Here is a 57,671-nt window from a genome sequence, read left to right as displayed (position 1 = left end):
GCTCCTGCATAGTATTCTCCTGTAAAACCACGTACACACATTGCCTGATACACTCTCTCCGCCCTGTCAATGGTCCGCAGGAGCAGCTGACCAACGAGCGTTCCCCAAGCACTGGGGTGAATGCCTTTTTGTTGGGGGGCCCGAAGCTTATATGCCCTTATGCTTCTGGATACTTCTTCGATTAATACGGAAATATACCTGTATGTCAGCAGAAGCTGCAAAACAAAAAGCCGCGGAACTTTCAGCATACGCAAACCTGCAGCAAGTTTATCCATTCCTGTCGTACAAATAAGAATCAGGGCAGCTGTGATCGTTAAGAGACTCTTCAGCAGGATTGAAGCAAAAGTAATCCACCCTCTGGACAATGCAAGTCCGCCCACTGTAATGACTTGAGAATCAAAAAACGGGTTTAAAATACCGATTGCAATAATAAACGGTTCGATCAGGAGTAATCTTGCCAGCACCTGTTTGACCGGCAGCTCTGCAAGAAAAAATACTACCACCGGATAGAAAATCAAGGGCAGCAAACCGATAATTTCGTGCCTGTCATATGAGACCACGACGAATAAGTAGGCGATAGTCGTCAATATCTTAATCAGCGGATGAAGCTTATGGACAAACGTGTCCTTATAGGCCAGCTCATCCATAAGCCTCATGTTGTACAACGAACTTGTAAAGTCAGCCATTATTGCTTTTCAATCCTACTTCCGGAACAGAGTAATTCAAGGCAAGGATATCGTTCCCCGCCTCAAGATGGTTCATGCAGTAACTTTCTTCTTCCTTCTCTTCACGGAACGGATAAAGAACCCTATCATGACTGCCAATACGAGTGTCATCGCGCCGCCCACCAATCCGGATACGGTTGTTCCTGCATCTACAGCTGGCCATGCGACCTCAGCGCTTGTCTCTGAGACCTGTTCTTCGCTCACGCTGCTATCATTTTTAAAACTGTAATCCGGCAAAAATGCTGTTTTACTTTGAATATCGGCCAATATGCCATAAATTCCGCCAGACTCTGCCAGTTCCGTGATCCCGGCGGTCTTTTCCATAGACCATTCCAAGCCGTCCGGATTTGACGATGCAAACCAGGAAAGTCCTCCACCGATAATGACTGCTGCAATAGCAAGTCCGTATATAATCCTTTTTATGGAAGTATTGCCTGAGATTTTTCCCGATACCTGCTTCTCAATAAGTTCAGGCCTCGCTTTCCATACAAAAGTGAGCACTGCGGCGGTAACCAACCCTTCTACAATCCCGATTGCAAGATGAATAGGCTGCATCATAAGTACAAAAGTTGAAAACGGAAGCTCAGTCTTTCCAGAAAAAAACGTCTCCAAGACAACGCTGAAAGCTCCCAACTGAAGCCCGACAACCGCTGCAATCATCGAGCCAGCCATAATGCGTTTAGCCGAAATCCCTTTCTTAATAAACCACTTGGATATCAGCGGATAAGCAATAAAACAGGTATAGAATCCCAGGTTGAATACATTGCAGCCGTAGGCCAAAAGTCCGCCATCGCCAAAAAACAAGGCCTGTATCAACAATATTGATGCCATGGCCAGGAACCCGGCGTACGGCCCAAGCATAGCAGCTAGAATCAGCCCTCCTCCAAGATGTCCGCTGGAACCCGTTCCTGGAATCGAAAAATTAATCATCTGGGCTGCAAAAACAAAAGCTCCCATAACTCCCATCAAAGGAACCTTTTTTTCCTCCATATCGTCTTGAATTTTTTTTATCGAATAAGCCGCTACCCCTGCGGTAGCAACCCACATGGTTCCACCAATAACCGGCGAAATCAAAGCATCTGCCATATGCATTCCCCAACACCTCTATATTTCTGTATATTTTTCACAGACTTTTCAACAAGGCATCAATTTCTGCTTTGTAATCGCAAAGCAATCTTGCTTAGATCAATTATAAATCACTCTTCAATTTTTACAATCCTGGTAGGGGGGATACATCGCATATCTTCTTCACCATTTATTCTATTTGTGCGTTGAACTAAGAATAGACCCTATGTCCAGCTGTTCAATTAATTACGGCAGGAGGTCCTATGTTCAAACCAATGCCCATTAAGGTATCAAACCTTGCACAAAACAAAAAACCGGGCGTGGCCACGGACTTCAAAGCAAATCTTCTTTTTCCTTTTTATGAACATTCGTCAGTGGGTCAGTGTTATTTTTTATTTACCGTGATCAGGTTTTTTTCCCGAACTAAACACAAAGTTGCGCTGAGACCAGTAACTGAATAAGAAAAGTGTTAATTCGGTGATAATTTTGGCAAAGACTAACGGTGCGCCGATCAGAATGTGGAAGAGATACATCAGCCCGTAATTGCAGGCCATGATAAATACGACGAGTGAAAAATATTTCGGGGCGGATTTATGATGTTCCGTGCTTTTGTTTCGGGAAAAGACAAAGTAATGATTCATACTGTAATTGAAAATAGAACTGCAGACTCTTGCCCCGGCTACTGCGATCAGCAGATTTGATGTAGAGAATTGAAACAGCAGCAGCAGAGCAAAGTCAAGCGCTCCGGACATCAAAGAAGAGGTACAAAATTTAAGGATCGGGTAATATACTCTGGCTGAATCTGAAAAGGTCCGAAAATGGGAAGACCTGTTTTTTTCGTCATATACTGTATTGATCCATACTTCGTAGAACAAATAGCCTGCTGCCTTCGCTTCGAGCAGAATGTTCATTTCATATTCAAATCTTTTCCCCTGGATACTGCCTAACCAGTCCAGCATATCGGCTGAATACCCTCTTAGACCTGTTTGCGTATCCGTCAAATGCGAACCCGAAGAAACAGAAAATACTGCCCGGGTTACCGTATTTCCGAAACGGCTGCGCGGAGGAACTTTGCCGCAAAACTTCCGGGAGCCAAGAACGATAAATTCGCGGCGTTCTTTGGCAACCTGGGCAACTCTGATGATATCTTCAGGCAAATGCTGTCCGTCACTGTCGGCACAGATAACCCCTTCTTTTTCACCTTTTTCCTTGATATATCGAAATCCCGTCTTCAGGGCAGCCCCTTTGCCCTCATTGGCCGGATGTGTTAATACGGTGCAGCCCAATTTGCCTGCGGCCTGGAATATCCTGCTATAAGGCTTACCGCTGCCGTCGTCTACAATCACAATCTGAAAATCGCACTTTTCTTTTATATTCTCTATCAACCTGAGAAGCCGTTCATCCGGTTCATAGGCTGGTATAAGTATCGTCATCGAATTTCCTCCTTACATTACTGCACGATTATATCTATTATTGTAAGGATTCATTATGTCCGTTTCGTGAACTTTCAATTACGGTTTTATGAATTCAAACATCAATATCATTGGTAAAACAATAGTGAACGCCGTACCTTTTTCGAGTATGCTCGAATGATTTTATTCAAATGTTGAAGCAACTTCCTTAGCCATTTGTTCGAAATCAGACAGCTGGTGGATGAATTTTTCAACCACTTCCACATCGAATTGGGTCCCGGATCCCTGAATGAGCTGATTCCTAGCTTCCTCAAACTTCAGTCTGGAGCGGTAGCGGCGGTCGGAAATCATCGCATCAAAAGCATCGGCAACAGAAATAATTCTCGCCAGGAACGGGATTTCATCTTTTGTCAGCCCTTCCGGATATCCTTTGCCGTCGATGCGTTCATGGTGGCATTTGACAATCGGGACCACCTCTTTGAACATCGATACAGCCGACAGGATTCTCGCCCCTTTCAAGGGGTGTTTTTTAATTTCTTCATACTCTTTCTCGTTCAGCTTCTGGGACTTAAATAAAATATCATCTGAAGTACCGATTTTCCCAACATCATGGAAAATGCCGCTGATCCGCAGCAACTCAAGCTCCTCCTTGGAAAAATCAAAAGCCTCACCGATCTTAACGGCAAAATAGGCTACTCTGTCGGAATGACCACGGGTATAAATATCCTTCGCATCGACGACCATTCTCAGGGCTTCAATCGTATCCATGTAGGTTTCTCTGAGCTGATCATATGTTTTATTCAGCTCATCATTTTTAATATTCACCAGGGAATGCAGAAACGCATTATTGATGGATGAGGAGGCCTGGTTGGAATAGAGCTCAAGCAGTTTCAGTCCATCCTCAAGATCGTCCCCTTCTACAAAAATGATGCCAATGTCCTGAAGATATTCGTTGATCAGAGGAATAATTACTTTTTTATCAAGCTTAACGACCTTTTTATTGATCCTGGCGCTGCCGATAAACTCCATCAGTTCCGGATCAAGCATTTCCATGAAATCGGCCACTTTTTTCTTATATTTCCCGATCCCTTTAAATATGCTGTTATTGCCGGAACTGATCCTGGTGATATCATCGATCAGAATAAAAGCATTCTTGCTATTGACCAAAGGCAGGATTTCAGCCAGGATATCCTCCAGAATGTTATCTATCGGCTGAAGCTGATAGATTTTAGGAACAGACTGCAGAATTTTGTTCAGGCCTTCCTGGAACTTCTTGATCGTCCGCATTTGGGAAATCGATTTGATCCCGGATTCAACAAGCAGGAGCAGCTGGTCAAAGCGGTCACCTTTTTCACAGTAACCTTGGATTTCCAACGCTTTGATGGTTTCCAGCGGCGGAGCAAGATCCTTGTGTCCTGTCAGCAAAAGAATATACAGTTCGTTGTTGAATTCTCTGATTCTCTCTACGACCTTGTCTCCATGGATCGGATACATTAAATAGTCAAGAATCAACAAATCGTACTTCTCTTCACGGACTTTTTCGATAGCCTCCAGTGGATCGGTCAGTCCGACGAATTGGTAGCCGCTTCTTTTCAGGACGACGGACAGCGAATCAATGATTCCTGGTTCGTCATCAACAATTAAGATTTTGTAGTCCAGATTAACGCGATTAGTTGAACGTCTCATCGTTAGCCTCCTGTACGTGTGCGGATAGATAAGGAATCGTGATATAGAATGTAGTGCCAACGCCTTCCTGCGATTCAAACTTCATATTGCCCGAAAATCGTCCTTTAATTGTAGAATACGACATGTATAGTCCAAGACCTGTCCCATTTTTACCTTTGGTCGTAAACATTTCCTTGAACAGTCTTTTCTGCACTTCCTCAGGAATACCCTTACCATGATCGCTTAAAGCAAATTTGAGGTTATGTCTTTCTTTGTAAATGCTGAAACCGATTTCTCCGGTTTGCCCTTCATAAGCATGCATTGCGTTGATGATCAGATTGTCAAATACTTGTACCAGGCTGTTCAGTTCTCCTCGTATTTCTGTCTGCAGATCAATTTGAAAATCAGGTTTAAGCTTGCAGTGGTATTTTTTCAGCTCATGCTTCATCAAAACATCAATTCTTTTGACCAAATCTTCCACGGTAAACTTATCTGAGCCTGCGTAGTTCATCTGTACCGCCTGACCTTTAACTGCACTGATAATGTCTGTCATATAGGAACAGTATGGCTTCATCTTATCGAGCCATTCCTGCATCTCTTTCGCAATCTCATAATGATCGGCAGGTGATACAGCTTGATCTTCAATAGATTCCTTGTATTCATTCGTTAAATCCTTGAGTGCTTCGATACCTCCGGCAATCGACATGATCGGTGTTTTCAGGTTATGGGCGATTCCGCCGATCAGCTGGCCAAGCGAAGCCAGCCTCTCCTGTTCCAGAATGATAGCCTGATTTTCTTTCATCGATTCAATATTCGCTTTTTCTTTTTCCTGGATTTTATTGAAGGCAATAATCAGATCTCCGATTTCGTCATTGGAGGTGATCGCCAGCTTCTGATCGAGGTCAACGTTAACGCCATGCGAAATGTCGGAGAGGTTTTTGGCCACCCTTGAAACGTCTTCACCGAGGGACCTGGAGAAGTAGTTTAAGACGATAAAGTTTAAAATAAACAGTGCAATGAAACTAATAATAAAATAGAGTACAGTATTATTGGAAGATATATCATATTTGATCCCCAAAATATAGGATCCGTCTTGACCATTTACTTTAATAGAAGCCCCTTGGGAATCGAGTCCATAACCCTCAAATATTCTTCCGCCATACTTATCTGACACATCAATAGCATATTGAATAAAAAAGTCACTCGCGTCCATGTTGTCCAAGGAAATATATTTTCCACTCGGTGTAATCATAAATCTGGAATCCGTTTTCTCATTTAACAGCTTGATATGACTTAAAACCTCTCTCGCCTTTGCTTCATCATAAATGCTGCTTACTTCATACTGCTGAAGTTGATCCTTATAGACATCAAAGATTAAATCGCCTTTTTCGGTTATCAATCTTGAATACCCTACCAAAGAAGTAAATAAAATAGCCAGGATAATTGTTGGTAAAACATGAAGCAGAATTTTTCCGCGGACACTTAATTTTATTCCCTGGAGTTCATTGTACCGAGACGTGTTTAACAATATTTTTGTAAAAATTCTTTTAGCGAATATAAATGAAAAAAGTGCAGCGAGCGTAGCAAATGAAAAACTTAAGATCAGAATCTTATAAATCATAACGGCAGGATGACTGCCGGTAAAAACTAAAATTAAGATAATAACCAGCATAGAAACCACAATTTGCCCCATATAGATGATATAGGGCAGATTTAAACACTTTTTACGAATCTTCAGCAATTTATTTTGTGAATCAGGAGAATCATCATTAAGCAAAATAGCCCACTCGTCAATATCTGACAATGTTTTTTTAAGAAAAACAAAACTAGGAACAAGGATTAAGATTGTTATTATCGAAAACTGTGCCATATAGGAGATGTAGGATACTTTTATATCAAAATCCGTATTAATTGAACCAGGCGCATAGTTAAAGATAAAGGGAATCAGAAAATAGATAACAATGACAGTACATAAAATAACAAGATTATAAATCAAGGTTATTTGAAGACTAATACTTTTATTAAAATATTCCCTGAGTTTATTTAACATACGATATCCCTTTTACCTTGCTTTTCTTTCAAGTAATCCATTCTAAACATGTATTGCAGAATTTGGGAAACGTATTCCTTACTGATTTCCGGCCAAGCAAAGTTTTCATTATTCAATACTTTTTGAGTCACTTCTGATTTAACATTGACCGTTTGTGAATAAGCAGAAAATTTTCCTTTAAGCAGTTCGTTGACAGCAGGACTGATATTATGCTCTTTCATATTCTTTTCAACAATTTGAACAAAAACATCATTCGGGACAACTTCAATATCAATGCCCAGGCTGTTTAAAATCTCAACTACTTTGACCAGACTGATTGTTTTATGATTAAACAAATGGAAAATACGTGTTCCGGCAGATAAATTGATTAACTTGGCTATCGCTTCACTGCAACAATCAACCGGAGTAAATTCCAATTGTTCATTCGCCCAGATTTCCGGAACAAAACCAAGCTCAATAATTGCTTTGATCCTCTCATAGAAACCATTTTCCTGAATGTTTTTCTGAAATTGCCCGTCATTGTAACGACCGGTCAAAACGCCGATGCGATAAACATCCGCCTTCAAACCATTTTTGACGTTCTGGTAAATGAAGCGTTCCGATTCAAACTTGCTTTTTACGTAAACATTCCCACCGTAATCCTGTCCGATATACAAGTCTGATTCTGTAAAATCTACCTTTTCCTCGTGAATATTATTTGTAAGATAATTTCCGGAGACTGTGATCGAAGATACATAGTTCAGACGAATATCCCCCTGCAGACAAAAGTCAGCTACTCTTTCTGTACCTTTAATGTTGACATCCAGATAGTCCTCATATAAACCGTAATGCTTTACGATTGCGGCTGAATGAATGACTAGATCGATCTTATCCAGAAGGTATTGATAAATATTACTATCCAGCCCCAGCTGAACCTGCGTGACGTCACCGGGAATAATGATAATCCGTTCATCTAATTCCTGACTGTATTTTCCGTTGAAATAGAAATCCAGTTGTTTGCGCAGTTTATCTTCTGCTTCACAAATCGTTTTCCCTCGCAGTAGACAGTAGATATTACAGTCTTTTTGCTTAAGAAGCTGTTCGAGCAAATGTATACCTAGAAAGCCGGTAGCTCCAGTAAGCAGGACATGTTGTGCCTTCTTTAGGCAGGGCTTAATATCATAATCAAGTGCAATATCTTTGACAGGATCATCCTTGATTTTCATGCTATCTATGATGTTTTTAGCTGATTCCATGCCGTCAAATATTTGTCTGATCGTCTGATATTCATAAAGCTCCTGAATTCCGATATCAATTCCTTTTTTCATTAACAGGACTTGAAGCTGAACAATCGTCAGTGAGTCTCCACCTAAATCAAAGAAATTATCATCAATACCGACGGATTTTCTGCCCAACAACGAACACCATACTTTAGCGATTTTACGTTCAGTTGGATTTCTTGGTGGAACAGGTTTGACTGCTTTTTCTTCATACTCTGGCAGCGCATTTCTGTCTATCTTATTATTCGGAGTTTTAGGTATGAAATCGACCGGGATAATATGGCCCGGAACCATATAGTCAGGCAGATACTGAGCTAAATAGGCTTTTACCTCGGTGCTGCCTATTTCGGTGTCTGCAACAATATAAGCACATATTACTTTGCTATTGTTTGAATTCTCTTTGACAACCGCAACTGCCTCTCTGATATGAGGATGTTTAAGGAGCCTGTCCTCAATCTCTCCAAGTTCAATTCTATATCCCCTGATTTTAATTTGATAATCAGTTCTTCCCAGAAATTCAATATCCCCTTCCGGATACCATCTGGCAAGATCGCCCGTTTTATATATTATACCGCCTTCATCAAATGGATTCTCAATAAATCGTTCAGCGGTTAATCCTTCCTTCTCAAAATACCCCTTGGAAACACCCATCCCACCAATATATAGGTCTCCGGGAATTCCGATAGGCAGTAAATTCAAATACCGGTCAAGGATATAAATTTTCGTATTGGCAATAGGTTTGCCAATATGGGGACGGCCTTCAGCAGTAAGATCAGCAACTGTTGACCATACTGTTGTCTCCGTTGGTCCGTACATATTATAAATTTTCGCTCTGCAAACACTCTTAAGATTATTTAATAGCGAAGGAGTAAAAACCTCACCACCGATCATAATTTCCGAAAGATTCATTAAACTAGCTAACTCTAGTTCGCTGTTTAAGAGTAACTGGATTCTTGAAGGAGTTACTTGAAACATCTTGACGTTGTTATTAAGTATTACATCATTCAATTCTTTCGGTATGATCTGCTGTTTTTCATTTGCGACGACTACAGTCAACCCTTTACTCAGCGGCAGCAGTGATTCAAGAACAAATATGTCAAACGAAATCGTTGTGACTGACAGCATGACCTTCTCGGGAGAAAAGTCAATCTTTGCCGTTATTCCCGAAATCAGATTCACGACGGCTGAATGCTGGACCATGACACCCTTGGGCTTTCCAGTCGAACCGGAGGTATAAATTAGATAGGCAATATCCTGTGGTGTATTGACTTTCTGCAGGTTAGCTAATCCGGTCAGTTGTTCATTGTTACTAAAAACGTCGATAATTTCCCCGTTGAAATGGATCTCTTTCATGAGTTTCTGACAGGTTAACAGAATAGCAGTATGGCTATCCTCGAGCATGTAATCGATTCGCTGGGACGGATAGTCCGGATCAATCGGCAGGTAAGCACCGCCTGCTTTCAGTACTGCCAGGATCGCTATCATCATCTCCAGAGAACGTGGAACAAAGATTCCTACAAATTTGTTAGGCCCAACACCTTTGTCCCTGAGCACTTTAGCAAGCCGGTTCGCTCTTTGATTCAACTCATAGTAGGAAATACTGCTCTCCTCAAAAATCAATGCTGTCTTGGCAGGCGTTTTTTCTGCTTGTTCTTCGAATAACTGGGCAACCGTTTTATTGTGAGGGAAGAATAATCCAGTGTCATTGAACTCACACAGGATTCTCTGCTTTTCCTTTTCTGAAATCATCTCTAGTCTGGAGATTTTTTTCACGGAATTGTCCAGCGCATGCCAAAGAATCCTCAGCACATGGTCATGAATAAATTCAATTTCCTTGCTATAGAAAAGATCCGTCAGATAGTCATAGTCAATAATGATATTGCCGTCGTCTTCGCGTTCGTTAATATGAATATAAAGTGATTCTGTCTGGTGACCGCAAAAATGCCATCTGCCCTCACAGCTATTGATATCACTATTCTTAATAAATTTGGCATTTTGGTAAGATACGGCAATTTCATATAATTTTTCGATACTTCTGTTGTGTTTTCTGACATGTTTTAAAATTTCATCATACGGATATTTTTGATGCCTCAGGATATCCATCCAGTTTCTGGTCAGCTTATGGCAGAAATCCTGAAAATTCGTATCATTATCGATATTAACCCTAAGCGGTATCGTGCTGATGAACATTCCGACTGTTTTCTTTTCCCGAGCATTGGCTCGGTTCAGTACTGGCACCCCAAGAACAATATCTTCTTTATTGGAGATTCTGTTGATATAAATACAGAGCGCGGAAATATAAAGGGTAAAAATCGATGTTTTATTTTCCAGGCAGTATTGAGAAATTTTTTTGGACAATTTATTTGGAATTTTAAACGTTTTTCTAACAGCTTCAGTATGGCTAATCTTGGCTGCTTTGCTTTTCAGCGTGGTCATTTCTGGTGTATCCGTAAAGACATTCTCCCAGTATTCCTTATCTTTGATATACCTGGGAGAATGCAGATATTCAAGCTCACTATTGACATATTCTAAATAAGAAGGGTCATTTTCCTGTTCATAGGAAACGCCTTCTTCCAGCATATTGTAATTCTCCATAATTTTATTGCCTATATAAACAACAGTCCACCCATCAGAAATCAGATGGTGGATTTTGCAGTATATCACATTCTCTTTTCCGCTGATTTTAATAATAGAAAAATAAACCAGTGGGCTGTCGTTAATGGTAAATGGTTTTTTGGTTTCCTCCTGATCCCAGGCATACAGCCGTTTGAGGCCGCCGCTTTCACTGAAATCGAATAAATCTATTTTCGTATATGCAAATTCGGCAACATATTGGAATACCTGTCCGTCCTTTTCCCTAAACCTGAGCCTGAGCGCTTCATTTTTCTCGATCACAAGGTTGATGGACTTTTCGAGAAGCCTGAGATCTATGCTGTCTTTAATTTTCAGGGTTGAAGCAATATTGCCGATACTGGTTCCTGGATGAAGTTTCTCTAAATACCAAATACTTCTTTGCGGGATTGATAACGGATAATACTCGACCATAAAACAGCGGCCCTCCATAGATCTGCAAATTTTCCCATACCCTGTCGACTTGATCAACCCAGGTACGTGTATTCAGAGAAGCTCAAAAGTCTGAATATTGGATGTTTACTACATGAACCTTGGGACTGAATTCTTTTTCGCAGCCGCATGCTGCCACAGCGTAACCCGGATCAAATGGATAAATATGAAAGTACAGCCCTTCATTCGGATAAGAAAAACTGGCTCCGGCCATGCTGGAAAAATCAGCTTCTTTAAGATTACCCGCAAGGCCTGTACCCTTTGCTTTAAAATAGCTTTCTTTAAGCGTCCAAAGTTTAAAAAAGTATTCTTTTTTCCTGTCCAGGCTAAGCCCCGTTAAGAAAATGTTCTCTTGTTCGGTAAAATGCTGCCTGGCGATCTCTGGGTCAACCGGTCTGATTCGTTCGAGATCAACACCTACTTCTTGACTGCTTGTCGCACAAAGAACCCATTCTCCGGAATGGGCAACACTGAAATGAAATGCATCCAGGTCTTTGACATAAGGCTTGCCATAATCGTTTACACCAAAAGAAATTTCATCATTTCCTCGAAAATAATTTTCCCTGACGATTTTGCGAATGAGCAGTTCTCCTAGTAAAGATCTTTTTACATCATCTATGTACTTCAACCTGGCCAAACTGCTTTTTCTTTTTCCCGAGATCAATTGCGTATAGGCATTAATCTCATTTTCGCAGATACATGCTAAATTACAACCAAATAGGTTAATCATGGAACATTAATTCTTTATTTTTCCGGAAATTCCTTTAACAAAATCCATATTAGGTGTAATTTTTAAGTCATATAATTAGGTAGTAAACTTTCTAAAAACCTGTAAATCAAAAAAATAGGACACCCTGAGTCATATTCTAACATTTGAAAATGTGATAAGCAATTTTTTTCGACAATATAAGGCATTTTTTACATCTTCCTTGAATTTGCTGCAGAAGGTCAGAAAGACAGCGTGGCGCTTATGGCCCATGCTGTCTTTCTGTCTATCGAAGAATCGTTGATTGCCCAACCATCTTAGATTGAATAAGAAAAATGTTATTCAGATCATTTAGAAAACGATCCCCATTGCAATTAAGAGGAGAATGATAACCACTACGATCGCGATGCCGCAGAGGCAACCGCCGCCGCCAAATGTTCCGCCGAAAGTACCTGCTCCAACTGCCATGTTTTTCACCTCCTGGTCAAAGAATACTATACCTGATAAATGCTGCATGCCAAAAATTGATTTAGAAGATAACGCCCAGAGCAATCAGGATCAGTACTGCAATAGCGATTATGCCAACACCGGCACCCATTCCGCAGCCGCGGCCATAACCATAAGAACCGTACATATTTTTTCCCCCTCCTCATATCTTAACTTCATAAGAACTGATTTCGAGATATCTTATTCAGAAGCCAGGCAAATTGCAACCTTAATTTTCCAATATTTCTATTAATTACTTTATGCATAACAAAAAAGGAAAGACATATGTCTCCCCCTATCTCCCGGGTTCGTGCTATTGTAAATCACGTATTGTTGTGCTAGGAGAGCAGAATAATAAATTCAGAACCTTCTCCGACTTTGCTTCGGACTGTGATTCTACCATTGTGGCCCAGGATAATGATCTTGGCAATCGCGAGTCCCAAGCCATAACCGCCCCGATCCTTCGTTCTGGACTGGTCGGAGCGGTAGAAACGGTCAAAGATGTGCTTCAACTCTTCATTTGTCATACCTGCACCGGTATCCTTAATACTTATCGCAATGGACTCCCCTTCTTTGCTAAGACGGACCGTAATCTGTCCGCCAGCCGGTGTATATTTCATCGCATTGTCCATAAAGATCCGACAGGCCTGTTTCATTAGGTTTCGATCGCCAAACATAGAGATTTCCTGATTGAGCTCATTATTGATTTGATGCCCGGAATCGATGATCTGGGTCTCTTTGATGACTTCCAGGAGCATTTCCGTGAGGCTGAATTCTTCCTTTTGATAGGCGAGCGTACTGTTGTCATGCCTGGCAAGAAACAGCAGTTTGTCAATCAGCTCCTGCATATTCCCGGCTTCATTTTTGATAGCCGTTATTGATTCCTGAAGAACTTCCTGATCGTTTTTTCCCCAGCGGTCCAGCATAACTGCATAGCCCTGTATCACGGCAATCGGTGTCCTTAGCTCATGCGAAGCATCGGATACAAACTGTTTCTGCCTATTATATTGGTCCTCTATTCTGTTCATCATTTCATTAAAGGTAAGCGCCAGTTCCTTCAGTTCATTTTTTGACCCGCCTACATTCAGCCTTAAATTCAGATTCTGTTCTGAAATTCCCTTTACCGTCTGGGTCATTTCGCGTATTGGTTCAAAAATTCCTCTCCCTGATAAGGCAATCGCAATCAGAGCCAGGAACAAGGCCGGTAAAGAGACAAAGAGCATAATCCTGGTGATGAACAGGATATCTGTAATTTCATCCTGAATGTTGGAAAAGATAATCATTCTTCCTGAAGTTCCGGCTGTTTCAAAATCCCTGTTAACGGATATGTAGATGTTTCCTTGATCCTTGGCCAATCCGAGCCAGTACTCAGAACCATATTCCCTCAAATTCTGGTCCGTAGCCATGAGCGTCTGCTGGCCCCGTTCAAAGATACGAAGCGGGGTCTGATGCTCCCGAGAGTAGGTTTCCAGTTCGAAATAAATCCTGCTTTCCGTGCTGAGAATCTTCTGGATTTCCAAATAATCCTGCTTAACCGTTTCCTGGATTCTAAATCCACCATAGACCAAAATGACGATAAGGCCCGCTCCCAACACTGTCCGCAAAAGTATGCCTGTATACCTCAAGGAAAGCTTTAAGCGAATTGAATAAGCGATCCTTTTCTGGATAAACGCATAAAGAAGCATAAAAAGATAAACCGGGAAAAAGATCACCTTTAAGATGTTTTTGAACATGCCCTTATCCGTTTTATTTTTGGTCATCATATTTTAAAAGATACCCGACCCCTCTTACGGTATGAATAAGTACCACATCATATCTTTGGTCAATTTTATTGCGCAGATACTTAATATAGACATCGGTGACATTGGTGTCTCCATAGTAGTCATATCCCCAGACATGGTCGAGGATTTTTTCGCGCGACAATACAATGCCTTTATTCTCCATCAAATATTTCAGAAGTTCAAATTCTTTCTTGGAGAGGGATATGTCTATCCCCTGATAGGTAACCCGATATTCATCCTTATACAAAATCAACGGCCCGGCTGCGATCACATTATTTTGATCTTCCTTTTTCCCTCTACGCTTCAGGATCACTCTGATCCTGGCAAGCAACTCTTCAATTGCAAATGACTTGGTCATATAGTCGTCGGCCCCGCTGTCAAGCCCCATTACTTTATCGGAAACATCATCTTTGGCAGTCAGCATGATGATCGGGATGTCCGATTCACGCCTTACTCTCCGGCAAATTTCAATACCACTGAGGCCGGGAAGCATAAGGTCCAGAATGATCAAATCTGCCTTTCCCGAGACTGCTTTTTCATAGCCTTCTCTTCCGTCGTGAGCAAGTTCTACCTCATAACCTTCATGGGCAAGCTCTAGTTCCAGGAACCTGGCTATTTTCACTTCATCTTCAATGACCAGAATTCTGGTTTTCATCCTTTCCTCCGCCCTCAATCAAAGTATTGCGACGACTCCATTATAATCGGAAATGAACCTGTAAACAACACAGGTTCATTTCTCATCAGCTCCTATCTCATCACTGGCACCCAGTCCATTCATCGGTACTAACCAATCGTGATCTCATTGTAGCCGTCTTCTTTTTTATCTTCATTCTTGGGGCCGGCTTCGGCCTGCGGACTGTTTTCTTGTTCCGCAGCCGGCTTTTCCCTCATTTTATCAGCCGCGGTTCTCACTTTGCTGCCAATACCGTCGACAAACTCGTTGATATTAACATCCTGCCCCTTTTCCTTTCTGATCCTAATCCGGTAGCCCATTACGTACAGCAGGATAAAAGCTGCAACATACAGCCCTATGATCGGCATTGTGATCAACACCGCCACAATCAGAATAATGATCGGTATATTTAGGATAATGTTCTGATCCTTTTCAATTATAAATCTTGTGACGCAGCCTTTTTGAATCAATGCCTTCACTTTTTTGCCAAAGCTCTGTTCTTTTGGACAGGTTTTCTGATTGAAACTTGAATTTGATTTATTCCCATGCATTTTTTCAAAGGCAATGATCGCATCAATCAAATCCCCGTCATACTTTTCTAATAGTTCTTTGGCTTCCTGATAACTGCAGTTGGTCCTTTTTCTCATCTCATCAATTTGTTCCATGCTGATACTCATAATTTTCATCTCCATTTCTAAACTATAGCTCTATTGTAATAACGTCAGATGAGACTGCGCTTAATTCAGGATTAAAACTTGATTAGAGTTTTGCATACACAGTATTATGGTTATGGTATAAACAAGGCACTTCGCTCATGAATGATCTTCGTTCGGCATTCGTTCAACCATGGACATCAAAATAAGACAAAATAGTCTTCGAAATATAGTTGACAACGTTTTCCCGGATCAATATAATAATTTCCATGCGAAACATTTGCATGAGAAATATCAGTATTTTTATACGGGTTTAAGGAGGCCTGTTTCTATGCAAAATAACCCCAGCGAAGTGGAAATTGTACAACTTTTTTCCGAAATTGGCAGATCTCTGAAGAAGACAATGCGTAAAAGTTTTGAATGCAACGGTTTAACGATGCCGCAAAGCATGGTGATGAGCACCCTGATAAAACGCGGTGAAATGAAGATATCCGAAATAAGCAGCGAACTGCATCTTTCCAACAGCACGATCTCAGGTATTATTGACCGTCTGGAAAAGCATGATTTGGTCATTCGGACCAGAAGCGAACAGGACAGACGCATTGTCTATGTTAAAGTGAGTCCAAAGTATGTTGACTTTCACCGGGAATTTCATCACCAAGCCGAAAAAGACTTGCAGAAAATACTGAGCAGAGCTACCCCTGAAGATATGAGAAAAATATTAGAGGGTTTGACTGCTTTAAAGAAGATCCTGGGTCAATGATGTACCTGACCTTCTTAAACAAAAGACACTCTAAACATTATAAGTGAGAAAGGATTTTGGGTTATGCTGAAATTATACCGTTATTTAAAACCTTTTAGACATCTGGTTTACGGCGTATTCATCCTCATTTTTCTCCAAACGCTCGGTGATCTGTATCTGCCTACGCTGATGTCAGATATCATCAATGACGGCGTCATGAATGGTGATACGCAGAAGATTTTGCATATAGGAGGAGTCATGCTTCTGGTCGCCGGAGTAGCCGCTGTATTTTCCATCCTGGCCAGTTTTTTATCCGCCAAGGCTGCCGTAGGGTTAGGAACTGTTTTGCGGAGCAAACTTTTTGGGAGAATCGAAAGTTTTTCTTTACATGAATTTGATAAAATCGGCACCGCGACGCTCATTACCCGGACGACAAATGACATCAACCAGGTCCAGACGGTTACCATCATGATTATGCGCATGATGATCAGCGCCCCGATCATGGCAATCGGCGGAATCATCCTGGCTTACCGGGAAGATAAGGCCCTTACTTGGGTATTTGCTGTCGCCATACCGGTTTTAGCAATTGTCATTGTGATGATTGCTTCCAAAATGATACCGCTGTTTCGATTGGTCCAGGGAAAAATTGACAGGATCAACCTGGTACTCAGGGAAAAACTTACCGGCGTCCGGGTCATCCGCGCCTTTAATACGATTGAACATGAAAAAAAGCGTTTTGATGCCGCCAACGTCGATCTCACAGACAACTACATTAAAGTAAATAAAATCATGGCATTTATGATGCCGACGATTATGCTGATTATGAACTTAACTTCACTGGCAATTCTTTGGTTTGGAGGCATCCGCATCAGTATCGGCGATATGGACCTGGGAGCCCTTTCCGCATTTACGCAGTATGCGATGCAGATCATGATGTCCATGTTGATGCTAGCCATGATGTTCATTATGGTTCCCCGGTCTCAGGCTGCAGCTGTCAGAATCAATGAAGTCCTGGAAACCGTACCTGAAATTGAAGATGCCAAGGACCTGAAGGATACTTTCACCGGTAAAGGCTATGTGGAATTCAAAGATGTCACCTTTAGTTACCACGGCGCAGAAGAACCCGCTATCCGAGATATATCTTTCGCCGCACGGCCTGGTGAATTCACAGCGATCATTGGCAGCACCGGTTCAGGGAAATCAACGCTTATCAACCTAATACCAAGGTTTTATGATGTCGACAGCGGCTCCGTCCTGATCGACGGTGTGGATGTCCGGGATATATCCCAGGAAAACCTTCGTCAAAAAATTGGTTTTGTGCCGCAAAAAGCGGTCCTCTTTTCGGGAACGATTGCCGAGAATATCCAGTTTGGCGGCAAACAGGCCACTGAAGAAGAAATTCAGCATGCTGCAGAAGTTGCCCAAGCCGCTGAATTCATCACCAAAATGGACGGTGGGTATGACCATGTCATCGCCCAAGGCGGCACCAATGTTTCCGGTGGTCAGAAACAGCGGTTGGCTATTGCGCGGGCCTTGGTCCGCAAGCCGGAAATCTATATTTTTGACGATAGTTTTTCTGCCCTGGATTTTAAAACGGATGCGCGTCTGCGAGCAGCGCTGAAACAGGAGATTGCCGAGGCAACCGTCCTTATTATCGCCCAAAGAGTAGGCACCGTCATGGACGCGGATCGAATCATTGTCCTGGACAATGGTCAAATCGCAGGCATTGGGACGCATAAGGAACTGTTGAATAGCTGCGAAGTCTATCGTGAAATTGTCTCATCCCAGCTGTCAGAGGAGGAAATCGCATGAGCGGCGAAAATAAAAACCAAAACACGATGCGCAATCGGCAGGGCCAAAGAGGACCGGGAGGACCGGGGGGACCGGGCAGCCACTTTGGTGCTCCCGTAGAAAAAGCTAAGAATTTCCGCGGAAGTCTGGCAAGGCTCCTTCAGTATTTAAAACCGCATAAAGTCCATTTAATTGTTGTATTGATCTTTGCAATCGCCAGTACATCTTTTACAATTGCAGCTCCTAAGGTAAGCAGTAAAGCAATCAACAAACTGCAGGATGCTTATATGGCGAGAATGATGCTGCAAAAAATGTCTGAGGCGCAGGAAAAGGGCGTTGACAGCATTTATACCCAGATGGCCGATGCCCAGCTGAAGGCCGTCGACCAGATCAGCCAGCAGATGGCGGACGCCGGAACCAGTAAACCAACCAACCCTGAATCTTTGAATACAGTCAAAGCACTGATTGCGCTGCCTGCAATTAATACGCTCCAAGATCCGCAGGAAAAAGCCAATACCGTCATTAAAATGTTGGATCTCCTCAATGCACTGCCAAATATGGGGGGGAACAGCACCGACAACAACACTCAGAACGGAACGGTGAAAAAGATCGATGCGGAAAGTATGAGTACAATCAAAACCTTCCTGCAATTACCGATGCTGAGTTCGGTGACGAATGCCGAAGAAAAAGCGGTTGTTTGCCAAAAGATTATTGATTTAGGGGAAAAGATGTCCGCAACCAGCGCGACAGGCTTGGATATGCCGAATACCCAGCAAAATGTCGAGTTTACCGATGATCAAATCAATGGCGCCATTACAGCGATCAGAGAAACGAACGGTGAATACGATTTCCATTATATCGGCATGATCGCCTTGATCCTGATTGGCATGTATCTCATCAGCGCCTTGTTCAGCCTGATCATGGGTCTTGTGATGTCAGGCGTTTCCCAGCGTACAGTCCGGGATCTACGCCGGGTAGTAGATAACAAGCTGGCCAAATTGCCCTTAAAATATTACGATATGCACCCTTATGGTGATATCTTAAGCCGCGTGACCAACGATATCGACACCATTGCCACTACCCTACAGCAAAGCTTAACCCAAATCATTACCTCCGTGATAACAATCATAGGTTATATTATCATGATGCTCACAATCAGTCCGGTTCTCACCCTGATTATTATCGCCTCATTGCCGCTGTACATGCTGTCCACCACAATGATCGCCAAGAAATCCCAAAAATACTTTGCCGTCCAGCAAAAAGAGCTGGGGGACCTCAGCAGCCATGTCGAAGAGATGTACACCGGGCATAAGATCGTTAAGGCTTTTGGCCATGAAAAGGATGCCATCGAAAAATTTGAATCCATCAATAACCGGCTTTATGGTGCAGGTTGGAAAGCCCAGTTCGTTTCCGGGATTATGTTCCCGCTGATGAACTTTATTAGTAATCTCAGTTATGTCGGCATCAGCATTGTCGGGGGCATCTGGATCACGCGCAATCTGTTAGGATTAGGTGATATCCTGGCCTTTATCCAATATTCACGTTCATTTACTATGCCGATCATCCAAACTGCCAATATCGCCAACGTTATCCAGTCTACTATTGCCTGCGCTGAACGCGTCTTTGAAGTTCTAGACGAACAGGAAGAAATTCCTGACAGTCCTGAAGCTGTGATTCTGGATATGCCCAAAGGAAATATCCGCATCGACCATGTCAGCTTCCGCTATACAGAAGATGTCCCGCTAATTGAAGATATGAACCTTGAAGTGAGGCAGGGAGATACCATCGCCATCGTCGGACCGACCGGTGCAGGTAAAACTACTCTGGTCAACCTCCTGATGCGGTTTTACGAGATCAGCTCAGGCAAAATCAGTATTGACGGTGTGGACATCAAGGATATGCCGCGCAGCGAGCTGCGTAAACTCTTTGGGATGGTCCTTCAGGATACTTGGCTGTTTAACGGCAGCATTAAAGATAATATCACCTACTCCAAAGAAGGCGCGACGATGGAACAAATCGTCCGCGCGGCCAAAGCAGCCCATGCCGACCATTTTATCCGGACACTTCCTGATGGCTATGATACGATTCTGAATGAGGAAGCGACCAATATCTCGCAGGGACAGAAGCAGCTGCTCACTATCGCCCGGGCTATTTTGGCCGATCCGGCAATATTGATTCTCGATGAAGCAACCAGCAGCGTGGACACCCGGACTGAAGTATTGATCCAGAAAGCAATGAAGAACCTGATGAAAGGCCGAACGAATTTTGTAATTGCGCACAGGCTTTCCACCATACGCGATGCTGAACTTATTCTGGTCATGAATAACGGCAGTATCATTGAAACAGGCAATCACAAAGAACTGCTGGCTAAAGGCGGATTCTACGCCGAATTATATAACAGCCAGTTCTCAGAAGACACGGATATTGCGGGATAACGCATCCTAGTGGTCTGAAGTCCCCAATTCGAAATCTTTCAGGGAGATGGTTTCAAAGAAGAATTTTTGGATTTTTTCGAGATTGCATTCCGTAGAAAACCTGATTCTTAACCCTTCTTCCTTGATGATTCCTGCACTCTGATGATTGCTGCCGATATCTTTCGGATAAAACTCAATGATGTTTGCGATCTTTTTCAAGCTGAAAATCACGGCTAGAGCTTTATAATCTTGTGTTCCGCTTCCCTCTTCAAAATAGATGACGACATCATGAACGCAGCTCATTTAGAACTTCTCCCGCCTTTCCTTGTAACTCGCTTCTGTCAATAGCATACCATGGCATTTTGTTCTGATGGACAATTTGCCGCAAAATGTAAAAAAACAACCTGAATGGTTGTTTTTTTACGATGGATGGCGAATCCCAGCCTCGTCCAAAAAACGATCAGGATCGTCTTTGTTAATACCCAGGAAACCAAGCACCTGCGGATCGACTTGTGCAGACTCCGCCTTGTGGATGCTTTTCCAGGAATAAATATCGGCAATATGCACTAAGGCAACCATTTCCTTGTCGATAACCTTTTCATCAAGCGGACAGTGGTGAAATAGAGCGGACTCCACAATTGAATACGGAAGCTCCCACCAATCCAACAAATGGCCGCCAATCTCCCCATGGGATACATCCGTAAATTCGATTTGCTCATAATAGTGGAATAAATCCCGGTTACCCATGTTCTTCTCAACTGCCCGCATATATTCGTCCCAAAAATTATTCAGCAGAACCACTTTGCCGACATCATGCAGTAATCCGGCCATTGAACTCGATTCTGGCATTTTCTTGTGATGGATCTTCTGGTAAAAAACATTCAGAATGGTATTGGTCGTTACGGCATGAAGCCAAAGCATCGCGATATCTCTTTGGTAACGCGCATTCTTTTCTCCTTTGGTTTCCTGATGCAGACAGGCACTCAAAACAATATTTTTGACATCCGTCAGTCCCAAATAATTGATAGCCTGGATGACCGAACCTGTTTTTACCCCTAAGTGGGCAGAGTTTGCTACCTGTAATACTTTCGCGGTTATGGAAGGATCACTTTCGATTGTTTTTGCAATTTCCTTCATGCCCGCATCCTGTTCGATCAGAGAATTAAATTTATTGAAGACATTCTGTGGGGATGGCAGAAATTCGATTTTGTTGATCATTTCAAGAAGATTTCGGTTTTTCAAAATCTTTTCCACTTCCAAAACCTGTTCAATGGTCCTGAGCAGGTCCTTGTTTTGCCACGGCTTAAACAGATAATGTTTTGCCAAACAATTCTGCTGTATTTTCAAAAGCATGCTTTTATCGACATGCCCGCTTAAAACGAGTCTGATCGTCGACGGATATTTTTCTTTGACCCGTGTCAAAAGCTCAAAGCCGTCCATCCCCTGCATATTGACATCCGTTACAATCAGATCAATTTTTTTTCTTCGAAGAATTTCCAGAGCCGCTTCACCGCTTTCTGCAGTAAGGATTTCATAGCTGCTGCCCAAAAAGGCCCTGTTCAGCGCCCGTAATATTGCTTTTTCATCATCAACAAATAAAATGGCTTCATTCATTTTCTTCACCTGTTCCAGCTTCCAGCTGCTGCTTGATGGGCAGCTGGATCATAAACCTCGTACTTACACCCGGCGTACTTTGAACTGAAATCTGCCCTCCGTGCGTATTAACAACAATATCGTAGGCAATACTGAGCCCAAGCCCCGTACCCTGCCCCACAGGTTTTGTCGTAAAAAACGGATTGAATATTTCTTTCAAGTTTTCCTTATGGATCCCTGTCCCATTGTCTTCGATCTGACACTGTACAAAATCACCGGCGACTTCTGTACTAACCATGATAGAGCCAAGCGTCTCCGGTTTTTTTGCTTTGATGGCGTAAACTGCATTTAGGACAATGTTCAAGAGCACTTGATTGACCTGATTACCCTTCGCCTGGATCAAAGGAAGCTCCCCAAACAGTTCGATCACCCTGGCATGGTGTTTAATCTCATTTCTAGCCACCAAAAGTGTATTCCTCAAACCGTTATTCAGATCATAATCTTCAAACTCATTGCCTTGATCCGCTCTGGAAAACGTTTTGAGTCCGGCTACAATTTCACTGATCCGTTTAAGACCATCCTCAATATCATAAAATAAATCTTCCAGGTCTGTTGAGATATGTTTCAGGTTGCTGGTTTCTTCAAGCTTTCTCAAATTCTCTATCTGCGGGGCAAGCCTATCCCTCTCACTTGGCGGCAGCTTCTCCAAGAAGCTGTGATAGGCACTGATCATATTGGTATACTGATCAAAATAAAGACGGGAGGTCTCAAAATTACTGGAAATATAACCAAGCGGATTATTGATTTCATGGGCAACCCCGGCAGCAAGCTGTCCAATCACAGCAAGCTTCTCTTGTTGGACCAGCTGTTCCTGTGTCCGGTTCAGGCGGCTGATTGTGTTTTTCAATTCTTCATCTGAGGCAATATTTTGCTGATACAATCCGGTAATTTTCTCATTCTGGCAGACTGCTTCCTGAAGCTGTATTCCCAGTTTGCGGTAACGGCCGATATTGACACTATATACAGCCGCCATAACGATCGTCAAGACTACAAATAAAAACAGCTGGATCACATAAGACAACATCGTCATCTGATAATATCCAGCAAGATAAGAATGAAAAATGATATAGACCATGGATAGTAATACTGTAACGGTAGTCGTAGCCATCATGATGCGGGTAACCCTCATCATAGCCAGCATGAGCAGAATATAAGCAAATGTTAATAAAGCCTGTCCAATAATATCATATAGTCTGACAGTTAAGAACAGAAGTGTCACAGAGGACAGCCCCGAGATCATCCAGGTTACCCGCTCCATATCCAAGTCCATTTTCGGGACAACGTGAAATCCCAGCGCTAAAACCAGCAAGACCAGACTATCTATGGAACATGCCTGCCAGTCGGTGGCAAGATAGAAATAACGGAAAACAAAATTAACAAGTGCTGCCAATAAGAGCAGCACAGAAGTATACATACTGACTATGATATTTTCATAATAGCTCATCAGATTTGCATCTTGCGTTTCGCGAAGCGAGGACAGAACATCAGGTATCGTTCTCATTTTAGAGTATCGGTTCATAGTCGCTCCCGTTTCTGGCTATTTTATAACCCAAATAAATTTTTCAGTTTTTTTGTGGAATTTCTGCTCACAGGAATATATTCTTTGGTATCTTTTAACTTTAAATTATACGCACTGTTGAACCAGGGACTGATTTTTTCAATTTTATCGATATTGACAATATAGCTTCGATGACACCGAAAAAAGCTGCCGGATCCAAGCTTCTTCTCCCACGAATTTAAAGAGTCAGGACTTTGATATTTTCCTTTTTCGGTGATAACAACAATATCCCCTTCAACTGCCGTTAAATAAATAACCTCCGACAGGTCAATCAGAATAATGGTTTCATCTTCCCATACAGGGATTTTTTTGATCTCCTGTTCCATTTTGCGTTCCGGATAGAAGTGTTCAGGTTTATCGGCAAGGGCTTTTTCTACCACTGAAATAACTTCTTCGTTTTCCCAAGGCTTGGTGAGGTAATAATAAATACTGCCTTCATTAATCGCTGAAATTGCAACATTAATGTCTGACGAACCAGTGATCAAAATTCTGACGGCATCCGGGTACTCTTCTCTTGAACGTTTTAACAGATCAATACCCAGCATTCCCGGCATATTTTGGTCACAAATGATCACGTCTATCGCGCTTTTTTGCAGAAAATCCAGCGCTTCTTCCGAGTTCGTTGCGGCAAACAGCTCGTATCCCCGGGAATGTAGGATACGCTTTAAAGCGTTGAGCACCATCGGTTCATCATCAACCAAAAGTATTCTTGCCATATCTTCCTTTCTATTTTATCTGTCCGGACCAGAAAATGAATAATTTTCCTTTTTATTCTCGGGTATATTCGACATTTTCTTTTTTATTCCTTTTTTGAGTTCTTTTTTTAGCTTTATTTATTTCCCTTTTCATCTTAAACGACCAATGGCAAATATTCATTCTAGTACTGCGTATTTTAAATAAATGGGCAACATATACAGTATGCTTTATATTAATTTTTATAAAGCTGGATTGTGTTTCTGCCCTGATATTTGGCCTGGTAAAGGGCAGCATCAGCCTGGGTAATCAGTTGATCTTTATTTTCCGCCAGATCAGGAAAAATTGAGAAACCGACCGAAAGCGTTAAAGTTCTTGTAACGTGACAATCCGGGAAAGAAAATCGCAGACTGTAAAATGCTTCTTTAAGTCTTTCCATGACAAAATGGACTTCTTCGACGCCGGAATCAGGCAAAATTACTGCAAATTCGTCCCCGCCGTAGCGGCAGGCAATATCTGACTTTCTCGTTGTGTTTTGGATCAGCCTGGCTGTTTTTCTTAGTATTTCATCACCGAAATAATGGCCATAGGAATCATTGTACATCTTAAAGTTATCAATATCGATCATACACAAGACAAGCGTACGATTGGCTCTGGTCGCCCTCGCAATCTCTTCGTCAAGCCTTTGCTGAAAATACCTGTGATTGTAGATCTCTGTCAGACCGTCTGTTACAGAAAGGGTCTCAAGTACTTTCTGGGTCTTTTTGTTGCGTTCAACTTCAATGGCAATAATCGCAGATCCCAAAAAGTTAGCCAGGATGAACACGGCAATAGCAAAATAATATGGGTCACCTTGTATTATTCCGAATCTGAATGGAGCAGTGATCCCTATGATGCTGTATATCAGCGTAACCACAAGGCCGGTATACCCAAAGATCAGCGGCATCAGCAACGTGACGACAGCCATTATACTCCCTATAATAATTCCCGGAGCTGTATTTAAATTACCAAAAAACAGCACCAAAACCAGGATCCCAATAAATAACAAGCAGATGATAAATTTGTTTTTCTGACTCAGTCTATGTTTGTCTAAAAAATCATGATCATCTTTTCGATTAACTAAATTCATTATATGACCCCCTATATAAACCTTACTTTTCAGCAAAAGCCGTTGTATGATTCTTTCAATTACATTGCGATAACATAAGATTATCTCATTAAGTCTTCTGTTGGGAGAATCTTCTACAGAATGTAAAAAAAACAACCTCAATGGTTGTTTTTTCTCAATGAATGGATTTGGTTTTCCATGCGTGCATCGGATTTTATCTCAGCCAGTGTTTACGCCAAAACAGGATAAGTACTGCTGTCACAATTAACACGGATACACCGAAAAAGAGCGGCATCCCCAAAGGCGAGTGGATCAGCGGCATTGCTTCAAAATTCATTCCAAAGAAGGAGGTAACCAGATTAATCGGCAGCAGGATCGTGGCCAGAAGCGTCAGAACTTTCATGATATCATTGGCCCGGTTGTCAATGGCCTGCTGGTAGGCTTCCATTAGGATTTCAATCAGCTCATGAGTCTGCCGTGCATTCTCAAGTTTCTGCTGGGTATCGGCAACCAGGTCTTTCCATGATGGCTTCCCCTGATCATGATTATCCATGGCTGCCAGTCTGCTGAAAATCGTCTGATGCGCATTCAGTGACTTCTTTAATCCGAGTATTTTTTTGTGAAGGTTAATTATTTCACTTCTTTGCCATCTTTCAGGAGTTTCCAGGATATTTTCTTCAATCCGGTCCACATCATCTTCCAGTAATTCCAGCTGGCGCTGATGATGTTCCAGTATTTCCATGCCGAGGAGCTGCGCCAGATCGGAAGGTGTCGTAAGCAGCCCTCTCCGGGCCCAGTCATTGATCTGCGACAGCTCAAGCCGGTCATTGCGCAGTATCGTCATATCATTCGCCGACAGAAAAAAGTAGATCGCAAATTCTTTGGTGTCATCAGCAAAATCGCTGTAACCAATAAAAAACAGAGAAGGGTGCAGACGTTCAAATCTTTGATTAAAGCTATTCCCCTGCGGATTCAGATTTCCCAGAACACGGTCGATCTCTGCAGATCCGGCAAATGCCAAGTGCCCGTTCAGGAGCTTCCATTCCTCAGCATTGAAGAGGGTTATGCTAAACTTTCCCTCTGCCGGAATCTGTTGTGATTCTATTTCTTTCAGGCCCTCCGGAGAGACAAGATAGTGTTGCAAGCCCTTTACCTCCCTTCACTTGACAATTCTCTGTAAACAGATCATCGGATAACCACGGTTATATCATTCTTACAATTTATGTATTCTAGCACAATCAAACCATCAGGTCATTAATCAGGGTGAAGACTTCCGCTTTGACACGTGCCAAGGTAGCATCCGCTTCAGCTCTGGTAGAACCTTTGATACAGAAATAAAAACGTATTTTTGGTTCCGTACCGGAAGGTCTTGCCATGACATATCCTCCCCCTTCAAAGGAAAAGCGAAGCGCATTCTCCCGAGGAAGATTGGTTTCTTCCGTCTTATTCTCCAGCGCATCCCACCGGACATTTTGCTGATAGTCATCAATAAACCGTACGCTGAGCCCCGCAACAGAAAGCGGCTTTGCCATCCGCAGTCTGTCCATTACAGCGGCAATCCGTTCCCGGCCTTCTTTGCCGCTCAGCGCAAAAGCGACCTGTTCATCGAGGAAAGTGCCGTAACGCGCAAAAAGTTCCGCCAGTATATCCGGTAAGGTTTTGTTCTCTATCTGCTTGTAATACAATGCCGCCTCAGCCAGCAGCGCAGAAGCCTGGACTGCATCCTTATCTCTGGCATACGTACCGGCCAGGTAACCATGGCTTTCTTCAAAGCCAAACAAAAATGTCCCCCAGCCCTGTACGTCCATCTCTTTGATCTTTTCTCCGATATATTTAAAGCCGACCAGCACATTCACTGTTTTGACGCCAAAATCAGCCGCAACTGCTTCGGCCAGGTCCGTAGAGGCTATCGTCTTGACGATCACGCCATTGTCCGGCAGTCTGTGGTTTCGTCTTCTTTGATCCAGGATATAATACGCCAGGATTACGCCAATCTGATTACCGGTAAAACGGCAATACTGACCATTTCTGTCCAGGGCATATGCTCCGAGGCGGTCTGCATCCGGATCGGTGGCCAGTACCAGGTCCGCCTGTGTCTTTTTTGCCAGTGTTAAAGCAAGCTCAAACGACTCCGGATCTTCCGGATTCGGGGATTTCACCGTCGGGAATTCCGGATCAGGTTGTTCCTGTTCTGCAACCATCCGGAAAGCCGTAAAGCCCATTTTGTTAAGGATGCTTTGAACAGGGATGCCGCCGGTTCCATGAAGCGGCGTGCAGACAATGTTCAGCTTTGTACCGTAAGTTTGTGTTAGTTCTGTATTCAGCAGACTATGAAGTATCTCAGCCTGATAGGCAGCATCCACCTGATCTCCTACCATCTGAACCATCCCTTCCTCCAGGGCTTTGATTCGGTCTGCCGGCACAATTCTCCAGTCTTCTCTTTCAGCCATCTTGGTAATGATCTGCTTAGCAGGAGCAGGCGGCAGCTGCCCGCCATCCTCCCAGTAGACCTTATAGCCGTTGTATTCCTTTGGATTATGGCTGGCCGTGATATTTACGCCGGCAATTGTCTGAAGATACCTGACAGCAAATGAAAGCTCAGGCGTCGGCCGCAGACCTTCAAACAGATAGACTTTAATCTGATTCACTGCCAGTACCAACGCTGCTTCCAGTGCAAAATCTTCGGAAAAATAGCGGCTGTCATACGCAATGACAACCCCTCGCTGACACGCCTCTGGTCCATGCTCCAAGATCGTGTCGGCCAATCCCTGTGTAACTTTGCGAATAACATAACGATTCAGGCGATTGGTTCCTGCGCCGAGAACCCCTCTGATGCCGCCGGTTCCAAACTCCAGAGTCGTATAGAATCGGTCCTCCAGCTCCTTCAGGTCGGTTATTTCCGCCAGTTCCCTTCTGCTGAGTTCGTCAAAGTAATCATTCTCCATCCAAAATTTCAAGGTGCTGTCATACTTTTGCTCTGAATACATGTTACTTTTCTCCTCACTGTTGATCAGACGCAACCTGGTATAAAGCCTCAAATTCACTGCCGCTCTTTTGACTTATAATCCTGTTTCCCCGATTCGCTTCAAGATGCTTAAGAATTTTATAGAGCATTTCGCGGTCTACTACAGACCCGTCTGCTTCAATTTCCAATGCAATTTCTTCAACCGTTAACCCTCCGGTTTTACATGCCCTTAGAACACGCAGGGCCAGGTTCTTTAATTGAATCATTTCCTGCGCACCTTTTTTAGCCATTTCTACAGCCGGTTGGTGATAAGCATTAACATGCACAAGCTGGGCATACATACTCACCGTACGTTCGTATAGGGCAATTAATACTCCGATCGTTACGGGGCTGAGGTCTCTCACTGTCAGCGTAATTGATTTTCGGCCCTTGTTTGACAGGGCATTCCTCGTGCCGAGCAGAAAAGCCTGTAAATAATCACCGCTGGTGCTTTCCTCGGCAATCAGGATTGAGTCTCCATCCCTGTCCTTCAGTACTTCGATGAAGGTCACAAAAAAGTTACTGGGCCCATCCAGCAGCTGCTGGATATAGGAATGCTGATCACTTGTTCCTTTATTTCCAAGTACTGTAATTCCCTGATGGACAATATTTCCGTCCAAGTCCTTTTCTTTTCCCAGAGACTCCATGATCAATTGCTGAAGATATTTCGGGAAAAGCTCCAAACGGTCTTTATAAGGAAGGATAACCATCTGCTGCCCGCCTTTGCCGCCTGTCAGAACGTACCACGCCAAGGCAGTCAGGGCTGCAGGGTTGCTTTTCGTATCCGTGTTCCTGGTTAGGGAGTTGCATTTCTTGGCCCCGTCCAAAAGGCCACAAATATCAATTCCCTGTAAAGCCAGCGGCAGCAGCCCCACAGCGGACAAGACAGAAGTCCGCCCGCCAACCCATTCCCAAACCGGGAAAGCGTCCAGCCAATCCTCTTTAATCCGTATCTGATCCAGTCTGCTTCCTGGTTGGGTGATACTGACCGCATGACGGCTGAAGTCCAACCCCCGGCTTACGTAAAAATGACGAACTTCTTCCATTCCGTTGCGGGTTTCAACCGTGCCGCCGCTTTTGGAGATTACGATCGTTAATGTTGCATCCGCCTTAGCATCCAGCTCAGCAAAAATACGATCCATACCGTCAGGATCTGTGTTATCGATAAAGTACAGCGAACAGGGATCACCTTTGTTTCCGAGCGCCTCGGAAACAAAACGCGGTCCTAAGGAAGATCCGCCAATGCCAACAATAATGACGTTCCGGAAAGGGCGTCCTTTTTGACCACATATAGTACCCGCATGAACATCCTGCGCAAAGTATAGAATACGGCGCAGGGTATCTTTGATTGCCGCGCCTATTTCCGGCTGCGGAGCTAATTCCGGATCACTCAGCCAATAATGCCCAACCATCCGCTGCTCGTCCGGGTTGGCAACCGCTCCCTGTTCCAAGGCCTGAATCTGGCAATACATGTCCTGCAGGCGTATTTCCATGTCATCCAGATACGTATCCGGAAATCCTGAACGGCTAACATCCACCTGGATTCCCAGTTCATTATCGAAATAAAAGTATTCCCGGAATTTCTGCCATTGTGACGTCACAATACAATCACCTCACCCGCTGGTAATGATACTCTACCCTGGACATTCCGATTCTATACCTCGCACGATGTGAGGCATAATATTTTAATTATAGCTGAAATGAATGAAAAAGTATTGCGCAATTTGTCGTGTCAAAAGCTCATTTATTTCATTCCGCTGCAATATCTTTGATATCCCTTTTTCCGCAGTAGACACGCAGGACATTCCCCACACCCATCACCTTTGATACCGTTATAACAGGTCAATGTCTCTTCTTGAATCATTGCAAGCACACCGAGATCGTCAGCCAGTTTCCAGGTTTCCGCCTTGTCGATCCACATCAGAGGGGTATGAATCACAAATTCGTAATCCATGGCGAGATTAAGGGTTACATTCAGGGACTTAACAAAAATATCCCGACAGTCCGGATAACCGCTGTAATCACTCTGAGAAACGCCGGTGATCAAATGTCTTACTCCCCTCTGTTTGGCAAAAACAGCTGCAAACGACAGAAAGAGCATATTCCTGCCGTCCACAAATGTGTTCGGTAACCGGTCGGGCGGCGAATTTTTCTCAACTTCAATCTCCGGCCTGGTCAACGAATTCGGTGCAAGCTGATTTAATAAACTGAGATCCAGCAGATGATGCTCAATCTGGTGCTTAGCACATATTTCTCTGGCACAATCCAATTCCAGCCGGTGTTTTTGCCCATAATCAAAGGACAGGGCAATGACTTCTGCAAATAACTGTCTGGCCCAAAAAAGACAGGTCGTACTGTCCTGGCCGCCGCTAAAAATGACCAAAGCTTTTTCATTTTTTTGCATGGCTTATACTCCTCTCTTTTCCGGATCCCAGATCACTTTATGTAGCTGAAGCTGCAAGCACACCCCCTCCATTTGATGCACAATCATAAATTTAACGATCTCAGACGGCGCAATGTGTGCAAAAACAGGACTGATAAATACCGCAGTTTTCTTGATCAGGCCGTAGGCACTTATGATTTCGCACGCCCTTGCCAGATCGTTTTGATCGCCAACCACGAATTTCACGGCATCCCGGCATGTCAGGACCTCAAAATTTGCTAAAACCATCTTGTCCTCCATACCGCTCGAAGCAAGTTTGTAGTCCATCGTAAATCCCGGACGGCGGTCAGCCTCTGTGCAAAAGGGCTTCAGACTGACGCTGCCATTCGTTTCAATCTCGACGGAAAGTGCCGGATCCTGGCACAGCAAGTCGGTCAGCGCTGCAATACCAGGTTGTATCAACGGCTCCCCGCCTGTCAGCGTGACGTTCTTTATACCTGTGGCCAGGACCTGTTTATAGAGCTCCGCTCCCGTCATTTCCCGGTAAGAAACACCCCCTTCATTAGCCCAGCGGGTGTCACAGTAAGTACATTGCAGATTACACCCGGCAAATCTGACAAAAACAGCCAGTTCTCCTGCCCGCGGTCCCTCTCCGTTAATGCTTGAAAAAATTTCTGCAACCCTGTATTTCATCTTAAATCACCATCTGCCTTCGTAGACTGCGCAATTCGCGGGCGTTTCAAACACACTGACCCTGGTCATTTGATATCCTTTACCCGTCAAAGCCTCGTAAAAGCACCTGGCAAAATTTTCGGCTGTTGTCCTGAAAGGCACCTCAATGACCCGGAAGCCGTCCTGAATAAGATGTTCCAGCGTACTTTTTCGCAGCGTTCCGTCTTCCACAAGCAAGGCATGATCATAGTCATCCGTCAGCTGTTTGAGATCCGCTTTCAGCTGGCTGAAATCAACAATCATCCCCCTGGCTTCTCCTTCATCTGCGAGTGTTTCAGATTCAATTTCCACAACCACTCGCCAGCTGTGGCCATGAATGTTCCGGCACTTGCCTGGATGGCCTGCCAGAAAGTGCGCGCTGTCAAAACTGTTTTCCACCTTCAACATGTACATATCATGCAACCTCCCCAAGAAACAAAAAAAGAGCTGCTGCTCTCCAAACAAAAAACTACCCAAGACGGTAGTGGTCCTAGTTTTGTTTAGAGACAGGATGGATTTCGAACTGTCTTTATTTTATTCATAAATTAAGCATATCATGCTAACGTTGATCTGTAAATGAGCTTTGTTGGTATTTGGGGAAGACGGCTTTTGAAGATTGCTTTGAAGATTGCTTCTTTTGAATTTATACTTTTTATTATACAATGATAGGATAGAATTTAGGGAAATAGATTCGGATAAAGAATAGGAGAATAAAGGATGGATAAATTAGTATTTGTCACCGGGCATAAGAATCCGGATACAGATTCCATATGTTCTGCAATCGCCTACGCGGAACTTAAAAAAAAGCTCGGTGTGAATGCTGTGCCCAAAAGGCTCGGTGATATTAACCGGGAAACTGAATTTGTTCTGAAGCATTTCGGCGTTGAAATTCCGGAACATCTTTTTACAGTCAAAACCCAGGTGGCAGATTTAAACGTTGATCAGGCTTTTCCCGTATCACCGGATATTTCGATTAAAACAGCCTGGCACCTTATGAAAAAAAACAATATCAAAACGATTCCCGTTATTGATGATCATGAGCGACTTTTAGGAATTGTAACCCTATCCGATATTACCAATAATTATATGGATGCCTTGGACAACAACACCATCGCTTCAACGAGAACGACCCTGCGCAATATCGCCGAAACGCTGAATGCGACATTGATCTGCGGTTCCCAGGAAGATTTCGAGACGACCGGCAAGGTTGTGGTTGCTGCTGTTGAACCCGATGATTTGCATTCGTTTGTTGAGCCGGGTGATATTGTGATCACGGGAAACCGGCTGGATATCCAGTTGAAAGCTCTGGAATACGGTACCACCTGCCTGATCCTCACCTGCGGCGGGGATCCGTCACAAGAGTTGATCGAAGAAGCCCGCAGCAGGAATATTGTTTTGTTGACGACTCCGATTGACACCTATACGACCGTAAGGCTGGTGAATCAGAGCATACCGGTAGGTGCCGTCATGACCAGCCAGAACCTTATATCGTTTAACATTGATGACTTTATTGATGATATTCAGGATAAAATGTTAAAAACCAGATACCGGAGCTATCCAATTGTTGATGACAACAACCGGATCCAAGGATTCATCTCCAGATATCATTTGATTTCACAGAGAAAGAAAAACGTTATTCTGGTGGATCACAATGAAAAATCCCAGACTGTCAATGGCATTGAAGAGGCAGAAATCCTTGAGATTATCGATCACCATCGACTCGGTGATATTCAGACGGCCAGTCCGATTTTCCTTCGCAACGAACCGGTAGGCAGTACCTCGACCATTGTTGCCAATATGTTTTTTGAGATGGGAATTCGTCCTTCGAAGAGCATCGCCGGGATTCTTTGCTCCGCCATCCTGTCCGATACGCTGAAATTCAAATCTCCGACCAGTACCTACGTCGACAGGATGACGGCCGAAAAGCTGGCCGAAATAGCCGGGATTGACGATATGGACAAGTACGCCAATCAAATGTTCAAAGAAGGCTCTTCTCTGCAGGGAAAAACACTCAAGGAGATATTCTATCAGGATTTCAAAGATTATACCTTTGGCAAATACAGGATTGGAATCGGGCAGGTCTTCACCATGGACAAGGAAAAGATCTCGGAGATGGAAGATTCACTGATTGCGTTCATGAAACAGCTTTGTGCCGAAAGAGGCTATCATTTGCTGATGCTTTTTGTGACCGATATTCTTGACCAGACCTCAGAAGTCTTATTTTCCGGAGAAGAAAAAGAATTAATCTCGCTTGCTTTTAACGTTGATCTGGGTGAAAACAGCGTTTGCCTGCCCGGCATCGTTTCCAGAAAGAAACAGGTTGTTCCTTTAATTTCAGTGGCTGTCGACAAATAATTTATTTTAATAATAAGTTCAACAGCCCAATCACGAAACCAATCAAGGCTCCCAGATTAACAACAGCGTTCAACTCGTTTTTCATTACCGAAAGCACAAGTCTCTCAATCTCCAGAACATCCATATCATTTACCTTTTTTTCGACAACACCGGCTATATCAAACTGTTGGATATAGCCTCCAAGCTTTTTCTGCACGAATACCGAATAGATTCTGTCAACCATACCGGTAAGATGTCTTTCCTCAATCTCAATTTTTTGCATGAATGCCGCTAAGGGTTGATTCTCAAGAACCGCCAGTTCTTCTCTCACGATGGACTGGATCATATCCTGGCCGTTTTCCTGGATGTATGCGTCAACCTTTGCTCCGATCGGAGCAGCCACAGACATAATTAATTGGTCATTGACCATCAGCGCGAGCATTGTGCCATGAACCTTTTCCTTAATCGCGCGTCTGCCCTCCCGCACAATGACTGTGCCGATATCCATCTTAGAGACTCCGGACATGATCTTGCTGCAAATGATGTTTTCGGCTTGTTCTCTCAGAACCTGATAGGCATCCTGTGAAACAAACCCAGCGAAGATATTTTTTAGGGTATGATGCTCATCCATTTCATAAAGTGAGCTGCCAATTTCCTGAACGATTGCGTTTTTTATGTTTTCTGACAAGAACATATTCTCTACATCTTTACTGGTTAAAAGGTTGTTCCCGACCGCATTGCCCAATGCTTTGGCAAGCTGCCCCTTTCTCTTTGGAAAAATGCCGGGAGTAAACGGCAATGCCCAATTCCCAATTTTAATTGGGTTGATGGGCCGAAAGAGCATCTTAACCGCAATGTAGTTTGTGACATAACCGATGATAGCGCCGATAACCGGGCCTGCTGCAATTTGAATTAGATTCATTGATGATTCTCCTCTTAAATAAATCGGAATAAATAAGTACGGATTCGCAATACCAATGTATATTTTAGCGATTATTCAATTATTTGTATAGCTATAATTGTACATCCTGTAATTGTTGACAAACAAAGGGAATTTAACGTGTACTTCTTATATACCCCCTTGGGGTATATAAGAAGTACACTCAATAACTGGGGAGGGTTTCAGCAAATGAGTCAGGATAAGCATCGTTCCAAGATGGTGAAAATGGTCAATGTCACTTTTCAAAAATCCGCCTGCCAAGCGGACGAATGCGTCGTGAAAGTTCCATCCGGCAGTACCATACTTCAAGCGGCAATCACTGCCGGCGTAGATCTTCATAGTGCCTGCGGCGGCAAAGGAACCTGCGGCAAATGCCGCGTCATCCTGCCCCCGGAAGACCGTACTGAACCGCTGCCGGAAGAAAAAAAATTCTTAAGTGCTGAACAAATTGACGCTGGTGTTGTCCTGGCCTGCAAACGAACTGTCGAATCCGACAGGCAGATCATCCTGATCGAACAAAAAGATGTGTTTGACCGCAAAACACGACTTGAAGATGACAACCGTGTCTTTGAACTTGTACCGCTGGTACACAAACATGCTGTACACGTGAGTGTTCCAAGCACTTCAGATCAGCGTTCCGATTGGGAACGTTTGGCCGCAGGGCTTCCCGCATCGGCTGCTTCGCTGCGTTTTAACCGCGGGATTGCCGCCAAATTGCCCAGAATTCTGCGTGATGCTTCTTTCCAGGTTACGGCTGTTACTGCCGGAAATGACCTGCTGGCTGTCGAATCCGGAAATACGCTGGACCGAACCTTCGGCTTGGCCATTGACATTGGAACTACGACCGTGGTGGCTTATTTGATGAATCTAAACAACGGAAAAATTATTGCGCGTGAGGCAATAACCAATCCTCAGCAGGGCGCGGGAGCTGATGTCATTTCCAGAATCAACTATGCCTCAGATCACCCCGACGGCTTGGTTCAACTGCAGATACAGGTTGTCGAAGGTTTAAATCAGATCATCGCCAATATGTGCAGGCAGAAAGGCATTGCCCCCGAGGAGATTTACCAAGCTGTTGTCGTCGGCAATACCACAATGAGCCATTTATTCCTCGGTATTGACCCAACCTATCTGGGTCCTGCACCTTTTATCCCGGGTTTCCGCCAGGCGGTTACCGTCAAGGCTTCCGAGCTGGGACTCCGGATTCTAAGCGATTCACCAGTCACCGTCCTGCCGATTGTCGCGGGCTATGTCGGTTCCGATACGGTCGGTGTCATGCTTTCGGGGAAGATTGACCAATTGAAAGGCATTCATCTCTTTATCGATATCGGAACGAATGGGGAAATGGTTTTAGCTGGAAAGGGAAGAATTCTGACCTGTTCTACTGCAGCCGGTCCGGCCTTTGAAGGTGCCGGAATCAAATTTGGCATGCGAGCTGCCGACGGAGCAATCGAACGTGTTAAGATTACGGACGACGTGGAACTTGGGGTCATCGGCAAAGAAAATGAATCTGTACGTGGCATCTGCGGCTCCGGTTTGATTGATGCTATTTCCGAAATGCACAAAGCCGGGATTATCAATTCGCGGGGACGCATCATCGACCACGCAAGCGCCTCTGAACTACCACCGGCACTTCGGGACAGAATCCTGAATGACAATGGGATCCGAGAGTTTGTCCTGGCCTGGAAAGAATCGGCCACTGGGGAAAATATCACGATCACCCAAATGGATATCCGCGCACTTCAGCTGGCCAAAGGTGCCGTGCTCGCAGGGGTCCGGATCCTGATGATCCATCTCGGTGTCAAACCGGACGATCTTGAAATGATTCATTTGGCAGGCGCGTTTGGCAACTATATCGCCAAAGAAAGCGCCCTTGGCATTGGCCTCCTGCCGCAGGTCCCCGTCGAAAAAATCCAATCTATCGGCAACGCTGCAGGCAACGGTGCCCAGATGGCCCTGCTTTCGACCATTGAAATGAGCAGAGCAAATCGTCTCGCCCGGGATGCCGAACATATCGAGCTGTCCACCGAAGAGCTTTTCCAGGATGAATACATGGAATCTCTCGCTTTAGGACAGCGTTATTGATGTAAAACTATATACCTGTATATACACTTATTCACAATTGTGTGTAGGCTGTGGATAACTTTGTGGAAAAATATCCCTCTATGCGAATTGATTTATCATTCAACATCAATCATTGCAGATTGATCATTCCATATCAACAAGATTATCATCATTCAGGTCTTTTCTTTTGCCGCTAGCCAGATAGATGGTCCATTCACCCAGGTTTGTCACATGGTCGGCTACCCTTTCTAAGGAAAGCGCAACGAGCAGCAGATTGATACCCTGTGAAATATTTTTTTGGTCTTTTTGCATTAAATGCAATAGATCTTCATAGACCAACCTGTATAGTTGGTCTACCTCTTTTTCTTTCACTGCCAGGCTTTGCGCCATTTTTAAATCTTTATTCGTATACGCAATGATACTGTCTCTGAGCATCTCCCGCGCCAGTTTTGCCATCTTAGGAATATCGACCAGCGGCTTCACCAAAGGCTCATCGCTTAATTTAATCGTTACTTCCGCGATATCGACAGCGTGGTCGGCGATGCGTTCGAGGTCGGTAACAATCTTCAGCGCGGTCCCGATGGTTCTCAAATCACCGGCCATAGGCTGCTGCAGGGCTAGCATGGTTAAACATTTGTCTTCGATCTCAAGCTGAAAATTATCCACAATATCATCGTCCGCCAGAACCTTCTCTGCCAGTTTCAAGTCTCTTTCCTCAAGTGATTTCATTGCGGAGCTGATGACGTTTTCCACGAGATTACCCATCATGAGGACATCATGGCTCAGTTCTTCCAACGATGTTGCAAATGAATTTCGGGTCATAATACATTTCCTCCTTATCCGAATCTTCCAGTGACATAGTCCTCAGTCCTTTTGTCCAGAGGCTTGGTAAACAGTTCTTTCGTAACGCCGTATTCTATGACTTCCCCGTTCAGGAAAAATGCCGTGTAGTCTGAAATCCTGGCGGCCTGCTGCATGTTATGGGTAACAATAACGATGGTGTATTGTTCTTTAAGATCAAGGATCAGGTCTTCCAGCTTTGCCGTGGAAATCGGATCCAAAGCCGATGCCGGTTCATCCATCAGCAGTACTTCAGGCTGCACAGCCAGTAAACGCGCAATGACAAGCCGCTGCTGCTGCCCGCCGGATAATTGCAGCCCTGAACGGTTCAGCCGGTCCTTGACTTCATCCCAGAGAGCTGCTTCCTTAAGGCTCTTCTCAACAATTTCACTCAGTTTCTGCTTATCTTTCAGGCCATGGGCCCTCGGTCCATAGGCAACATTATCAAAGATCGACATCGGGAACGGATTCGGCTTTTGAAAAACCATTCCAATTCGTTTGCGGAGTGTTACCGGATCAATATCCGAGGTATAAATATCTTTATTGTCGAGATATACATTTCCTTTGACGGTTGCTCCTTCGACCAGGTCATTCATACGGTTTAGCGTTTTCAGGAAGCTGGACTTGCCGCACCCTGAGGGTCCAATCAGCGCAGTAACCTGATTCGCAAGGATTGGTAAGCTTATTGCGTGTAAAGCGTGAAAGCTTCCATAATACAATTCCAGGTCTTTGGTTACCATTTTATTATTTGTTTCTGTTAAGTTAGCTAACATTGATTACCACCTCTCTCTGTCAGTGACTCTGGCCGTTTCGTCCTGCAAGCCTTCCCATAAGACTATTGGCCAAAAAATTTATGATAACGATCACGATAATGAGCACGGTAGCACTTGCATAGGCATTCTTGGCCGATATTCCTTCCGACGCTAAAATATAGAGATGAACGGAAAGCGTCCGGGTTGGTTCAAGTATTGAAGTCGGCAATCCTAAGGAACTGCCTGCGGTCAGGATGACTGCCGCTGTTTCTCCGATTGCCCTCCCAATCCCCAAGATAACACCGGTTGCAATTCCGGGAAGCGCCGAAGGCAAAACAACTTTTCGTATGGTATACCATTTAGTTGCACCAAGCGCAAGACTGCCTTCACGGTATGAGTCCGGCACTGTTTTAATGCCTTCTTCAGCAGCTCTGATAATGGTCGGCAGGACCATAAATGCCAGTGTCAGCGCACCTGATAGAATGGACCATCCCATCTTCAGGGTAATGACGAACAGGACAAATCCAAATAAACCGAAAATAATTGAAGGTACAGCAGCCAGTGCTTCTGTGGCAAAACGGATGATTTGTACCAGCCGGCCCTTTTTTACGTACTCCGTCAGGTAGATGGCTGCACCAACCCCTATAGGTGTTGCCAGAACAATGCCTGCTACTGTCAGGTAGATGGTGCCGATAATGATGGAAAAAATCCCGCCTTCCTTGCCCATCCGCTTCGGTTCCTGGGTGATAAAATCCCAGCTTAGCCCGCTGATTCCGTTGATCAGAATATGCGCGATAATACTGAACAAAACCAGAAGCGTACAGATCGCAAACAACCAGAGCAATAATTTTGCTATTTTTTCTTCCAGCCGGGCTGATGCTTTCATTATTGCCACCTGCCTTTTGCACCAAACTGTACGATCAGGTTTAAGATCATGATAAAGATAAATAGGATGATACCGGTGGCAAATAGCGCTTGTTGATGTTCCCCTGAGGCATATCCCATTTCCATCACGATATTTCCTGTGAGCGTACGGATCGGGTCAAATAAAGTTCCGGGTATACGCGTCACGTTGCCTGTGACCATGATGACAGCCATGGTCTCCCCGATTGCTCTTGACATGCCAAGGACGACCCCTGTGATGATGCCCGAACGGGCTACAGGCAGTGATATCCATTTGATAGTCTGCCAGTAATTGGCCCCCAGCGCATAGGATCCGTCTTTATATTCGCTGGGAACCGCGCGCAGCGCAGTCTCGGAGAGATTCAGGATGGTAGGCAGGATCATGATGGCCAGAATCAGGGATCCTGCCAAAATGCTAAAACCTGTTCCGCCAAAATGGTTCCGGATTAAAGGAACAATGACTGCCAGGCCATAAAAACCGTAGACAACGGATGGAATCCCAGCCAGCAGTTCGATTGCAGGTCTTATCAGCTTAGCAGCTTTAGGCGGGGCAATCTCAGCCATAAAGATGGCTCCTGCGACCCCGAAAGGAATTCCCAGGACAAGCGCTCCCAAAGTTACAAGTATGGACCCGACCACCATCGGCAGGATCCCGTAGATGCCATGGGTTGGATCCCATGTTGTTCCGAGGACAAAATCAAAAAATCCTGTTTTCTGCAAAACAGGCCAACCCGAAATGATGACAAATACGGCGATCAGCGCAATGATAAAAATAGCAGCGACAGCGCTGAGAAGGAGTATTTTTTCAACGATGATTTCACTTTTTTTAAGGTGAATGCTTTTCTGCATGGATTGGTCTCCTCCGACGATTTTCCTAGTTATACAATAGCAATTATTTGTTGAGAAGACTTTGCGGAATTGTAACGATTTTGTAAATGTATGCTATCGAAATATCCGCATTAAATAACAAGAGATGCCTTAATAATCAAGACATCTCTAATATTTTCGATATATTTGATTTTATTAAAACTTAATAGTCATAGCTTGTTCCTCAGCATAAAATAGAATCGTGAGCCCCGCCCCAGCGTACTCTCCACTTGTATCCTCGTGCCATGGGTCTCCAGAATATGTTTGACAATCGCCAATCCGAGTCCCGTCCCCCCTTGTTTACGATTCCTGCCTTTATCAACCCGGTAAAACCTTTCAAAAACCCGGGGTAAATCATGCTCCGGAATTCCAGGCCCGGAATCAATCACCTCAAACAGTATTCCGTCAGACTTTTCGGAAGCGACGATTTTGACCTTTTCCCCTATTGCGGAATATTTTATAGCATTGTCCGTCAAATTTGTCAGCACCTGCTCGATCATGCTGTAATCTCCCCAGGCATATGGCAACTTCTCTGGACAAACGACAGTAAGTTCGATTTGCCTGGCTTCAAGCTGAGGCCTTAACTTTACCTCCAGTGAGTGCAGTAAAGCACTCACATCAATTTTCTGCCATTCCACCGAATCTTTCCCGGATTCAATTCTGGATAATTCCAGCAGGTCATCAACGAGCATCCGCAGCCGTTCTGATTCTGTCAAGATGATTCTGACAAATTCTCTGGCCGTCTCAGGGTCATCAAGCGCACCATCGAGCAGCGTTTCCGCATATCCTTTGAGTGAAGTGACAGGCGTTCTTAATTCATGGGATACATTGGCAACAAAATCCCTGCGCATTGTTTCCAGTTTCCGGAGATCCGTAATATCATGAAGCACCATGACGGCCCCGATGTTGGTATTCCCCTTTCCGAGAATCGGCGTAATATTAACTTCAATATTTTTCTCGTGCGGGGATAATATTAATAAATCATCCTTGGCGGCCTTATGCGTTTTTAGTGCCGTGTCAATCAGTGTACTTAATTGGTAATTGTTGATAATCTCAATTTGATGCCGATTGACATTTTTCGGTTCGATCTCCAGAATCTTCAGGGCTGCCGGATTAATCAAATCGATCTTACCATCTTCTCTGAGAAAAATAACGCCACTGACCATATTCGCTAAGACTGTTTCAAGCTTGCTTTTTCCGGTTGAGACTTCGTCAATCATTTCTTTCAGTTGCTGGGCCATTTGATTTAAAGCCTGCCCAAGTTTCCCGATCTCATCCTGACTGGTCGTGTAGGTACGCAGGCTGAAATCACCCCCAGCAATATTTTGAGCTGCGGCTGTCATTTCCTGAATCGGCCTTGTCAGACGCTGCGATAGCTTAAACCCTAAGATGCCGGCGATTACTGTAGCCATTAAGAGAGCTATGAACAGCATGCTCCACAGTTTGGATAGGGCCGTCGTAATTTCGGGCATCGGAAGCGCCAGGCGAACAAAGCCCTTAATTTCCCCGTCTTTCTCAACAGGCAGCGCCAGATACATCATTTGCGTATTAAGCGTTGTACTTTCTCTCTCCGCTATCCCGACACCTTCGCTGATCGCCTGGTGGATTTCGGGACGCCCGAGATGGTTCTCCATAAGCGTCGGCAGCTGCTCAGAATCACCCAGAACAACGCCATTTGCATCGATCACCGTAACCCTGGTGCTAGTAACGTTTGCAAGATCACCGGTAATTTTTTCAATATCCGAGACCATATTCAGCGAACCAAATTCATCAATAACCATTTCTCTGACCAATTTCGCCTCAACCAAAAGTTTAGCCTGCAGATTTTCAATAAAATAGTTATCGAGCACCTTGATAAGATAAACGCCTGATACAAGCATTGAAAGCAGTGCTAGTGCAATAAAGCCAACTGTGAATTTCATTTTCAGACTTTTCAACATCAGCCCCGCTCCTTAAACCTGTATCCGATCCCTCGAACCGTCTGGATATAAGACGGATTTTTAGGGTCGGGCTCAATTTTTTCTCGAAGCCTGCTGATATGAACATCAACAATCCTGGTATCACCCGCGAAATCATAGTTCCATACTCTGTCTAACAGCTGATCTCGACTTACCACTTTTCCTCGATGGCGGATTAAATACTCCAGTAGTTCAAACTCCTTTGGCGTAAGCGGTACAATCTGATCATTCACGCTAATTTCACGTCCGGAAAAATCAACAGCCAGCCTGTCGATCAAAAAAGTCTCGTGGTCAGGTGCTGCCTGAGTCGTTTGGGCCCGCCGCAATAAAGCGCGTACCCGGGCAATAAGCTCTCTCGGACTGAATGGTTTTGTCAGATAGTCATCCCCGCCAAGTTCCAGACCAAGAATTTTATCCAGCTCATCATCTCTCGCCGACAACATAATAACAGGGAGAGAACTGTCTTCTTTCCTGACTGCTTGGCAAATTTCATAGCCATCCATTCCAGGAAGCATAATATCAAGGATAAGCAAATCGGGTTTTTCAGAGCGAATTTTCCGCAGTGCGTCAAGTCCATCTCCTGAAACCTGAACTTCATATCCTTCTTTTTGAAGATTATAACTGATCAAGCGGGCAATCGCTTCCTCATCTTCCACAACCATAATTCTTTTGCTCATATCGTCCTCCCTTAGGAAAACCTTTTTTATTCAAAAATTAATGTCACTCCAATAAGTACAAGCTGTGTTTATTTCATATTATATAACAGAGTAATAGGTATTTCATCTTTCTGGCAAAACCAATTAAACAGGGTGGTAAGCCAACCCTGTTTAATCAAAATGAACTATCTTCATATTTTTTTGCCAAATTACTTATTTGACCAATACAAGACCTTCTTTTTGAATGACGCTTTGTCCTTCATCCGACATGACAAAGTCAATATAGGTCTTCACTGCACCCGCAGGCGCCGCTTTGGTCAGATAGAGGAACGGACGCTGGATTTTGTACGAGCCATTCAGGACATTCTCCGCATTGGCCTCAATACCTTCTACGGTTACTGCTTTCACCGTGTCATCAATGTTTGCCATAGAAATATAGGCAATCGCATTCACATCACCGGCTACAGAAGTTCTCGCAGCACCAGTGGAGTTCTGGACAATCGCTTTGTCACTGATCGGATTATCTTTGCCCATGACCAGTTCTTCAAATGCTCCGCGTGTTCCGGAACCCGCTTCTCTGGTAATCACATTGATTGTCTGGTTAGCTCCGCCAACTTCTTTCCAGTTGGTGATTTTGCCGCTATAAATCTTTTTAATCTGCTCGATGCTCAGATCTTTGACTACGTTTTTAGAATTGACTACGATAGCAACGCCATCCTTACAGATAACGGTTTCCGTCAGACCGGTCTCTTCAGGTTTCAGCTCACGGGAAGAAGATCCGATATCCGCGGTGCCTTCCTGGGCAGCTTTGATTCCTGCTCCGGAACCGCCTCCCTGGACGTTAACTTTTATGTTCGGGTTTTTCGCCATGAATGCTTCTGTGAGTGCTTCAGAAATTGGCTGAACCGAGGTGGACCCTGCGATGGTAATTTCTGCGGACTCAGTCTGTGCCTGCTGTTGGTCGGATTGGGAAGTGCTGTCTTTGCTTCCGCAGCCGGTGAAAGCTAAAGCCAGAATACCTACCAATATAAGCGTAAACAATTTTTTCATTTTTTAGTTCTTCCTCTCATTATTAAAGTTTTCAGTATAAACTGATCTCCTTCAATGTTTTTGCTATATATACAATAACAATTTATTATTGCGTAGACTTTGCGTAATTGTAACAATTCTGTAAATATTGCATAAAAAAAATGCCTCCGGTTTATTCTGAGGCATCTTTATTATGTCCTATATTTATGTCTTATTACTTCTCTCATTCTTTCCTGCTTTTTAGGGATTACCTTTACTGCCTGTCTGCCAGAACAATCCGAGGTTTTTCTCAAGAGACTTGCTGTCTTTGATGTTTCTGCGCCGCATCCAGTGTTTTGGAAACAGCTTTATATATTTCTTGTTGCTGTACCGCTCGTCAATAAGCAAAACGGCACCGATATCGTTTTCGCTGCGAATCACCCTGCCGGCAGCCTGCATCACCTTGTTCATTCCGGGATACATATACGCATATTCATAGCCGAGACCGTTTTTGCTGTTAAAGTAATCCCGAATGATATTCTGCTGAACACTTAGCTGGGGCAGTCCCACGCTTACAATCGCCGTACCAATCAGCCTGCTTCCCTTCAGATCAATGCCTTCGGAGAATATTCCGCCGAGCACGCAGAAAGCTACATAGGTTTTCTCAGGATTCTCTTTGAAACTTAGCAGGAAACGTTCCCGTTCTTCTTCAGCCATTGAAGCTTCCTGGGCCACAGCGGTGATATCGGGACAGGCCGAAGCAAACTCGGCAAAAACATCGTTCATATATTTATACGATGGAAAATAAACAATGTAATTCCCCATTTTCTGGGCGACAAAGGAACCAATCATCCGGGTAATCTGGTGAGCGCTTTGTTCTCTTTCTTTATACTTGGTCGAAACAGAGTCAGCCGTCAGCACGCAAAGCTTCCGATGATCAAATGGGGAATCGAGAGAGAGAATATGGTCTGCTTCACCTCCGCCAAGTACCTCCCGGAAATATTCCAGCGGAGACAGCGTCGCTGAAAACATCACCGCCGAACTGCCCCTTTTAAGAGCCTCTCCCAGCAAAAACGATGGATCAAGGCAGAAAAGCTTCACGGTTACCTCATCCCGCTTGGTTTCCACAAAAGTAACGTATCTTTCATCGTAAAATTCAGTGATTGCTGTAAAACCCAGCACATCAAAATAGAGCTGAAGAAAAGCACTATCCTCGCTTAAGCTTCTGTTTTCCTTAAGCATCAATTCACAAGTTCCTGTGTATTGCTGAAGAAGGCTCAGAAAATCCGCGGGCATTTCCGTCGTAATCAGATAGCCCTGCTCCCCGCATTGATGACGCAGGTCAATCATCTTTTTATTGATGCGGTTCAGGATTTTATCCAACGCTTTATTTCTACCCTTATACGCTTTTTTCACCTGGTAAAAAGCAGTTTTGTCAAGCTTTGCTGAGAACATTTCCCGCGCTCTGTCCACAAGGTTGTGGGCTTCATCGATCAGAAACACATAATCGCCGCTGTTGTCTGCAAAAAAGCGTCTGAGATGTGCTCTCGGATCAAAAACATAGTTGTAGTCACAAATGACGCAGTCCGCCAAAAGCGAAAGATCCAGGGAAAGTTCAAACGGACAGACTGTATGCTTCTGGGCGTATTTCTCGATTACACTTCTGGACAAATCATCAGACTCTTTGATCGCATCTAAAATGGCTGCATTAATTCGGTCGTAATGTCCTTTGGCATATTTACAATACTCGGGATGGCAGACCGGCTTTTCACAAAAGCAGATTTTTTCTTTAGCAGTCAGCGTCAAGGTCTTCATTTTCAGACCGCCTTGGCGCATTCTTTCGAATGCCTCTTCCGCAACCTGACGCGTTATCGTTTTAGCCGTCAAATAGAATAGTTTAGAGGTTTTTGCCTCTCCCATCGCTTTGATGGCTGGAAACAGCACCGAGATGGTTTTTCCGGTTCCTGTTGGGGCCTGCACAAACAGCTTCTTTCGTCCGGCTATGGCCCGGTAGGCCTGTACAGCCAACTCCCGCTGCCCCTGCCGGTAGACCGGGAAAGGAAATTGAAGCGCCTTGATCGAGGGGTCCCGAATCTCTGCCCATTCGGCAGAAAAGCTTGCCCATACCGAATACTTTTGAATAAGACTGCCGATAAATTCCGTCAGTTCACTGATTGCAAAAAAATTAAGCCATTGTTTGGTTTCATTGGTCTCCAGATTGAAATACGTCAGTTGAACGACGGCTTCTGTCAGAGCGTTCTGGACAGCGTAAATATACGCATAGCACTTAGCCTGCGCCCAATGAGCGCCGCTGAAATCCTTGTCAATAGAATCCAATGGCAGTACCGTGGTTTTTATTTCTTCAATAACGGTCCGGCCTTCACAGCTGAAAATGCCGTCAGCACGTCCCTCCAACGTATAATCAATGCCATTGTAACAATATGCTTCAGAAAGTGAAACTTCGCTTCGATAGTCCTCATAGGTTTCACGGTTCCTCTTCTGCAGGATCCGGTGCGCTTTAGCCCCTTCCGCCATCCTGTCCTTGGAAGCATACCTGCTGTCAATGTCCCCGCAGCGCATTATTAATTCAACCAGCTGTCTGATCGGAAGCTTAATCATGGTTTCAGTCCATTCTCCCAAAAATAGGTGCAAATTGTGCGAATCCTATTTATTCATACTTAAAAACGGCAAACTTAATCTTGATCCCCTGACCTGTAAATTTTGTTTCGTATTCGGTCATGATATTTTCTTCAAAACCACTTTGATGCAAATCGTATGTCCGGTATAATTCCTGAAAACCGGTCTCCTGAAAATACTGCAGACTATCCTCAAAAAGTAGTTCATCGTCCGTTTTGAACCAAACCTCCGATCCTTTCTTTACAAAGGTCTGGTACTTCCTCAGAAAGTTAGGATGCGTCAACCTGCGTTTATGGTGCCGTTTGCTGGGCCATGGATTGCAGAAATTAATATAGATTTTATCAATTTCATCCTGTCCGAAAATACTGTCGGTATCTTCAATACGCATGGAAACCAATCTGACGTTAGGCAGCTTGCTTTGATTAAGTTTCCTTAACACACAAACCAGCACTTCCGGGTAGGAATCAATTGCAATATAATTGATATTTTTAGTTTTGCCTGCAAGAGATGCGATAAAATCCCCCCGGCCGCAGCCCAGTTCCAAATGAACCGGATCATTATTGTCGAATACTTCATTCCACTTCCCTTTGCATTCCGCAGGGGCTAAAATGGTCTTGGTGTCTTTCTCTAGTTCGGGCTTTGCGCTCCGTTTTCTCCTAAGCCGCAATTATACACTGTCTCCTTCCAATGCTTATCAATCGAATAGAGGTCTTACCGTTCCTGCATTACCCTATAATCCTTATCAATAAGGGGACTTTCATAGGCCGGTCTGATGATTTTATCTGCATTGACCAGTTCTTCCAAACGGTGAGCACTCCACCCGACAATTCTGGCCATCGCAAACAACGGCGTATACAGTTCCAGCGGAATATCCAGCATACTGTAAACAAAGCCGCTGTAAAAATCCACATTGGCACTGACACCTTTATAAATTTTCCGTTCCTTAGCGATGACCTGAGGAGCCAGTCTCTCAATCATTGCATATAATTCAAAATCACTTCTTCGGTCTCTGTCATCCGCCAGCTTCTCGACAAAGCCTTTGAAGATTTGGGCCCTTGGGTCGGAAATGGAATAAACAGCATGTCCCATCCCATAGATAAGACCTCTTCGGTCAAACACTTCCTTGTTCAAAATCTTCGTTAAATAGCTTTTGACCTCTTCTTCATCCCTAGGGTTGGCAACGTGGGATTTGATATCAGCCACCATCTCGACAACTTTGATATTTGCTCCGCCATGTTTTGGCCCTTTCAGAGAGGATAAGGCCGCCGCAATGACGGAATACGTATCCGAGCCGGAAGAAGAAACAACTCTGGTCGTAAACGTAGAATTATTTCCCCCGCCATGTTCCATATGCAGCACAAGCGCGATATCAAGCACCTTGGCCTCAAGTTCTGTAAATTGTTTATCCGGTCTTAACATTTTCAGGATATTTTGAGCTGTGGAGAGCTGGTCATCAGGTCTGTGGATATAAAAGCTTTCGTTGCATTCATAATGATTATAGGCATGATACCCATACACGCACAGCATCGGAAAAATGCTGATCAGCATCAGACATTGCCGCAAAACATTATCTAAAGACACATCGTCTATGGTCTCATCATAGGATGCCAGGGTAAGAACACTCTTTGTCAGAGAATTCATGATGTCCCTGCTCGGTGCTTTCATAATCACATCACGCACAAAATTTTTAGGAAGATTTCTGCTTTCCACTAAAATGTCTTTAAAGTGGGCTAATTGTTCTTCATTAGGCAGTGATCCAAACAGAAGCAGATAAGTTATTTCTTCAAAGCCATATTGCTGATTATGTGCAAATCCTTTGACCAAATCGGTGATATTGTATCCCCGGTAAAGAAGTTTTCCGTCACAGGGAATCCGTTTTCCATCAACTTCGTCATGAGACTTGATTAAAGAGATATTGGTTAACCCGGCAAGTACACCTTCCCCGTTCTTATCTCTTAAGCCGCGTTTTACGCCATACTCATTATAGAGGCTTGGATCAATCCAGCTGTTTTCCTGACAGATCTTGCTGTACTTATGTGTAAAAGAATCAATTGTTTCCTTTTTATTGCTGGTCATTTTCTCCTCCGATTCTTAGTTAATCCTGTCTCATTTACCTTATTTGATTGATTATCCTTAAAATAGGATATGGCCGTTCTTTCAAACAACTTTATTATACTATCAGGGTTGTTTGTTGTAAATATCATTTATTTACCCTAACAAGAAGGCCAACAAAGAAAGAACCGCCTCTCTTCGTCGGCCTTACATCATCTTTGATTCACATGGATAACTATTATTTTAAACCCAGGACCTGGTTTATAATATTGATTACCTTGTCTTCCTCAAAAGGTTTAATAATGTAATTCTTGGCGCCCAATTTAATTGCCTCGAAGACCCTGTCTTTTTGGTTAATTGCGCTTATCATAACCACCCTGGCATCAGGGTACCTGCCGAGCAATTTACCAAGCGCCTCGATGCCGTCTGACAGAGGCATCGTAATATCCATTGTCACAATATCCGGATGCAAATTTCCATATTCAGCCAGGGCCTGCATGCCATTGAGCGCTTCGCCTATGACTTCATGCCCGCCTCTCCCCATGATAGCAGCTAAATTTCTCCTCATAATTGCAGAGTCATCAACGATTAATACCTTAGCCATTTTTCCTCCTCAGTTGTAACTAGTACAACGTTCCTGAAATAAATTCTCAAATAGAGGATTGCGTTAAACTCCCGGGTTGGCCTGTGCGCCACAATTCCGCTTTCGGCTGTTGCGCCATCCGTGGCGCAAACAGCCGCGCTCCGCCTCCATGCTTCGCTTAACGCTGGAATTGTGACCCCCAGACCTCATTGTGGGTAATCAAGCTTTATGAATGATTTGAGCAGGGAATTTGAGAACCTTGTACTAGATAGCGCCACCTTCCATTGGCAGCAGAAAATTGAATTCTGTTCCGGTATCAGGGTTTGTCACAATGTCCAAATGACCGCCTATTTTTTCAAGTTCTTGTTTAACGATCGCCATGCCGATGCCGCGTCCCGAAATCATCGATGCACTGTCTTTGCTGGAAAGCCCGTCTTCAAAAATAAGTGGGATAATATCTTTATCGTCCAGCTCTGCCAGTTGTTCTGCGGTAAATACCCCAAGCTCAAGCGCTTTTTGTTTGATTCCTTCCAAGTCTAAGCCTTTGCCGTCATCAGCGATCTTTAATAATATTTGATCTTGAACTAATTTCATTTCGCAGACAACGCGGCCCTTTTCTTCTTTTCCGGCTTTGATTCTGTCTTCCCTGTTTTCAATGCCATGATCTACGCAGTTCGCAAAAATATGAATCAGTGATTTGGTAAAGGCCTGATACCTTTTTGTATCTACAGGAAACTCTCCGCCTTCTAGTTCAAGAGGATACAACGATTTCTCCAAGCCCTGAGCTAAGCCTTCTATAGTATTAGGGTAAGCAGCTAAAAGCTCTTTGAACGAGCGGTAACGCAATTGCCTGACTTTGGTAATCAAAATATTGGCCTCCTGCGATGGAATAAGCGTCGCTATTTGATCTTCCAATTCAAGCAGTTTTGCTTCCGGAATCTCGATGATTTTATCTCTGACAATAAAATTCTCCCCTAGTGTTGACTGCAGAATACGCAAACCTTCATTCAGAGCATGTTCAAGATTCAAATTTTGCAGGAGCATACCTAAACCAGTACTGGTTGCTGAATCCCTTTGTTCAAAAGATTTGATCTCTTCTTCAAGATGGTGAAGAGAACGAACCATATGCATCATCTCAAACTGGCCAAATTCCCCTTTAAAGGTATGAATCCTTCGTTTGACATCGACAATTACCCGCTGAAGCGGTTCTTTGCAAATAACCAGCTGCGGTACGGTCATCTGGCAAAAACGCTGGTAATCTGAAATAAGTTCCAAAAGGTCATTACGGCTGATAACAGCCTTAACAATCATTTTAAGTGTTTTGCGTTCATTTTCCATTTGTTCCTGCAAAGCGCGTTTTTCCGTAGCATCCGTTAAGATAACCATCAAAGCTTGTGCTTCTTCCTGACACTTATCCACGATAAACTTGTATTCGATTTTTATATAGTAGTTATTCAGGAAAATGACATCCGGCAGAAAAGAAAGGAATACCTCCCTGCGTACCGGGTCATTCTCCTGAAAACATTCCAGAAGAACTTTGTTCACAAAGTCTCTTTGTTCCTGGTCCTCCGGATAAATTAAGTCCGAAAAGTTACGTTTATCTAAGTCAGGACCCAATAATCTCTGGCATTCAATGCTGTATTCAGGTTCAATACACAGGTCTGATCCAAAAGACAGGAAGCCCTGCCCGGCATTATTGAGTAAATTTTTCACAGACTGCATACTTTGTTTAAGATTTTTTTCGACGACGCGCCGTCTTCGTATTTCTTCACTGAGCGTGAAATAAATAAGCAAGCCGAAGAGAACGACCATGGCTGCTGTATAAAGAATGATCTGCCCGACGCGTTTGGCCAATTCCTGATAAATATATTGGATATCTACATCTGTTCCGACTGCGCCTATGACCTGACCCTCGGCATTGACCAATGGTGCATAGCCGGTAATCAAAGTACCCCAAAGCGTTGAAGTCTGCGCTCTCGTGTGAAAAGCTTTGGTATGCGTATGTGCTGCCGGTGTAGACAGTTCATCGGTCTCTCCTAAAGACACCTTCTCCGAATCGAAAATGTATTCAATTTGGCTGGGTGATATTCGATGCTCGACATATACATACTTTACTCCGGTTTCAGCTTGAATACGCTGAAAATATGCCTGCATCTCTCTAAAATAATCATTAGGCTCTTTCTCCGCAAGTAACTTTTCATATTCAGCAATATTAACACTGTCAGCAACAACCCGAGAGATGGTCATCGCGTTGATGCCGATATCATCAAGGGTCTTATTATACCAGGACCTGATCAAGAGAATTTGAATTAATACCAGCAAAGCAAGAATAAGAACGTTAACCGTTCTTGCCAGTCTTCTCCGATTATTTTCCAATTAATATCCCTACTTATAAAAATTGTTTCTGGGAAAATTCTACATAAATCTACAAAATACCTTTTTCCATTATATCAAATAAAAAAGCAGACTTAAACTGTCTACTTTTTTCGCAATATTTCGTATTTCCACTAAGTATACTCTTTTATTTGTCGTTCGCTCACTATACTATTCTTAGAGCTGATTACTGCAGTTTAAGACATTAGCAATCTTATGCTTAACCATATTTTTGATGGCTTCTCTAGCCGGTTTTAGATACTGACGGGGATCAAAATCAGCAGGACTATTCGCCAAATACTCGCGGATTGAAGCCGTCATGGCAAGGCGCAGATCGGTATCAATATTTATTTTGCAGACTCCCATGGTCCCAGCCTTATGAAGCATGTCTTCGGGGACACCCTGCGCTCCCTTGATATCTCCTCCGTATTCGTTGCATTTTGCCACAAATTCCGGCAGTACCGTAGACGCGCCGTGTAAAACTAATGGGAAGCCAGGAAGCAGAGAGGCTATCTTTTCAAGACGCTCGAAATCAAGCATCGCTTCTCCCTTGAACTTATACGCTCCGTGACTGGTGCCAATCGCAACAGCCAGGGAATCACAGCCAGTTTTATGGACAAATTCGGCAGCCTGCTCCGGATCCGTATAGCTGCTGTCCTTAGCACTGACATTTACTGCATCTTCAATGCCGGCAAGTCTGCCTAATTCGGCTTCCACGACGACGCCTTTCGCATGGGCGTACTCTACAACCTTTTTGGTAACCGCAATATTTTCGGCAAAAGACAGCTTAGAACCATCGATCATCACCGATGTGAAACCGCCGTCAACACAAGCCTTACAAATCTCAAAGTCTTCCCCGTGATCCAAATGCAGGCAGATCGGCAAACCCGTATCCTCCACTGCAGCCTCTACCAGCTTCATTAAGTAAATATGTTTGGCATATTTCCGGGCACCCGCAGAAACCTGTAAAATTAAAGGTGCTTTTTCTTCCTTCGCAGCATCAACAATTCCCTGAATAATTTCCATATTGTTAACGTTAAATGCTCCGACAGCACATTTTCCATAGACTTTTTTAAACATTTCAGCAGAAGTTACCAGTGGCATATTAATTCCCTCCAGATATTTTTTATATGTATGCTTTTGTATAGTATTACCCAGTTGAAAAATTATTTTTACCGTTTTAGTGACGGCTTTAGTTTATATTAATTGCCTGAAAACTTCAATAGTCCTTATAAACTTACTTATTCATTCGACATCATTTGCCTACATTTTCATTATATCGATATGTCATATCATGCTTTCCCTTTTGACATCTTGACACTGTTTTGCTTGATCAATTATAGTATGTTTGAATGAAGAAAGTTATGTTCTGTTTTTCTTGTGCTGTTCAGTCAGACATCCATAAGGAGAATGCTCAAGGAGGACCTACAAATACCATGAAGAAACATGATATTATCCTAGTTGGCATCATTATCTTAATCGTGCTCATCGGTTTAGGTAGAATAAAATTCTATCAATCCCAAAATGAAAAAGACCTCAGGTTTGCCGAAATCACACAGAATAACGTGCTTATCGAACGTATTGATTTAAATGCGGTTCAGGAACCGCGGGAAATTACCCTTCCAGGCAAATACCATGAGATTGTTCTGGTGGAAAAAGGCCGCATCAGATTTAAAGAAACCAACTGTCCCGACCAGATTTGTGTCCGGACAGGCTGGCTGGAAAACCCAGGGGATTATGCTGTTTGTCTGCCCAATAAGGCAATTATCAATATTACTGAGAACTAAACTTGCGTTCATCTACCGGAATAAATGCAATAACACGACAATAACACCCCCAGCCAAAGGACTGGGGGTGTATGATTTGAATAGGAACTTTTACTTGAAATAATGGATGCCGCCCTCAAAAATGGGCTGGTATTTGTTGCCGGGGACGTTTACAGCAACACCGGTTCCGGTCCGTTCGGAATGCGCCATTTTGCCCAATACCCGTCCGTCAGGGCTGGTGATCCCTTCAATGGCGTCAAAGGAACCATTCGAATTATCCTTGCTATCGTTGCTTGGTGTTCCATTCAGATCGACATATTGGGTAGCGATCTGCCCGTTCTGGATCAGCTTGCTGATGACTTCAGGACTCGCGACAAATCTTCCTTCGCCATGCGAAACCGGAATGGTATGTGTCTCGCCCAATTCAATACCGCTAAACCAGGGGGAAAGTGTGGAAACAACCTTGGTCCGAGCCATGCAGGAAACGTGGCGTCCGATCTTGTTATAGGTCAACGTAGGATCTTCTGCGTTTATTTCTTTGATTTCCCCGTAGGGGACCAGTCCCAGCTTAATCAAAGCCTGAAAGCCGTTGCATATTCCGAGCATCAGGCCGTCCCGCTGTTTCAGAAGGTTCATGACGGCATCTTTGATGCGCGGGTTATTAAACAAGGTGGCAATAAATTTTCCCGATCCGTCCGGTTCATCTCCGGCGCTAAAACCGCCCGGAAGCATGATGATCTGGGAGTTATTGATTATTTTGACCATTTCTTTGATCGAACCTTCAATATCTGCGGCGCTGAGATTTCGAATAACCATGGTTTCGACCAGACCACCGGCTTTCGTGAAAGCTTTGGCAGAATCATATTCACAGTTTGTGCCCGGAAAAACAGGGATAAATACCCGTGGTTTTGCTGCTTTAATCGCCGGTCTGAAAGTACTGCGCTTGTCAAAGCTGACTGCCCGGGGTTTTTCGGTATTTTCGGCATTCTCAACCTTGCTTGGAAAGATTTTTTCCAGCGGCATTTCCCATTGGCTCAGCATATCCGTCAGCAGCAACTCGACTCCGTTGACAGCGATTGCTGGTTTCTCCTGCGTGCAGCCGAGTAATTCGTATTCGACATCGCCAAACAAAGCAGGCAGGTCAGCTTTCTCATCCAATTCCAACAGAATCGAACCATAATCTGTCTGGAACAGGTCTGAAGACTCTATTTGTCTGCTGAAATGGAAACCAATCATATTGCCGAAAGCCATCTCGCTGACAGCGCCGGCAATCCCGCCCATTCTGATCGAACGTGAAGAGCGCACCCAGCCTAACTGAATCAAGTCCAAGACCTTTACAAAGTTTTTTGCCGCCATAGTAAAGTCAGGGATTTCCTGTTCGTCCCGGGTCAGTTTCAGCAGGACCACGTTGCTTCCGGCCTGTTTAAATTCCTGGGATACGACTTTGCGGGCATCTGCAGTACAAACGGCAAATGCGACCAGGGTGGGCGGGACATTCAGCTCCATAAAGCTGCCCGACATACTGTCTTTTCCGCCTATAGCGGGAATGCCCAGCTGCTTTTGAGCATAATATGCGCCCAATAAAGCACTGAAAGGTTGCCCCCATTTGCCGGCGTCGTTGAGTTTGCCAAAATACTCCTGCAAGGTAAGGCGTATCTTGCGGTAATCTCCGCCTATGGCCACTGCTTTCGCAACGGCATCCAGCACCGCATATAAAGCCCCGTGAAACGGGCTCCATTTGGCCAGTTGCGGGTTATAGCCATACGTCATGATCGTAGCTGTCGTCGTATCACCTTCAAGTACCGGCAGTTTGGCAACCATGCCTTCAGCCGGGGTCAGCTGGTATTTCCCGCCTAACGGCATGAGTACCGATGCCGCGCCGATCGTACTGTCAAATCTCTCGATCAGTCCCTTTTTACTGCAGACATTCAAATCGCCTAAATTAGCATTCCAGGCTTTACGTAAATCCGGCAGTTCCCGGGTCACTGGGCTGGGGATAGCGTTAAAGTAATTTTGTGTTTCCAGCGGTGCTGCCACTTCAACCTTCGTCTTTTGTTTGACCCCATTGGTATTCAGAAAGTCACGGCTGAGATCTAAGATCGTCTTGCTCCGCCAGGACATTTTAAGCCGATGATCGCCGGTTACCCGGGCAATAATGGTTGCTTCAAGATTTTCTTCGGTTGCCAGGCATTTAAATTTATCCCAATCCTCAGCTGCCAGGACGACAGCCATGCGTTCCTGGGATTCGGAAATCGCCAGTTCTGTCCCATCCAGACTTTCGTATTTTTTTGGCACGGCATCCAGACAGATATCAAGGCCGTCAGTCAGTTCCCCCACGGCAACAGAGACACCACCGGCGCCAAAATCGTTGCATTTTTTAATAAGCGTACTGACTTCCGGGTTGCGGAACAGCCGCTGAATCTTTCTTTCATTCGGCGGATTGCCCTTCTGAACTTCGGCGCCGCAGCTGGTCAGCGATTCCAGCGTATGTTCTTTGGAAGAGCCCGTCGCTCCGCCGCAGCCGTCCCGGCCTGTCCTGCCGCCAACCAGCACGATCACATCACCTTCTTCAGGAGGTTTGCGGATGACGTTTTTTCTGGGGGCAGCACCGATAACCGCACCGATCTCCATTCTTTTAGCGATAAAGCCTTCGTCATAGACTTCGGCGACCTGACCTGTCGCCAGTCCGATTTGATTGCCGTAAGAACTATATCCGGCTGCAGCAACGGTGGTAATCTTTCTTTGAGGCAGTTTACCGGATAAAGTATCTTCGACCTTTGCCCGTGGATCGCCGCTGCCGGTGACCCGCATCGCCTGATAGACATAGGTCCGGCCTGACAACGGGTCTCGGATCGCACCGCCCAGACAGGTGGCAGCACCGCCAAACGGTTCGATTTCTGTCGGATGATTATGCGTTTCGTTTTTAAACATTACCAGCCATTCTTCTTCCCGGCCGTTCACCTCGGCAGTCACAACAATACTGCAGGCATTGATTTCATCGGATTCATCCAGATCATCAAGGAGGCCTGCCATTTTAAGCTCTTTCATCCCTATTGTAGCGATATCCATCAGACAAATGTCCTTAGTGGGCAGCTTGTCCTGATATACCTTAGCTCTGGAAGCCTTATAGCAATCGAAAGCCGTTTTGATAGGCCCGGAAAAAATTCCATCCTTAATATCGACTTCTTCAATTTCAGTCTGGAATGTCGTGTGCCGGCAGTGATCGGACCAGTAAGTGTCAATCGTTTTAATTTCAGTCATGGTCGGGTTTCTTTTTTCCGTATCCCGGAAATAGGACTGACAGAACAGCAAGTCTTCGACGCTCATGGCAAGATTCATGTGCTGCTGCATCGCAGTAATTTCTTCCGGTGTTTTGGTGATAAATCCTTCCATCGTTTCAACGTCGGCCGGTTCTGCTGCTTCAAATTCTAGACTCTGCGGTTTTGCCAGCGAAGCTTCCCGCGATTCGACCGGGTTAATGCAGTATTGTTTGATTCTTGCAAAGTCCTGATCCGATAGTTTTCCTTCCAGGATAATCACTTTGGCTGAAGCAATCAGCGGACGCTCTTTCTGGGTCAGCATCTGGATACATTGGGCTGCCGAATCCGCCCGTTGATCGTACTGACCTGGCAGATACTCCATCGCAAAGACCCTGTCCCCTGACGAGATGTCCAGCGTTTCCTCGTAAAGGATATCCAAGGGAGGCTCGGCAAAAATAATCGTACGGGATTTCTCATATTCTTCATCGGTAATCCCGGAAATATCATAGCGGTTGATCGTTCTGACCCCCTGCAGTCCTGCAATGCTTAAATTATCCCGAAGATCTGCAAAAAGTCCCTGAGCTTCGATATTGAACCCCTGTTTTTTCTCCACATACAATCTTTTTACAGCTTGTAACAAAATATAGTACCTCCATTTCTGGTGTGCAACATAATTCTAACTTCTGTCTTGTACATTTTACGCTCATGCAGTCCATATCACAATACCTGTTTTATTGGTAGACCCACTGCGTCGATTTTGTGATCCGCAGCATAAATACCGAATGGCTGTGCATATTGAGTCGAATATATTCGTTTAGTATTAGTATAATTCGAAAAGACTGGCCGTCAAGGGAAAACAGAATGTTCTGCAATTATAAAGTTGCCTATTCGAAATAGTTCCTTTACATGTATTTTATAGTAGAATTAACTAAGGGAAACACTGATTAAATCGCCCCCCGGACAAAAAAATGGTAAAATTAAAGAAAACAGTAACAGGTGGTAAAAATGGGGCAACAAACCTTTTCGGATATAGAATACTCAAACCGACGGAAGAAAACGAAACGAGAAGAATTTCTTGAAATA

The 57,671-nt window shown here is 44.1% G+C and carries 42 protein-coding genes (1 of these 42 running past the window's edge); 6 read left to right on the top strand and 36 right to left on the bottom strand.

What is annotated here, in order from left to right; all coding sequences use genetic code 11:
- The 10 genes from cbiQ to A7D23_RS13620 all read right to left on the bottom strand — a co-directional run.
- A protein-coding gene (gene cbiQ, locus A7D23_RS13665) for a cobalt ECF transporter T component CbiQ (RefSeq protein WP_025206195.1) crosses the window boundary here: on the bottom strand, positions 1-686 show its 5' portion. Its footprint begins 124 nt before the window's first position; the window shows 686 of its 810 coding nt (coding positions 1-686); the start codon lies at positions 684-686; its stop codon lies off the left edge, out of view.
- Positions 687-758: 72 nt separating this feature from the next.
- Entirely contained in the window at positions 759-1,817 is a 1,059-nt protein-coding gene (locus A7D23_RS13660; protein WP_019224634.1) for an energy-coupling factor ABC transporter permease, read from the bottom strand.
- Positions 1,818-2,182: 365 nt separating this feature from the next.
- Positions 2,183-3,223: a bifunctional glycosyltransferase family 2/GtrA family protein gene (locus tag A7D23_RS13655; RefSeq protein WP_019224633.1), complete on the bottom strand. Its 1,041-nt coding sequence runs from the start codon at positions 3,221-3,223 to the stop codon at positions 2,183-2,185.
- 162 nt (positions 3,224-3,385) lie between these two features.
- The gene (locus A7D23_RS13650) at positions 3,386-4,888 is read right to left on the bottom strand and encodes an HD domain-containing phosphohydrolase (RefSeq protein ID WP_025206196.1); all 1,503 of its coding nucleotides are present in this window, start codon (positions 4,886-4,888) and stop codon (positions 3,386-3,388) included.
- Entirely contained in the window at positions 4,872-6,917 is a 2,046-nt protein-coding gene (locus A7D23_RS13645) for a HAMP domain-containing sensor histidine kinase (RefSeq protein WP_019224631.1), read from the bottom strand. The genes A7D23_RS13650 and A7D23_RS13645 overlap by 17 nt, the downstream gene beginning before the upstream one ends.
- Positions 6,911-11,221 carry a non-ribosomal peptide synthetase gene (locus A7D23_RS13640; RefSeq protein ID WP_025206197.1) on the bottom strand — a complete coding sequence of 1,437 codons (4,311 nt, stop codon included), beginning with the start codon at positions 11,219-11,221 and terminating at the stop codon, positions 6,911-6,913. Before A7D23_RS13640 ends, A7D23_RS13645 begins: the two co-directional genes overlap by 7 nt.
- 82 nt (positions 11,222-11,303) lie before the next feature.
- Positions 11,304-11,969 carry a 4'-phosphopantetheinyl transferase superfamily protein gene (locus A7D23_RS13635; RefSeq protein WP_025206198.1) on the bottom strand — a complete coding sequence of 222 codons (666 nt, stop codon included), beginning with the start codon at positions 11,967-11,969 and terminating at the stop codon, positions 11,304-11,306.
- 800 nt (positions 11,970-12,769) lie between these two features.
- Positions 12,770-14,164 (bottom strand): ATP-binding protein, encoded by a 1,395-nt coding sequence (locus A7D23_RS13630; protein WP_242871537.1) that lies wholly within the window; start codon positions 14,162-14,164, stop codon positions 12,770-12,772.
- Between the two features lie 13 nt (positions 14,165-14,177).
- A complete protein-coding gene (locus tag A7D23_RS13625; RefSeq protein ID WP_025206200.1) occupies positions 14,178-14,867 on the bottom strand; it encodes a response regulator transcription factor in 690 nt (229 codons plus the stop codon).
- 128 nt (positions 14,868-14,995) lie between these two features.
- Positions 14,996-15,562, bottom strand: coding sequence for a DUF4342 domain-containing protein (locus A7D23_RS13620; protein ID WP_242836973.1), 567 nt, complete (start codon positions 15,560-15,562; stop codon positions 14,996-14,998).
- A gap of 307 nt (positions 15,563-15,869) precedes the next feature.
- Between A7D23_RS13620 and A7D23_RS13615 the strand changes: the two genes are divergently transcribed.
- The 3 genes from A7D23_RS13615 to A7D23_RS13605 all read left to right on the top strand — a co-directional run bounded on the left by A7D23_RS13615 (position 15,870) and on the right by A7D23_RS13605 (position 20,506).
- Positions 15,870-16,301 (top strand): MarR family transcriptional regulator, encoded by a 432-nt coding sequence (locus A7D23_RS13615; protein ID WP_025206202.1) that lies wholly within the window; start codon positions 15,870-15,872, stop codon positions 16,299-16,301.
- A gap of 63 nt (positions 16,302-16,364) precedes the next feature.
- Positions 16,365-18,092, top strand: coding sequence for an ABC transporter ATP-binding protein (locus A7D23_RS13610; RefSeq protein WP_025206203.1), 1,728 nt, complete (start codon positions 16,365-16,367; stop codon positions 18,090-18,092).
- Entirely contained in the window at positions 18,089-20,506 is a 2,418-nt protein-coding gene (locus tag A7D23_RS13605; RefSeq protein ID WP_025206204.1) for an ABC transporter ATP-binding protein, read from the top strand. Before A7D23_RS13610 ends, A7D23_RS13605 begins: the two co-directional genes overlap by 4 nt.
- 6 nt (positions 20,507-20,512) lie before the next feature.
- Here the strand turns inward: A7D23_RS13605 and A7D23_RS13600 are convergent, their stop codons facing one another.
- The 11 genes from A7D23_RS13600 to queD form a co-directional block, all read right to left on the bottom strand.
- A complete protein-coding gene (locus tag A7D23_RS13600; RefSeq protein ID WP_025206205.1) occupies positions 20,513-20,788 on the bottom strand; it encodes a histidine kinase in 276 nt (91 codons plus the stop codon).
- Positions 20,789-20,905: 117 nt separating this feature from the next.
- Entirely contained in the window at positions 20,906-22,099 is a 1,194-nt protein-coding gene (locus tag A7D23_RS13595; protein ID WP_025206206.1) for an HDOD domain-containing protein, read from the bottom strand.
- A complete protein-coding gene (locus tag A7D23_RS13590; protein WP_068884146.1) occupies positions 22,092-23,657 on the bottom strand; it encodes an ATP-binding protein in 1,566 nt (521 codons plus the stop codon). Before A7D23_RS13590 ends, A7D23_RS13595 begins: the two co-directional genes overlap by 8 nt.
- Positions 23,658-23,680: 23 nt before the next feature.
- Positions 23,681-24,412, bottom strand: coding sequence for a LytTR family transcriptional regulator DNA-binding domain-containing protein (locus tag A7D23_RS13585; protein ID WP_025206208.1), 732 nt, complete (start codon positions 24,410-24,412; stop codon positions 23,681-23,683).
- Positions 24,413-24,624: 212 nt separating this feature from the next.
- Positions 24,625-25,518, bottom strand: a complete 894-nt coding sequence (locus A7D23_RS13580) for a GGDEF domain-containing protein (protein WP_025206209.1) — start codon at positions 25,516-25,518, stop codon at positions 24,625-24,627.
- Positions 25,519-25,711: 193 nt separating this feature from the next.
- On the bottom strand, positions 25,712-26,641 hold the full coding sequence (locus A7D23_RS13575) for a CorA family divalent cation transporter (RefSeq protein ID WP_019224628.1): 930 nt from the start codon (positions 26,639-26,641) through the stop codon (positions 25,712-25,714).
- Between the two features lie 94 nt (positions 26,642-26,735).
- Positions 26,736-28,484 carry a phospho-sugar mutase gene (locus A7D23_RS13570; protein WP_019224627.1) on the bottom strand — a complete coding sequence of 583 codons (1,749 nt, stop codon included), beginning with the start codon at positions 28,482-28,484 and terminating at the stop codon, positions 26,736-26,738.
- A gap of 13 nt (positions 28,485-28,497) precedes the next feature.
- On the bottom strand, positions 28,498-30,102 hold the full coding sequence (locus A7D23_RS13565; protein ID WP_019224626.1) for a glucose-6-phosphate isomerase: 1,605 nt from the start codon (positions 30,100-30,102) through the stop codon (positions 28,498-28,500).
- A 143-nt stretch (positions 30,103-30,245) separates the two neighbouring features.
- The gene (queC, locus tag A7D23_RS13560) at positions 30,246-30,905 is read right to left on the bottom strand and encodes a 7-cyano-7-deazaguanine synthase QueC (protein WP_019224625.1); all 660 of its coding nucleotides are present in this window, start codon (positions 30,903-30,905) and stop codon (positions 30,246-30,248) included.
- Positions 30,906-30,908: 3 nt separating this feature from the next.
- Complete coding sequence (gene queE, locus A7D23_RS13555; RefSeq protein WP_019224624.1) at positions 30,909-31,577, bottom strand: putative 7-carboxy-7-deazaguanine synthase QueE; 669 nt, start codon at positions 31,575-31,577, stop codon at positions 30,909-30,911.
- Between the two features lie 6 nt (positions 31,578-31,583).
- The gene (gene queD / locus A7D23_RS13550; protein WP_019224623.1) at positions 31,584-32,009 is read right to left on the bottom strand and encodes a 6-carboxytetrahydropterin synthase QueD; all 426 of its coding nucleotides are present in this window, start codon (positions 32,007-32,009) and stop codon (positions 31,584-31,586) included.
- Between the two features lie 303 nt (positions 32,010-32,312).
- Here queD and A7D23_RS13545 point away from each other — a divergent pair, with 303 nt between their 5' ends.
- A complete protein-coding gene (locus A7D23_RS13545; protein WP_019224622.1) occupies positions 32,313-33,950 on the top strand; it encodes a putative manganese-dependent inorganic diphosphatase in 1,638 nt (545 codons plus the stop codon).
- 1 nt (position 33,951) lies between these two features.
- Here the strand turns inward: A7D23_RS13545 and A7D23_RS13540 are convergent, their stop codons facing one another.
- Positions 33,952-34,851 (bottom strand): DUF445 family protein, encoded by a 900-nt coding sequence (locus tag A7D23_RS13540; protein ID WP_019224621.1) that lies wholly within the window; start codon positions 34,849-34,851, stop codon positions 33,952-33,954.
- 207 nt (positions 34,852-35,058) lie between these two features.
- Here A7D23_RS13540 and A7D23_RS13535 point away from each other — a divergent pair, with 207 nt between their 5' ends.
- Positions 35,059-36,954, top strand: coding sequence for an ASKHA domain-containing protein (locus tag A7D23_RS13535; RefSeq protein ID WP_019224620.1), 1,896 nt, complete (start codon positions 35,059-35,061; stop codon positions 36,952-36,954).
- 123 nt (positions 36,955-37,077) lie between these two features.
- Here A7D23_RS13535 and phoU read toward each other — a convergent pair whose 3' ends face one another.
- The 13 genes from phoU to fba all read right to left on the bottom strand — a co-directional run bounded on the left by phoU (position 37,078) and on the right by fba (position 52,666).
- On the bottom strand, positions 37,078-37,755 hold the full coding sequence (gene phoU, locus A7D23_RS13530) for a phosphate signaling complex protein PhoU (RefSeq protein ID WP_019224619.1): 678 nt from the start codon (positions 37,753-37,755) through the stop codon (positions 37,078-37,080).
- 14 nt (positions 37,756-37,769) lie between these two features.
- Positions 37,770-38,546, bottom strand: a complete 777-nt coding sequence (gene pstB, locus A7D23_RS13525) for a phosphate ABC transporter ATP-binding protein PstB (protein WP_019224618.1) — start codon at positions 38,544-38,546, stop codon at positions 37,770-37,772.
- 19 nt (positions 38,547-38,565) lie between these two features.
- On the bottom strand, positions 38,566-39,411 hold the full coding sequence (gene pstA, locus A7D23_RS13520; protein WP_019224617.1) for a phosphate ABC transporter permease PstA: 846 nt from the start codon (positions 39,409-39,411) through the stop codon (positions 38,566-38,568).
- Positions 39,411-40,277, bottom strand: coding sequence for a phosphate ABC transporter permease subunit PstC (gene pstC, locus A7D23_RS13515; protein ID WP_019224616.1), 867 nt, complete (start codon positions 40,275-40,277; stop codon positions 39,411-39,413). Before pstC ends, pstA begins: the two co-directional genes overlap by 1 nt.
- A 188-nt stretch (positions 40,278-40,465) precedes the next feature.
- Positions 40,466-42,235 carry an ATP-binding protein gene (locus tag A7D23_RS13510; protein ID WP_019224615.1) on the bottom strand — a complete coding sequence of 590 codons (1,770 nt, stop codon included), beginning with the start codon at positions 42,233-42,235 and terminating at the stop codon, positions 40,466-40,468.
- A complete protein-coding gene (locus tag A7D23_RS13505; RefSeq protein ID WP_019224614.1) occupies positions 42,235-42,930 on the bottom strand; it encodes a response regulator transcription factor in 696 nt (231 codons plus the stop codon). Before A7D23_RS13505 ends, A7D23_RS13510 begins: the two co-directional genes overlap by 1 nt.
- Positions 42,931-43,122: 192 nt before the next feature.
- Entirely contained in the window at positions 43,123-43,959 is an 837-nt protein-coding gene (locus A7D23_RS13500; protein WP_019224613.1) for a phosphate ABC transporter substrate-binding protein, read from the bottom strand.
- 219 nt (positions 43,960-44,178) lie between these two features.
- Entirely contained in the window at positions 44,179-46,536 is a 2,358-nt protein-coding gene (locus A7D23_RS13495) for an ATP-dependent DNA helicase (RefSeq protein ID WP_019224612.1), read from the bottom strand.
- Between the two features lie 49 nt (positions 46,537-46,585).
- On the bottom strand, positions 46,586-47,221 hold the full coding sequence (gene trmB / locus A7D23_RS13490; RefSeq protein ID WP_019224611.1) for a tRNA (guanosine(46)-N7)-methyltransferase TrmB: 636 nt from the start codon (positions 47,219-47,221) through the stop codon (positions 46,586-46,588).
- 44 nt (positions 47,222-47,265) lie between these two features.
- Entirely contained in the window at positions 47,266-48,630 is a 1,365-nt protein-coding gene (locus A7D23_RS13485) for a citrate/2-methylcitrate synthase (protein WP_019224610.1), read from the bottom strand.
- A gap of 214 nt (positions 48,631-48,844) precedes the next feature.
- Positions 48,845-49,210 (bottom strand): response regulator, encoded by a 366-nt coding sequence (locus A7D23_RS13480; protein ID WP_019224609.1) that lies wholly within the window; start codon positions 49,208-49,210, stop codon positions 48,845-48,847.
- A gap of 243 nt (positions 49,211-49,453) precedes the next feature.
- Entirely contained in the window at positions 49,454-51,565 is a 2,112-nt protein-coding gene (locus A7D23_RS13475) for an ATP-binding protein (protein ID WP_019224608.1), read from the bottom strand.
- A 174-nt stretch (positions 51,566-51,739) separates the two neighbouring features.
- Complete coding sequence (gene fba, locus A7D23_RS13470) at positions 51,740-52,666, bottom strand: class II fructose-1,6-bisphosphate aldolase (protein ID WP_019224607.1); 927 nt, start codon at positions 52,664-52,666, stop codon at positions 51,740-51,742.
- Positions 52,667-52,998: 332 nt separating this feature from the next.
- Here fba and A7D23_RS13465 point away from each other — a divergent pair, with 332 nt between their 5' ends.
- Positions 52,999-53,349, top strand: coding sequence for a NusG domain II-containing protein (locus A7D23_RS13465; RefSeq protein ID WP_019224606.1), 351 nt, complete (start codon positions 52,999-53,001; stop codon positions 53,347-53,349).
- 90 nt (positions 53,350-53,439) lie between these two features.
- Here A7D23_RS13465 and A7D23_RS13460 read toward each other — a convergent pair whose 3' ends face one another.
- Entirely contained in the window at positions 53,440-57,231 is a 3,792-nt protein-coding gene (locus tag A7D23_RS13460) for a phosphoribosylformylglycinamidine synthase (RefSeq protein WP_034361587.1), read from the bottom strand.
- Positions 57,232-57,671: the final 440 nt, after the last annotated feature.

Source organism: Dehalobacter sp. TeCB1 (assembly GCF_001707455.1).
In the GTDB taxonomy this organism is placed as follows: Bacteria; Bacillota; Desulfitobacteriia; order Desulfitobacteriales; family Syntrophobotulaceae; genus Dehalobacter; species Dehalobacter restrictus.
This window is presented reverse-complemented; position numbering and strand designations above follow the sequence as displayed.

Coding starts and splice junctions, on each gene's coding strand:
- A7D23_RS13660 (WP_019224634.1), bottom strand. CDS start 1,817: ATGCATATGGCAGATGCTTTGATTTCGCCGGTTATTGGTGGAACCATG.
- A7D23_RS13655 (WP_019224633.1), bottom strand. CDS start 3,223: ATGACGATACTTATACCAGCCTATGAACCGGATGAACGGCTTCTCAGG.
- A7D23_RS13650 (WP_025206196.1), bottom strand. CDS start 4,888: ATGAGACGTTCAACTAATCGCGTTAATCTGGACTACAAAATCTTAATT.
- A7D23_RS13645 (WP_019224631.1), bottom strand. CDS start 6,917: ATGTTAAATAAACTCAGGGAATATTTTAATAAAAGTATTAGTCTTCAA.
- A7D23_RS13640 (WP_025206197.1), bottom strand. CDS start 11,221: ATGGTCGAGTATTATCCGTTATCAATCCCGCAAAGAAGTATTTGGTAT.
- A7D23_RS13635 (WP_025206198.1), bottom strand. CDS start 11,969: ATGATTAACCTATTTGGTTGTAATTTAGCATGTATCTGCGAAAATGAG.
- A7D23_RS13630 (WP_242871537.1), bottom strand. CDS start 14,164: ATGTTCAAAAACATCTTAAAGGTGATCTTTTTCCCGGTTTATCTTTTT.
- A7D23_RS13625 (WP_025206200.1), bottom strand. CDS start 14,867: ATGAAAACCAGAATTCTGGTCATTGAAGATGAAGTGAAAATAGCCAGG.
- A7D23_RS13620 (WP_242836973.1), bottom strand. CDS start 15,562: ATGAGTATCAGCATGGAACAAATTGATGAGATGAGAAAAAGGACCAAC.
- A7D23_RS13615 (WP_025206202.1), top strand. CDS start 15,870: ATGCAAAATAACCCCAGCGAAGTGGAAATTGTACAACTTTTTTCCGAA.
- A7D23_RS13610 (WP_025206203.1), top strand. CDS start 16,365: ATGCTGAAATTATACCGTTATTTAAAACCTTTTAGACATCTGGTTTAC.
- A7D23_RS13605 (WP_025206204.1), top strand. CDS start 18,089: ATGAGCGGCGAAAATAAAAACCAAAACACGATGCGCAATCGGCAGGGC.
- A7D23_RS13600 (WP_025206205.1), bottom strand. CDS start 20,788: ATGAGCTGCGTTCATGATGTCGTCATCTATTTTGAAGAGGGAAGCGGA.
- A7D23_RS13595 (WP_025206206.1), bottom strand. CDS start 22,099: ATGAATGAAGCCATTTTATTTGTTGATGATGAAAAAGCAATATTACGG.
- A7D23_RS13590 (WP_068884146.1), bottom strand. CDS start 23,657: ATGAACCGATACTCTAAAATGAGAACGATACCTGATGTTCTGTCCTCG.
- A7D23_RS13585 (WP_025206208.1), bottom strand. CDS start 24,412: ATGGCAAGAATACTTTTGGTTGATGATGAACCGATGGTGCTCAACGCT.
- A7D23_RS13580 (WP_025206209.1), bottom strand. CDS start 25,518: ATGAATTTAGTTAATCGAAAAGATGATCATGATTTTTTAGACAAACAT.
- A7D23_RS13570 (WP_019224627.1), bottom strand. CDS start 28,484: ATGTATTCAGAGCAAAAGTATGACAGCACCTTGAAATTTTGGATGGAG.
- queC (WP_019224625.1), bottom strand. CDS start 30,905: ATGCAAAAAAATGAAAAAGCTTTGGTCATTTTTAGCGGCGGCCAGGAC.
- queE (WP_019224624.1), bottom strand. CDS start 31,577: ATGAAATACAGGGTTGCAGAAATTTTTTCAAGCATTAACGGAGAGGGA.
- queD (WP_019224623.1), bottom strand. CDS start 32,009: ATGTACATGTTGAAGGTGGAAAACAGTTTTGACAGCGCGCACTTTCTG.
- A7D23_RS13545 (WP_019224622.1), top strand. CDS start 32,313: ATGGATAAATTAGTATTTGTCACCGGGCATAAGAATCCGGATACAGAT.
- A7D23_RS13540 (WP_019224621.1), bottom strand. CDS start 34,851: ATGAATCTAATTCAAATTGCAGCAGGCCCGGTTATCGGCGCTATCATC.
- A7D23_RS13535 (WP_019224620.1), top strand. CDS start 35,059: ATGAGTCAGGATAAGCATCGTTCCAAGATGGTGAAAATGGTCAATGTC.
- phoU (WP_019224619.1), bottom strand. CDS start 37,755: ATGACCCGAAATTCATTTGCAACATCGTTGGAAGAACTGAGCCATGAT.
- pstB (WP_019224618.1), bottom strand. CDS start 38,546: ATGTTAGCTAACTTAACAGAAACAAATAATAAAATGGTAACCAAAGAC.
- pstA (WP_019224617.1), bottom strand. CDS start 39,411: ATGAAAGCATCAGCCCGGCTGGAAGAAAAAATAGCAAAATTATTGCTC.
- pstC (WP_019224616.1), bottom strand. CDS start 40,277: ATGCAGAAAAGCATTCACCTTAAAAAAAGTGAAATCATCGTTGAAAAA.
- A7D23_RS13510 (WP_019224615.1), bottom strand. CDS start 42,235: ATGTTGAAAAGTCTGAAAATGAAATTCACAGTTGGCTTTATTGCACTA.
- A7D23_RS13505 (WP_019224614.1), bottom strand. CDS start 42,930: ATGAGCAAAAGAATTATGGTTGTGGAAGATGAGGAAGCGATTGCCCGC.
- A7D23_RS13500 (WP_019224613.1), bottom strand. CDS start 43,959: ATGAAAAAATTGTTTACGCTTATATTGGTAGGTATTCTGGCTTTAGCT.
- A7D23_RS13495 (WP_019224612.1), bottom strand. CDS start 46,536: ATGATTAAGCTTCCGATCAGACAGCTGGTTGAATTAATAATGCGCTGC.
- A7D23_RS13485 (WP_019224610.1), bottom strand. CDS start 48,630: ATGACCAGCAATAAAAAGGAAACAATTGATTCTTTTACACATAAGTAC.
- A7D23_RS13480 (WP_019224609.1), bottom strand. CDS start 49,210: ATGGCTAAGGTATTAATCGTTGATGACTCTGCAATTATGAGGAGAAAT.
- fba (WP_019224607.1), bottom strand. CDS start 52,666: ATGCCACTGGTAACTTCTGCTGAAATGTTTAAAAAAGTCTATGGAAAA.
- A7D23_RS13465 (WP_019224606.1), top strand. CDS start 52,999: ATGAAGAAACATGATATTATCCTAGTTGGCATCATTATCTTAATCGTG.